Below are 57,671 nucleotides of genomic sequence, written 5' to 3' on the forward strand. Positions count from 1 at the left end.
ACACCTATAATGCTCGCGCCAATACTTTTTGCAACAGACCAAGTTCGCTGGGCGGTTTCAGGGGTGAAACCGGCTGTATATTGCTCTGCTAAAATTGCCTGAGGGCTGGCTATTAATATTGCCGAAGTACGTGCCCCTTCACCATAATGACGAGTAAAAGCCTGAGCAATGACCTCATCCAGTGCCTTATTGCCCGTTGCTTGATTAACACCATTTAGCGTTTGCCAAGGCTTACCGTCATCCTTTTGGTAGGCTAAGTTTTCTTTAAATGGCGCTTGCACAAGTGATGCAGCTTTAAGGCTTGCCCCTACTGGTAAATCAACACAGCCTAAACGTGGACGCCACACCGATATGCGTTGCTTATCGTTATCGTATTCAACAGTGACTCGTTTATGCTCGCTATCAATGTTCGCTTTCAGTGTTTTTACCGAATCTGCAATTAAAGGATAAATACCGGTAAGTTCATCTATAGCGATTTGATCTTTGCTTTTACCAGCGTTAAACGTGGCACTACAGGTAAAATTGGCGACGTACCCAGCGGCATAAGCATTTAGGGTTGTATCTGTTTCTTCGCTACAAACAAAAAAGCTGGTGCACAACAACGTACTCAGGAAGGTTATTTTTTTCATTATTACTCCTTGGGGGCCAAAAAGTTTAAATTAGCAAAAGAAAAAAATATTGATATGTTTTTACGGCAGTATTCGCTCTTTAAGCGATAAATCACCGAATATAAAAGGAACAATAAAAAACGCCATAGCTAGTATGGCGTTTGGCTTACTCAATCTAAACAAAAATTAAAATGTTGAGGCATCAATTACATAACGATAGCGTGCTTTTTTAGTCACCACACTTTGCCATGCATTATTGATTTCAGACGCTTTGATTAACTCGGTTGCTGGCAGAATATTATTCTTAGCACAGTAATCAACAACGTCTTGCGTTTCTTGCATATCACCAATTAACGAAGCATTAAAGTTTACCCGGCTTGCAGCCAAGGCTAATGCGTTCATCTTTAGTGAAAATTCTTCTGGCATCCCCACTTGAGTGTACGTGCCAAATGGTTTTACTAATGAAGCATATTTAGCGACATCATATTTCACAGGCAAAGTATTAATTAAATAATCAAGCTGCGACTTATGCTCGTTGTAAGCGTCTTCACCATCCACAACAACCACTTTAGCGCCAAAGGCTTTAATATCGGCTACTTTATCTTTAGAGCTAGTGAACGCGTAGACATCCGCACCTTGCGACGCAGCCAATTTAACAGCTAAGTGCCCAAGCCCACCAATACCTACAACACCGACTTTATCGCCTTTTTTCAAGTTGAATTTAAGCAGCGGAGAATACGTTGTAATACCGGCGCATAATAAAGGCGCAGCATGCTCTAAACTTATGTTTTCAGGAATATGCACTGCAAAATGATCGCGAACAACAATGTTATTTGAGTAACCACCTTGTGTAATACCCGTCGGTGAGCGCTCATCAGGGTAGCCATAAGTGAATTTGGTTTCTGGGCAATATTGCTCGCCTTGATCTTTACAACTATCACAGTCAAGACAGCTATCAACCATACAGCCTACACCAGCACGGTCGCCCACTTTAAACTTAGTCACATTTTTACCAACAGCGGTCACGATACCTGCAATCTCATGACCCGGCACTTGAGGGTATTGCTGTGCGCCCCAATGGCCTTTCATCTGATGAATATCTGAGTGGCAAATACTGGCGAATTTAATATCGATTAAAATATCGTTATCGCCAACTGGGCGTCTTTCGAACTCCCATGGTTTTAATAAGCCTGAATTATCAAAAGCGGCATAGCCACGAGACTTTATATTGCCATTTGCAAGCTGCTCAGATGATGCTGCAAATGAAGGCGCCGCAAAGCCGCCTAAGAGAAGACCTGCGCCTAAAGCTGAACTTGTTTTAATAAAATTACGACGTGATAAGTCTTGCGTTTCATGTTTGTCACACATTTCAATGTACCTTATGCTAAATAATCTTCATCAGAAACAGCTTCAAACCAATCAACAGGTTTACCATCCAGTGCTTCTTGAACTGCTACGTGTTTCATTGCGCTATCTGTTGTCGCACCATGCCAGTGTCGCTTCCCGCAATTACACCAAATTAAATCACCTGGATTAATGACTGTTTTCTCACCCCCCTCGCACTGTGTCCAACCTTGACCTTCTGTCACTAATAAAACTTGGCCGAGTGGATGAGAATGCCAATTTGTGCGAGCTCCTTTTGAAAACTCCACCACAGCAACACCAACGCGAGCAGGTGCGGGGGCATTAAATAAAGTACTAATTTGCACTTTACCTGTGAAGCATTCGGCTGGCCCTTCGATTGGATCTTGAGAACCTGACTTAATCACTTGCATATCGTTTGTTTGCGCTGAATCACTCATGTGTTTCTCCTTGGCTGGCTTTGGTTTTCGTCTACTATTTCAGTCTAAAGCATAGTTAGAAAGCATAAATGCCTGAAGCTCGCGCATTCTTGCCTATTTGTGTAAAAAATTTTTAAACCCTTTAAACCTTTTTTATCAGCACCTGCGACTAAGCTAATAACACCATACATATGAAAGGGAAGAACCATGTTAAGTACAGTTAAAACACTCTCACTCATTGCCGCAGGCTTATTATCAGCACACACCTTTGCGTGGGGTGATATGCCTCTACAAGCAACTAAAAACCTAACGCTAGATGCAGCTTCATTAAGCGCTTTAAAAGTAGAAGCAGGCTCAGGTTTTTTACACATTACCGGTAGTGACAGTGATCAAGTGACCGTTAAGGCCGAGATTTATCAAGAAAAGCCTCATGATGAGTATTGCCTAACGCTTGAAGCTAAAGGTAAGCGTGCTGCGCTTAGTGCAGGTCAATGTGAATATCACACTAACAAACAAACTCGCATTGATTTAACTGTTTCGATCCCTCGTTCATTTAATCTTGATGTACACGATGGCTCTGGCGAACTTATCATTAGCAAAGTTGCTGATACAGTGATCAACGATGGTTCTGGTTCAATTACCGCGAATGACATTACAGGCACATTAGAAATCAATGATGGTTCGGGTAGCATTGATGTTCGTAATATCAGCCATGATATTAAAATTCATGACGGCTCTGGCAATATTAACGTTGCTAACGCACAGGGCAATATTGAAGTACACGATGGCTCAGGCGGTATCGACTTAAATGATATTTCGGGTGATGTTGTCGTTTCAGATGGTTCAGGAAGCATTCGTGTTGATACTGCGGCAAACTTTGAGTTACTAAGTGATGGTTCTGGCTCAGTAAAAGTAACCAACATTGCTGGAAAAACCAAGATGTAAGCATAGTATTACTAAAAAAGCGGTGCTAATTAGAGGCACCGCATTTACAATTAACTCTGTCTGCCCTAGGGATTAAATTATATCCATGCAAACCCTATGGTAAAATACACTACATATAAAACCAGCAGCAAAGGGCTGCTAACACCCTCTTGGAATTGGGGGCATTGATACAGTTTTTTAATTAGCTATCCCAGCCTTTTTTCACGCGTGAATAACGGTATCGCCACACACATAAAGCGAATACGATAAACGCAATATTTATGGCAATTGAGTTAGGCACTAAGGCATCAGGGTAATGCACTAAAAGGTGCGTTATTGGCAATATAACTAACAACATCGTCAACACGTTAAGCAAAGCCAAGTGCGTCTTTACCAGCATCTTTTGTATTAACGAAGCGACTAATATAACCACTAACACCAACCAAAATACCGGCTTAGTAGGAATATGTAGCGTGAGCTCTAACAACGCCGCACAAATAAACGCAATCGGGGTGCCCCAAACAAACCCCATCCATAATTGGTTGAGGGCGTCTTGTTTTTGCCTTTTCGCCAACCATAAATTAATGCCTGTGACCGAGATTATGGTCAGTGCAAACCCCATTAAACCAAAAAAGATTTTCATAGCTTCAGGGCCAAAATGGCCAAAGTGAATACGGTACACAGAAAAAATGGCCTGCTGCCCTACTTCACCGTCTGAGTAGCCTACTTTGTCTATGTATTGCCCGTATGAATCAAAACGATATTGCTCAGAATAAATCAACTTATCTAGGTGCTGCGAGCCAAGCAAAATGTATTGATTGTCTTTGGTGGCATTCTCAAGCGTAACGAAAACAGGTTGCGTGTTAGGCTCCATGGCTCTAATTTCATTAATAGCGCGAGCTATGTCGGCCACTTTAGGCTGATTTTCAACAACAATAGATGAGCCATAAATGTCAGAGAATAAACCCATTTTGTTCCCGTCATATAAGGTGTCGGCATAAATCGAGGTTAGAAATGATGCTAAACCAAAATACACCCCAGTAAGCGCTATCATTAAGTGAAATGGCAAACCCCATACACTCATACGGTTGTGCAAATCACCTTGTGTAAGCTGCTCGTTATTACCTGTACGCAGGCGAAAGGCGTCTTTAAATATGCGTCTATGGGCAATAATGCCTGAAATAATTAACGCGCTTAAGATTGCGCCAAGCGTACTAACTATCATCATGCCGAGATCTTCAGGTAAATGAAGGGCTGTATGCAAATCAACAATTAAATCTGTAATGGGGGTTGTTGAGGGTTCACTTAACTCACCTGTTGGCGATATATTCCAGGCCTCTCCCTCAGTGCTAATACGCGCGCGGGGTAAATCTTGCGTCGGCAAGCGCACCACAATGTTACCGTCAGTGCTGCCGCCTTTCATTTCTAAAAAGCGCTCATAAGCGGTTTGAATACTGCTTGGTGTGTAATTTAAGTCATCTGCAATATGTGGTTGCTCCCAACGTAACAACTCTTGAGAAAACACAGACAAAGCACCGGAAAAACACACCCAATACATCAGCACGCTCACTGCAAGGCCGATCCATGCATGACTTTTTAACGCGCTCTTATTGGCATTTGGGGAAATAGATAAACTCATACTACACACTATAAATAAACAAATAACTCAGCGCACTGAGGCCCGCTAGCACACAAATAGGTCGCCACAATTTGCTATCGGCACATAACCAATAAGCCGCAGCTCCCCATAAAATAGGCATAGTATAAATACCTAAGGCGATTTGATTCACTTTGCTCATATTCAATGCCGTGGTCCAGATAACTGTCACTAACATGGCACAAACGGCACTTAACCCGACACATGCAGCGGCTTTTATTAACGCGTTAACACATATCACTAAACGAGGTTGAGTAATGCCGCTGACAAAAGGCAAGCTGATGCGTTTTATATCTTTATCGATACGTTGGCGAGCAAAATAAATCCAACTCCATGCCTGCAAAGAAAACGCTACAACGCCGTAACATATGCCCAATTCTGGACCATGCTGCTGAACCCATAACATAAAAGAGCCAAACATCAGTGCCAGCGCACCGAGTTTGGCTATACATTTAAAGGCTATAAGGTTGCTTTGCCAAGCACGGTAAAACAACCCAATCGCCATTGCGCTGCCAATAAAGGCAGCGATAGACATCCACATAAATTACCCTATTAGAAGCTGAATGATGCAGATAATTTAACGGTGCGAGGCTCACTTAGAACAAGGTAATTTGAGCCTGGGTAGCCACCTACTGATGCCCAGTAGTTGTTGTCAAAAACATTATCGACACGGGCACGAATTGTTATATCAGTCATACCAACTAAGAAGTTATAACGTGCACCTAAATCAAAGCGGTTTGATGCATCAACTTCTAAACTGTTATCGGCGCTTGCGTATTGCTCTGAGGTATAAGCTGCACGAGCATCGAGGGTTAAGCCTGGTAGTGCAGTTACATCCCACTCAAAGTTTACGTTGGCTTGTAAGTCAGGCACGCCAATGGCGGTATTACCATCAAGTAAGCCGTCTTGCGTTTTTTTCATTTCAGCGTCAATCCAGGTAAAACCACCAATCACACGCAGGTTATCTGCTGGCATACCAAATACACTGACTTCTAGACCTTGATTTTGTTGTTCGCCATCAATGCTAAATACATTGTTGTTGATCACAGATGTTTGCTTTGAAGTATTAAACACACTGACTGAGCCGCCGTATTGGCCCGCATCGTATTTTAAACCAACTTCAATTTGTTCAGCACGGTATGGGTCAAATACTTCTCCAGCGTTTACAACAGCTTCGCCTCCACTGGTGGTAGGTGCAACTTCACCTGGTAATAAACCTTCAATGTAGTTTGCATAGTACGAAAGCTGCTCTGACGGCTTGTACACGACACCTGCAACTGGGGTGAATTGTGACTCATCGTAGCCTGATAACTCGTCGCCGCTATTGTAATCATAGGTATTGGTTTCAATATTTTGCAAACGACCACCTAAGGTAACAAGCAGTTTTCCATCGTTGAATGACAACATATCAGCGAGTGCAAAACTTGAAAGTTCGGTTTTTTCAGTAACCAAAGGGTTGTTTAAGTCACCGCCAATGAAAAAGTCGGCATCAGGCATATCGGCAGTTTCAGGTCTGTATAAGGTGCCAGCATTAAAGCCCGTAAAACTTGAGAATGCATACGCATTTTCTGCTTCTAGGGAAAACACTGATGCTGATGAAATCAGCGTGTGGCCAACTGAGCCAGTATCAAACTGAATATTAACGCCCACTTCACCCGACTGCACATCTTCATTGCGCACATTATCAAAGCGGTATGCGCTTAAGTCGCCGTTGTCTTGCATGGTTGGGTTTGCAAAGCGGTTATCTTCTTCGCCACTTCTAAAACCGTAAGCGGCCCAGCCGCTGATATTATCGGTAAAATCGTATTCACCACGTACAGCCCCAAATAATTGGCGCTCATCAGTGTAGGTCCAATCTTGAGCAAAATTAGTGTCGCTATCGGGCGCGTCTAAAATAACACCTGATGGAGTCACGGCAGGACGCGGAGCGTCAACTTGGTGATCTTGAAAACCTAAATCTAACGACACGCGAAAATTCTCACTCTGGTGATCAACTCCGACTGACGCGACAGTCAAGTCACGGTCTTGGTTATCAACACTGGTTTCACCGCCACGCTGAACTAAATTTACACGGACACCGGTGCTGTTTTCTTCATCACCAAAACGGCGGCTAACATCGGCTGCGCCATACATGTGGCCTTGCGATTCATAACCAAGTGTCACGCGATTAAGTGGCTCATCACCTGCACGTTTAGGAACAATGTTTACAGAGCCACCTAAACCACTACCGCCAGGTGCTGCGCCATTTAAAAAGGCACTTGCGCCACGAAATACTTCCACACGTTCTAATAACTCAGCGGCGACATACTGACGCGGTAAAATACCGTATAAGCCATTGTAGGTCATATCATCTGAGTAAACAGGGAAACCACGCATGACATAGAGTTCTTGAAAGTTACCGAAGCCTTTCGCAACTCTCACCACAGGATCATTTTGCAACACATCAGCCACACTTTTCGCTTGTTGCTCACGAATAAGCTCAGCAGTAAAGTTAGTGCTGTTAAATGGCGAATCCATCATATCAAGGTTACCCAAGATCCCTGCTCTACCGCCACGAGATACCTGTCCACCAGCAAAGCTATCGCGTAGCTCAACTTGAGATGCATTAACAGTTATATGCTCAATATCGCCATTATTGTTTTCTTTAGATTGTTGTGTTTGGGCATATACAGGCGCACTCACATAAACAAGGCCAGCCATTACTGCTAAGGCACTTTTATGTAAATTCATTGGGAACTCCGAGATGAGAAAAGGTTATTATATTATAATTTATGATAACTGTTTTTATTTGCATCTTCAATTGACAGAGTTGGATTAGATTTTAAGATTGTTTTATTAGATAAATGATGAAGAAAAAGAAGCCCATCAAATAAAAAGGATAACTGGAAAAAATCGAGTGCTGATATCTGTGCATTAGATCAAGCCTAATTAATTCAAAATTAATATTTTTATGTCTTTCATAGCATTTTTACAAGGGCTTAGGTATCCTTTATAAAACGTTTAAGGAACTGCTATTTAAAAGGATAGCCTGATATGAAAAAGCCACTCGCCGCTTTACTAACTAGCCTTGTTTTAACAGGATGTACGGGACTGACAACTGAGCAACAAGCTGCCATTGATAACTTAACTCCTTGCGAGAAAATTAACGCACTATTAGGTGCTTATGATAACCGCTTTGAAGGCTTAAAACGTAGCCGTGTAAATACTAAGTACATGGAAACATGGACAGCAAAATACAATCTAATTAGTGATAACTGCCAAATTACCGCGCTTGATAAAGACAATGTTACCTACCGCTGCGTAGGTAGTTATGAGCAACAACAACAAGCTGTCGCCGATCACACTCGTGCAGTTAACTTTACTCAAGCATGTTTAGCAGATAACAATTGGCACCAAACACAAAAAGAGTCCGCAGAATCGTTGCGCACAACTTTTGTGCTTGACGAAAACAATCCTGTTATCTCAATTCATACAGGTAAAACCCTTTCACGTAAAAAACAATGGTCTACAACGCTCGAAATTGGTAAACCAGTTGAAGGTAAATAGCTGATTTATTGAAGGCTAAGACAATTAGCCTTCAGAACACTATGACAAATTCCCATAAAGAAAATAGCCAATTTAAAACAGACTGTGTAGGTCAGTGTCATCGCCTTAATGGCTATTGCACAGGCTGTGGTCGCAGCAATGATGAAATTTTTGATTGGATCATTTTATCCGAGCAAGAAAAGCAAACAATTTTAAATACCCCTCGCCCTGACATAAAAAATAAATAGTACTGACACTTAAGCGTCATTGACGATTGCTAGCCTGTTTAAAACGGCTAATTAGGTAATTATCATGACAGCTATTTTTGTAATTAATTTAGCAAGCTCAACTGAGCGGCTAAATCATGTAAGCCAAGAGCTAAAGGCACAAAACTTACCCTTTGAGCGCATTAATGCAGTTGATGGTGGAGAACTGTCTGAATCAGCGATTGCTCAGCATTACAGTGCTGATTTAAACCTGAAAAAATACCACAAGCCGTTAAGTAAAGGTGAAATTGGTTGTTACCTGAGCCACCGAAAAGCGTGGCAAACAATAGTTGATAAACAACTCAACTACGCGATTATTTTAGAAGATGACTTTGTTATCGACCGCTCTATTCACAGTGCAATTGAAAACATTAATTCGTTAAAGCAGCCTTGGCAGCTAATAAAATTGGCGGCTTATAAAGACCGTCAGCGTGGCATTGCTTTTACCAAACCCCTTGCTGATGAGCAGCATTTAGTCATTCACAAAAAGCTGATGTCTGGCTGTTGTGCAACAGCTGTTAGCTTGGCAGGCGCAAAAGCGCTGTTAAAAGCCACTGCCACATTTGGCCGTCCCGTTGATTGCGATTTACAACATGTTTGGGAAACGGGCGTTTATGGCTACTCTTTGCTACCCTACCCGGTATCGCAACCTAAAAATTCACAAAGCGATATTAGGGATAGATCAAACAAGGTTAAAAAATCATTTTGGCGACGTAAAAAGCAGCAACTTTACAGTGCATTATTAAACACAAAGTACACTAAGCAGTTTGTGAAAGCGCAGCAAACACCAAACAAAAAGAAAGGAGCCGCAGCTCCTCTCTTACCAGTCAAAAATCATTAAACATTAGATTGGCTGTTATTTTTCTTGGTTTGGGTGGTCAACACCCATCCATGCTTTAAACAATGCCATTTGAGCGGGTGTTGCATCTTTTAATGCTTTTACCTTTTTCTCTTTATCAAAGTCTTCACTCAGTGTCAGCGTCGTGCTTTGCAGGGCATCACGTCTAATGAAATCAACAGTCACAGTGTCGCCTGCTTTAAATGTTTCAAGACTAGCTGTTAAATCTTTACCAACATGCTTTTTGTTAAACGCGACGATTTTGTCATCTGTCGTTAAACCCGCTTGCCAAGCAGCGCCACCACGGCGAACGTGAGTCAATGTAAGTAACTCACCACTGTTTTTAGCGAACGAATCAATACTCGGTACTGATTTTGCCCCTTCTGGGCGAATTAAACCTAAGCCTACTTTTTCAAGTAATGCATCAAAGTCGATAGCTGCTGGCTCATCCACATTCGCTTGCCACCAAGCGCTGTAATCACGACCTGTTAGCTCTTTTAAAATCGCTTTAACATCATCTGGTGTAAAACCATCTGGTAAACGGTGCTTGTTGTAAAGTGCACGGTGAACATCACGGTAGCTAATTTTTCCATCGCTTTTTTCAAGTAAATCAATATCAAGCGCCATTGAAATCAATGACCCTTCTAGATAGATATTAGTGCTGTAGTTGCGAGCGTGGTCGCCGCCTTGGTTGATCCACTTATCAAAACTGGTTTCGGTTGCGCTTTGGACTTCGCGACCCGGTGTTTGTAAGTGACGATTAATTGTTTTCGTTAACGTACCAAAAAACTCATCGGTTGTTTCAATACCCGAGCGCACCATTAAGTGATCTTCAAAGTAGCTGGTTGAACCTTCTGCTATCCACAACGTTTTCGTGTAGTTAATATTTGTGTAATCGTAAGGGGCAATCCCCTTTGGACGATACGCTTTAACATTCCACGTATGAATAAATTCGTGGGCAGCAGTGCTAATAAACGCGAGGTAATCTTTACGAGAACCAAAACGGTCACGTGGGCGCTGGATAATGGTTGAGTTTAAATGCTCTGTTGCCCCGCCTGCACCTGATGTAGCATGTACCATAAATACATAACGTTCATACGGATAGCTGTCCCAAATTACATTGCCGGTTGCCACTAGCTTTTTAAGGTCGGTTAGCATTTGCTCTACGTTGTAGTTGCCCTCACCCCAAATAACGAGTTCGTATTCACGACCATCAACAGTGAACTTGTGTAGCTCATTGATACCACTTTCAATTGGCGAATCTACTAAAATGTCGTAATCCGCGGCTTTAAAGCTGTGTTTAGAACCCGCATTTTCCATACCTGACACTGAACGCCACGCTTTTGGTACGTTTAGATTCACAGTAACAGAGTCTTGGCGAAATGATTCACTGAACATGAAAAAGCCCGAGGCATCAATAAAGGCATGGCTATCATCAATGTGACGAGCACGCTTACCAAGCTCATTGGCATATACTTGGTAATCAACATTTACTTGCGTTGGCTCGTTTAGGTGAACACGCCAAGTGCTGTGGTCAATTTTCTCCCACTTTAACGCTTTACCGTCATCATCTTTTGCTTCGAAAAAGCGTACGCCATTGGCAAGATTTAAAATTTCGTAACGACCTGTACGCCAAGCGGGAAGTTTAATATCTAAATGTGCTTGCGCAGTTTCAGGAAACTCAACACTCACATTACCTAAATGGTGTTCAGGTTCAGTAATAGACAGTGAATAATTAACATCAGCAAATGCACTGCTTGAGCACGCCGCTAATATTGACATGGCCAACAACTTTTTCATAATAACTCTTTTTTCTTAGTATCAAAATTACGAGCTAGCCTACCAACTGAGTAAAAAAATGTGAATTAAAAACCGATAAAGCCCCAATGCAATAAGCTTGATAAACAAATTCGCTAAGTTTTTGACTTCGCGCCTACATTTCGCATTAATTTGTTGTAAACTTAGGGTATTGAAATTTGAATCTTAATGGCGGTATTACTCGGTGCAACAGCAGCATGATGTCCTTAATAAAAAGTTAAAACAAGCGATCGACGCACGCATGGTCGTCGAAGACGCTCGTAAGCATCAAGTTGAATTGCTCTCACAGTTTGCGGCGAAATTATCGCTCAGCTGTAAAGGGCTAGACATTGAACTAGACAACCGTCTTGCAAAATACCGTAATGCATTAAGAAAAGGAGTAGACTTTCAGCTACTAGAGCCCTTTATTAACGATATTCTTGGGCTGTTAAAAAACCAAGAAACGAAACAAATGGCGCTACAACGCGAGTTGAATGACACTGTCCTTGATGCCGGTAAGCAACTTCAAAAAGTAAAAGGTTTACCAGACGATGCGCGCAGAACACTTCGTCATCTGCTTGATCATGAATTAAATAATATCCAGTCAAATCATGACTTTGTTCCATTACTTTCAAAGTTGATTGTAATCTACCATCAAGCATTGCAAGCGAAACTCTCCGCAGCAAATGAAGCTGAAGCACTCATAAAGCCAGAACTTGCCAAACAGTTAATGCTACTTGCCAATGACCTTGTGCTAGAAGATGAAAGTGCAGAACAAATAAAGAGTATAAAAAATAAAATTACCTACAATGACAGTGTCGATGACCTGCTAGATACAGCAATCGATATTATCACTATCATTACACGTAATATGAGCAAAGAGCGCCAATCTGCGCAAAGCTTTTTAATCTCATTAAACCAAACAATCGAAGACCTACATCACTCGATTGTATCAACCAGTAAGCATTCAGAATCACTCAGTGCTGAATATGAAACGCTCAATAAACAAATAGAAAGTAAAATTAAGAATTTGCATAAAAAAACACAAGATGCGACATCTATTTCAGCGCTGAAGGAGCTGGTAGAAGAAGAGCTAAAATCGCTAAGTGACGACTTAATTGCAAAAGAAAAGCTTGAGCATACCGAGCGTGAAAACTTATTAGCCAGTTTCAACGACATAAATAGTCGAATTGGTCATTTAGAATCTAAACTGACCACCTACAAGCAGCGTTTGAATGAACAAAGGTTCAAAAGCTTGCTTGATGGGTTAACTAAGTTACCAAATCGAGCTGCATTTGATGAGCGCTTTAACCATGAGTTTCATCTGTTTGATGCCCAGGAATCAGACCTCACATTAGTTGTGATTGATGTTGACCATTTTAAATCAATTAATGATAAATATGGTCACAGTGCCGGTGATAAAACACTACAAGTGATAGCCAAAGCACTACAAAAATCAATTCGTAAATCTGACTTTATTGCCCGTTATGGCGGTGAAGAATTTGTCATGTTAATGACCGGAATGTCTCTTGATAATGCATCATTGCCGCTTGAAAAACTGCGTAAAACGATACAAGCCATTCCATTTAAATTTAAAGATACTCAAGTTGAAATAACCATTTCAATCGGTGCTACACAACTTAAAAAAGGTGACACACCTATTATCGCATTCGACCGTGCTGACGATGCACTCTATCGTGCCAAGAACGAAGGACGTAATAGAGTGTGCGTCAGTCGATAAGTTAATTATACCAATTTACTTAATTAATTGAGCAACCTACACCTCAAAATGATTAAGTATTATTGCGACAGGTATTAGTTTAAGTCTTGTACATACACAATGATATAGGCTCATAGATGAGCTAGGAGAGTGCTTATGTTAAAACAATTGAATCCTACAGGCGTACTGGATTTATTATCACAACTAGAAGTAGACTTACTCGAACAATCATCCACCAGCGAGCGCTATAAATTATTTAGAAACTGTGTGCTCGCCGTCCTAAATGTGGGCAGTCATACCGACTCAAGCTCTGAGATATACGATAAATTTGAAGATTTTGATATTCGCCTTTTAAGCCGTGAACGTGGTATTAAAATAGAACTTGAAAACCCTCCTGAGTCGGCGTTTGTCGATGGCGAAATTATCACCGGTATTCATGAACATATTTTCTCAGTTATCCGCGATATTTTGTTTATCTGCCAAAAATATGAAAAAAACCTGACCGAACAAAAAGCCATCACGCATATGGTGTTTGACATGCTAAGAAATGCGGGTGCGCTCCGCGTCAACAGTGATCCTAGTATGATTGTTTGCTGGGGCGGTCATTCAATTAACGAAGTTGAATATAAATACACCAAGCAGGTGGGTTATGAGCTTGGCCTACGTGGTTTAAACATTTGTACAGGTTGTGGTCCTGGCGCAATGAAAGGGCCAATGAAAGGGGCCACTATCGGACACGCTAAACAACGTATTTCAGATAACCGTTATTTAGGGTTAACAGAACCTAGCATTATTGCTGCTGAGCCACCGAACCCGATTGTAAATGAATTAGTTATTTTACCCGATATCGAAAAGCGCCTCGAAGCTTTTGTAAGAACGGCACATGGCATTATTATTTTCCCAGGCGGTGCAGGAACAGCTGAAGAGCTATTGTATTTGCTCGGTATTTTGCTCCATCCTGATAACGAAAAACAACGTTTACCTGTTATACTTACCGGCCCTAAAGAGAGTGAAAATTACTTTATCGAGCTTTGCAAATTTGTTGAGAAAACACTCGGTAAAGTCGCTCTTGAAAAGTTCGAAGTTATTATTGATGACCCTGCCCGTGTAGGTAAATCGCTTAAAACCCAAATGGCCGAAGTTCGCGACTACCGTAAGAGCCAAGGTGATGCCTACTACTTCAATTGGACATTGAAAATTGATAATGATTTCCAGCAGCCCTTTGTACCAACGCACGAAAACATGGCAAGTTTGGACTTGCATTTAAATCAACCTACACAACAATTAGCAGCAAATTTACGCCGTGCCTTTTCGGGTATTGTGGCAGGTAACGTTAAAGATGAAGGTATTCAGGCTATAAAACAGCATGGCCGCTTTATACTCAGCGGTGAGCCTACATTAATGACCGACATGGACAAGTTGCTTGCAGCCTTTGTTGCCCAAGGCCGAATGAAGCTACCAGGCAGCAAGTATATTCCTTGTTATGAGATTAAAGCCTAACAAGGAGACTTTGTGAGCACCCAGTTACTTTTAATAGATGCGCTTAATCTAATCAGGCGCATCTATGCTGTTGATAGTAATCAAAGTCACCACAGTGAAGAGCATATGATCAAAGCAAGTTGTGCCCGTGTAGCTCATGCTTGCAAAAAGTTACGTGCGCAATGTAACGCCACCCACGGCGTTGCAGTGTTTGATGGCGACAGAAGCTGGCGCTACCATTACTTTAAAGATTACAAATCTTCTCGGGCTCCAATGCCTGATTTACTTAAGAAGAACCTTGCATTATTTAAGCAAGCGATAGAACAAACGGGCATTGTTGTTTTCTCCCCTGATAACGACGAAGCAGATGACATTATCGCAACTCTCGCCTACAAGGCCGCCTCAAATAAAGTGCCCTCAACCATCGTTTCAACTGATAAAGGGTTTTTACCATTTTTATCTGAATACATAAGCGTTTTTGACTACTTCAAAAAACACTTTATCAGCCAAGATGATATTCATACGCGTTTTTCAGTGCCACAGCACAGGCTAATTGATTTTTGGGCTTTAGCAGGTGATAAAACCAACGATATCCCAGGCGTTAAAGGGATTGGCAATAAATCCGCACAACAATTGATAAATCAATATAATGTGATTGATGATGCCATAGGCGATGAAACGCTTAACGCGACTTTAAAACGTAAGCTCATTGCCGAAATGGATTTGTTTATCATTTCCAAAAACTTGGTTACCTTGCGAACAGATATAAACTTAGGCTTTAGTTTAAAGCAGTTAAGGCTCAATTAGTCGCAATCCATTAGCACTGTAGAACAACTGATCGTATACTGAAAACAGCGTTCGTATTGAAGAGTGACACATGTTTAAAAAGGTTTTCCAATATCTGATACTAGGATTGGGTGTTTACGCACTCATAGCAGCCTTAGTTATCACTTTTTATAAAGATGACCCTCAAGCAATGATTTGGCAAGATCGTGAAGCGTTCAATAAACGTTATATTGCCAAGCTTTCAATCGATAAACCTGAAAACCTTAATGCCGTACTTGATTATTTAGGTAGTCCAGACCTAACCTATGCGAAACGAGCAGAAGATGTTGTATGGCAAATTGTTTTTTATCGCACGCAACATGTTAAATCTGATGGCATTACAACAATTGATGAGTGTACTGGTCTATTATTTAAAAACGGTCAACTTGTGCTATGGGGACCCAGTGCCTATGAAAGCTATCAACAAGAAGGCTAACACGCTATGATGGAGTCAGTCACGCCACGGGAGTTGGCGCGCTTGTTTGATAGCACACACCAATTATTAAAGCTTTATCATCACAAAAATAAATGGCCACAAATATATCCCCTATTAAATAATCTTGCTGAGCGTTACTACCTCATTTATCAAGCTTGTCCTAAAGGCCTGCAAGCCCAACTAAGCTTATACGTTTCAGATTATGGCTATACAACTAATTTAGTTGTAAACCAATGTGTACTCGCCTGTGTGTTATGTCGAGCCCTTAACTACAACCAAGCGATCAGCGAACAAATTATTGCAACCTGCTTGGCTAATTATTTATGTGTGCAATCACAAAGCAATAAGTTAGCGTGTGCACAAACTCTTACAGCGCAAGATAAAAAACTGTGGCAATGTCGCCACCAGCTCGCAGTAAAGTTATTGCATGCCTCTGGCCCTATGACATTGAGTGTGCAACATATACTTGCGCGCCTTAATAAATACAAACAAGCCTTATTAAGTGCTCCAAAAACAATGATTTACGATGGTGCGACGACTCTTGTTGCCTTAGCTAATATCATTGCAATGAATATAACTTATCGTCAAACAGGCGAGCACATTAGTTTACATAAAGCACTGGCTGACATTTACTTACGAACCCCAAATGAATTTGCTCAAAAAGCGATAAAAAACTTTATTGCCCACACCGGCTCATACCTGCCAGCCAGTGAAGTAAATTATGCCGAGCAGTCACTCATTTATTTAGCAACGGATGATCGTGCACGGCATATACTTGTCGATGTTTCTCGCCCTGAAAAAGTGCGTTGGCATAGAGTGAAAGCAACGCTTAATACCTTTGAGAAACAACGAGCATGTAGTGATAACCGCTTACTCTATACGGTTTGGTTCAGCGACAATATAAATTTTGCGCACCCTGAAGACATTGCTAAATCTCAGCGACAAAAATACCTCAATCTCATTCGCCAGTTAAAAATATCGAAAGAATACAGCTTTAGTTCACTTAATAAGTTACTAAGCCCATTTCCTGAGCTCATTTTGCAATTAACTCTAGCCGTTAAACCCTATAATAAAGAGCATCAACGTGCTAAAGACTTACGTCATTGTTTATCGATGGTGGGTTACGACAATGCCCCTGCTATTATTCAAAAGGTGCTCTTTCAACGTTTAGTCGCAACCATTTCACACCCATTAGAACTACACATAGTTAAGCGACTAGAAAATATTGCTGTTATTATTCAAGCTTTTTTTAAGCACTCAACGATTCAACAGTTTGAACAAGTCACCCTGCCCTTATACGCGTACTGTGTGTTTTTATGCGAAAATCATGCTACTGCCTTATCCCGAAAAACATTATTTGAACAAGCCGAATCAAACATAGTTAGTGCCCCTTTAGCCTGTTTATTTGGCGTAAGTGCAATTGATCAAACATCAATCAATGAATACCTCACGCAATTACTCGGTGATAATCCATGGACTGGATACTTACTAAACAGCGAACAAAAGGAAAAACAGCAATTAAGTATCGAGGAGAGACACTGGATTGCAATAAAATTATTTGCTCACTATGTCTTTCAACCCAACGCAGTTTTCAGCAGTTGGCAAGAACAAATTATGGCGCAAAGCCTTAATCTAGTTGGCTGGCAATCAAAAGCGGATTTTTATTCATATCTACAAACCTGCGAGTTTGCCGATAATTTTTAAATTGTGTTGTTAAAACGTGCAAAATCGTTAAATAATTATGAACTTTCGCCTATTTATAGTCAGTATTCACAGGATAAACTGGCAAAAAGCTGAATAAATTGCTATAAAAGCCGCTTAAATTTTCAAACACATCCACGTAAAGTTTCTAACAAGCAAAGTCGTGCTCAATTTCGCGATGTATTTACGTGTATATCTACTCATAAATAGGAAAAGTAAATGGCTAAACAAACCATCACAGTGATCAAAGGCGACGGCATTGGTCCTAGCATTATTGATTCAGCACTTGAGATCCTTAAAGCTGCAGGTTGCGATTTTGATTATGAATTCGTTGATGCTGGCCTTGCTGCCCTAGAAAAAACTGGTGAGTTACTTCCGCAAGAAACCATTGATACTATTGCACGTAACAAGATCACTTTAAAAGGTCCTTTAACTACACCAGTGGGTGAAGGTTTCACATCTATCAACGTTACATTACGTAAAAAGTTTGGCCTATACGCAAACGTACGCCCTGTTAAGTCTTTTGCAGGTACAAAAGCGCGTTACGATGACATCGATATCATCACGGTTCGCGAAAACACACAAGGTATGTACTCAGGTCTTGGCCAAGTTGTGTCTGAAGACGGTAACGAAGCTGAAGCGATGTCGAAAATCACACGTGAAGGTGCAGAAAAAATCGTTACTTTTGCATACGAATTAGCAGTACGCGAAGGCCGTAAAAAAGTCACTGCGGTGCACAAAGCTAACATCCTTAAATCAACGTCTGGTTTATTCTTAAAAGTTGCGCGTGAAGTCGCTGAGCGTTACCCGCAAATCGAATCAACTGAGATGATCGTTGATGCAACATGTATGAAGCTAGTAATGACGCCAGACGAGTTTGATGTAATTGTTACAACGAACTTATTCGGTGACATTCTATCTGACCTATGTGCTGGTCTTGTTGGTGGTTTAGGTATGGCACCAGGTGCAAACATCGGTGAAGATGCAGCTATCTTTGAAGCTGTTCACGGTAGTGCTCCTGATATCGCAGGTAAGAACCTTGCTAACCCAACTTCAGTTATCTTAGCGTCAATTCAAATGCTAGAGCACCTTGAAATGGGTGAAACAGCTGAGCGTATTCGTAACGCTGTAGCAGACGTTATTAAGACAGGTGACCGTACTACACGTGACCTAGGTGGTAGCCATGGTACAACTGACTTCACGCAAGCAGTAATCGACCGCCTGTAATTTTAGTCACAAACTCATTTTAAAAAGCCAGTCACCCGACTGGCTTTTTTTATGGCTAGATTATGCATAACTAAGGAGTGGTTATATTATTTATTACTGTTAAGCCATAAAACAACATAATCAAATTAATGCATAGTTATTCCCTTAAAACCACCAATAAAAACAAACAAAAGAACAAAAATAACCACAACAATAAAAATAAGAAAAAATAATGCAAAAACCACCTTTTGCAGTTGACATCCCTTGCTAAAAAGCTTAAAAATAAGTCAATCATTTTTTAGGCAGCAACTCTATTTAGGAGTTGCCCTTTTATAAGAATTTTAAAACTATGAATATTCGCAGTCACCTTTTAGTCGTCAACGTTCTCGTACTGGTCTTTTTAACAAGCCCAGCGGGGAGCTATTAAAAGGTGAAAGCATGCTTTTAAAAAACCCCCGCCCTATGCGGGGGTTTTTTTTATGCTCTCGCAGCTAGCACACAGAGGAATGAGGATGAGTAAAACACAATACAATGGGTCAGAACTGGTAGTTCGGGCATTAAAAGAATTAAAGGTTAAGTATATTTTCGGCTACCCCGGTGGCTCTGTACTAGACCTATATGATGCACTTTTTCAACAAGACGATATTGAACATATCCTAGTGCGCCATGAACAAGCCGCTACACATATGGCAGATGGTTATGCCCGTGCTACGGGTGAGGTCGGTGTTGTGCTTGCAACTTCAGGCCCAGGGGCGACAAACTGTATTACCGGTATTGCTACCGCTTATATGGATTCTATTCCTATGGTGGTTTTATCTGGTCAAGTGCCCACAGGCCTAATTGGTGACGACGCTTTCCAAGAAACAGATATCGTTGGCTGCTCAAGGCCCATAGTAAAGCACAGCTTTAATTGCCGTAGTGCTAAAGATATCCCTGCCATTCTTGCAAAAGCATTCTATATAGCCAGCACGGGGCGTCCTGGTCCTGTTGTTGTTGAACTACCAAAAGATATGCTAAACCCTGCGCTTACTTTTGAATTTGATTTCCCCAAAGCAACAGAGCTAAGAACCTACAACCCCAATACGAAAGGGCATTCAAAGCAAATAAGAAAAGCCGTTACTGCGATTCTAGAAGCCAAGAAATTAGTTATCTATTCAGGTGGTGGTATTGTGCTCTCTAATACCTCTGAGCAGTTAACTCGACTTGTTGAGTCACTCAATGCGCCTATTACGAATACATTAATGGGTTTAGGTGGCATTAGCGGCACACATCCGAACTTTATTGGTATGCTTGGAATGCATGGCAGTTTAGAAGCCAATAAAGCAATGGCCAACGCAGATGTTATTTTAGCGCTTGGCGCCCGTTTCGATGATCGGGTAACTAATAACGTTAAAAAGTTTTGCCCAAATGCAACGATTGTCCATGTAGACGTAGATCCAACATCAATCTCTAAAACCATTAAAGCCCACATTCCGGTGGTTGGTTGCTTAAACACGGTTCTTGAACAACTTCAAACAGCGATAGATAAAAGTTCTATTGCGATCGACCGCTCAGCACAAGAAGATTGGTGGCGACAAATCATTAGCTGGCGTGAACAAAAGTGTTTAAGCTACAGCACAGATGGCGATAAAATTAAGCCGCAAGCTGTAATTGAAGCCATTTATAAAGCAACCAATGGCGATGCTTATGTAAGCTCTGATGTAGGCCAGCACCAAATGTTTGCAGCTCAGTACTACCCGTTCAAACACCCACGTCAATGGATTAATTCAGGTGGCTTAGGCACCATGGGCTTTGGGTTGCCAGCTGCAATGGGAGTAAAGCTTGCTTTCCCTGATAAAGAATCAATCTGTGTGACAGGGGATGGATCTATTCAAATGAATATTCAAGAGCTATCAACCTGTTTACAATACAATTTAGCTGTAAAAGTAGTCTCACTTAACAATCGTTCACTTGGCATGGTTCGCCAATGGCAAGATATGATGTATTCAGGACGTCATTCGTCTTCTTATATGGAATCATTACCTGACTTTGTAAAGCTAGTAGAAAGCTACGGCCATGTAGGTATTCGCGTTGACCATATCGATGAACTAGAGCCAGCAATCGACAAAGCTATGTCAATCAACGACAGGCTCGTATTTTTAGATATTTGTGTTGATGAGAAAGAACATGTTTACCCTATGCAAATCAAGTTAGGAGCTGTAGACGACATGTGGTTACGTAAAGGAGTAAAAGCATAATGCGCCGTATTTTATCAATCTTATTAGAAAATGAACCAGGCTCGTTATCACGCATTGTTGGTTTGTTTTCACAGCGAGCTTACAACATTGACAGCCTAACCGTCGGCACAACGGATGATCACTCATTATCAAGAATTACCATCACAACTATGGGTGATGACCGTATCGTTGAGCAAATCACTAAGCAAGTTAATAAACTTGTTGATGTACTTAAGGTCATTGATCTAACTGAAATGGCACATATTGAGCGCGAATTGTTACTTGTGAAAGTGTTTGCCCAAGACGAAAACACTCGCGCAGCGGTTACCCGTGTGGTTGATGTATTTCAAGGTGCGATTCTTGATATGGGTCGCCATAGCTACACGTTACAACTAGTGGCTAGTACTGAAAAAATAGAGTCTTTCCTTGATACACTTCGCCATGAAACAGATCTTATTGAAGTTGTACGTTCTGGTGCGGTTGGCATTGGTCGAGGTGACAAGGCGTTAAAAGCGTAAACGTTTTTAAGCTAAATCAAAGAAACAAAAAAAGGGCTTATTAGCCCTTTTTTTAATAATAAGCAATCAGTCTTATTAAGGATTAACTTGATCTTTAAGACCTTTACCCGCTTTAAAGCTTGGGATAGTTGCTGCTGCGATTTGAATTTCTGCACCAGTTTGTGGGTTACGGCCAGTACGCGCTGCACGCTCTTTTACTGAGAATGTACCGAAACCAACTAATGCTACTGAGTTACCTTCTTTAAGAGAGTTAGTAACCGCGCCAGTGAACGCATCAAGTGCACGTGTTGCTGCCGCTTTTGAGATTTCTGCATCAGTAGCAATTTTTTCAACTAATTGAGCTTTATTCATTGTTAGATTCCTATTCGTTATTATTTTGCCTTCGCAAAACCTATCTTTATGTATTTTTGAAAAGTTAGCAACAGCAAATTGCTATTTTTACGTAAATTCTTCAAAAATGACTACATTTTAACTATCTGTCACTAATCTAGTGACTTCAGGGTTAATAAAGACTGAATTTAACCATCTTTCAAATGGCTTAGAGACAATTAAACTATCGTTCGATTTTCTCGATAACCAAGGTCACTTCCCCGACCTCGATGCCAAACTTATCAATAGCAGTACGGTTAATCAAGCGTGATTGTGTTACCAAATACATCCAATCATCAAAATTCACTACTAAAGTACTACCATCATAAGGTAATTCCACCGAGTAGGTCCAATGAAAAACACTGCCATTGCTGTCACCGTAAGCCGTACCGATAACATCAGATGCTGTCCCCTCAATGCTGCCATCCTCTTTTAGAGTGATATACCAAGTACGCGTTTGAGTTTCACCATCATCATAGACAAATTGCTCCTCAATAACTCCTTGATTACCTTGCCAGCTTGCTTGCATATCAACCACTAACTTACGCGTTAACTCGCCTTTGTGGTCTTGGACAACACCATAGGCTTTCAACTCGCCATTAAAGAAGCGTTTAAAATCAAACTGTGGCTCTGTTCCTTGGTAATAATCAACGTCAGGTGCAGAACAACTGGTGACTAACATTACCATGATAAAAATAAAAATTGCTTTGAGCTTAATCATGTTTCCCTCCAATAAGCTGTTTTCGAAGTGACGGCTCTGAGGTATCACTACTGAGCCAAATTGCTAAAAAATGGTCTGCAAACTTCTTGTCTTCAACAACACCTAGCTTATCGTTATTAAAGTAAAAAGTACCTATGCCTTGTGGGTTCGTTTCAAATGATAAAGAGTCATTTTTTTTGATATTTGGCCAAAGCGCTAACAATTTTTCGTCATAAGTGTTAACCATATCGACCAAACCGAGATGCAGCCATTGTTCATTGGTCGCTTTTACGATGTCTTTTGCATCAAAATTACGCAAATAAGTAAGTGTTAATTTCACCGGATGTTCACCAAACTCATAGCTTCCTGTGGGAGTTTCTAGTTTCGCGTCATAAACATCCCAAAATAAATACTCCATTTTCGCTTCACCGACTGTCTTGAAGCCGTTAGCATTGACATACGCTGACAAGGTCAACGTGATGAATAAAAGCGTTACATGTATTAACTTCATAATTGCTTGCCTAAAAGTGAATTTATAGACATTACGACTTAAGCTAAGAAGTTGATCATTTATTGGCAAGCATTCTGTTATTTAAAGTAATTATAACGAGAAACATTGATGCCCAGCCTGTGCCATACATAATCCAAAACTGCCATACAGGTAACTCGATATTAAGCACACCAAAACGCGCACCAGCAAAGTAACTGGCTGGCGCAAATACAGCGCAAATTAACCACGCTAAGTACCAAGGAAGCTTTTGCAAAAATTGCATTGAAGTATTAACGGTAAGCAGTAAAGCAGCCCAAAGCACCGCCAGCCAAAAAGGAAAGGGGGACACTTTAAAACTCAGTAAATTAAATGATGTAGCCAACCATTCAAAAGTCAGTGCAATAGGTAGGGCAAAAACCAGTAAAAAAGCATCTTGTCTTCGTTGCAATGACAAATACATCATCAGTGAAACACAAACAAGGGCCGGTAAAATAGACTTTTGTTCAAGGAGTAAGGCCATAAACCAAACCCCTTGGAACAAGGCAAAATTAATAATTGAGCGCAATGTCATCGCCGGAATGCACAAAGCGTGGTCTGCGGGCAACAAGATGAACCGTGCTTATCGCACGCGTTCTAAACGCCCCTTCGCAGTAGGCAAGGTAAAATAACCACAAACGATAGAAACGTTGATCAAACTTTACTTTATCTATTTCGGGCCAACTGGCAATAAAACGTTCACGCCAATCAGCAAGGGTTCGGGCATAATGCACTCCAATATCTTTTACACTGTGTACGACCATGTCCGTTTTCAGCTTTATTTGTTTGTTCATCTCGTCTAAACACGGCAAACAACCACCTGGGAAGATATACTGCTGAATAAAGTCAGAATTTTTTAGATAATGTTTGTAGCGTTGGTCGGCAATGGTAATCGCTTGAATTAACATAGCGCCGTTTTCTTTTAACAGTGATTGGCACTTAGCGAAAAAGCCTGGTAAATACTCATGACCCACTGCTTCAATCATTTCTATGGAGACAAGCTTATCGTAACGCCCTTCAAGCAAACGGTAATCTTGTTTGAGTAACGTAATTTTACTTTCTAAGTTTAGCTGTTGAATTTTCTCAGCCACATAAGCGTGTTGTTCATCAGAAATCGTCGTAGTTGTCACATGGCAATCGTAATGGGTGGCAGCATATATTGCAAATGCGCCCCACCCTGTACCAATTTCAATTACCTTGTCGCCCGCTTGCAAATCAACTTGCTCGCAAATAAGCGCTAGCTTGTGCGACTGGGCTTGCTCTAGTGTTGCTTTTTGGGATGGGTAGACAGCGCAAGAATAAAGCATTTCGTCACTTAGAAAAGAGCTATACAAATCATTGCCTAAGTCATAATGAGCAGCAATATTCTTTTTTGAACCACTTGATGAGTTCTTATTTTTTAAATGATTAATGCGATGCGCTAAGCCACTTAAAAAGGCAAATTTTTTCTCAAACGCGTCAAGCTGATCTTGATTTAATGCAAATATTTCAATCAGCTGTGTTAGATTATCGCACTCCCAATAACCTAGAATATACGCTTCCCCAGCCCCTACACTACCGGATAATGCAAACAGCTTATACATTGCAGGATCTTTGACAGTCACGGTCACATTTAAAGAGCTACTTGGGTTACCGAATTGAATACGTTCATTTTCTTCAACAAGTGTGATGCAACCAATATTGATACTATTAAAAGCACCGGTTACAAGCTTTTTGTAGATTTTTGTTAACCAACTCGTTGTATGAGTCTGTGTTAAGTTTGATACCTTTTCCATCACATCACCTAGTTTGTTTCTCTTGCTTGCCCGAGTGACCAATAAAAGGCACACGTTTACAAAACAACTTCAGCGCATGAATATAAATCCCCTTGAAAATACTAAGGGTCATCGCTGGGAAACGTTTAAGTACAGCACTTACTTGTTGTTTAGTAAGCGGCTGCCTTTGCAGTCTCAATGTTGCATCGAACAAGAGTTTTTCGTCTTTTTTATTTTCAATATGAATCATGGTGTTATCAGAACTTTGTCTGACACTCCAATGATAGTTCATATCTAAGTTCATGAAAGGTGATACGGAGAAAACCTTTTTAAAGTTCACTTTTTTTTGCAGGGGTACGACATAATAATGACGTTCATTCCAAGGGGTATTACTTACCTCAGCAAGCATGTGACTAAATTCGCCATTCGGTGTCTGATAAAAGAAAAAGTTTACAGGGCTAAAATAAATTCCGAAGCAGCGCATTTGCCCAAGCATGAAAACATGACTGAATGTTTGCGTGACACCGAGCTGTGCGATTTTATCGAGTGCTCGCTGTTTTACAGGTAATTGCATGTCAGTTTGATAGTTAAAATAGTCGCTTTGATTGAACTTCAGCGCTTTAAAACCATCACAGCCGAGCCAAGGATGAATACCGTTCAATTCTTCAGGCCGTGATAAATCAACCCACATCATATAAAGTGGGTATTTGAAGTGGTGCTCCTTCACCGCAAATCGTCGGTGACGAATATCACCGACATAAATTGCGCTATTCAAACTCTACTCCGAGCTGCTTTGCGACATTTACAGCACTTCTAACACCATCTTCATGGAAGCCGTTATACCAATAGGCACCACAAAAATAACTGTTATTTTTTCCGTCTATGAGTGACTTTTTCTTTTGGGCCGCAATAGATTGTTTATTAAAAACAGGGTGATGATATGTAAACTCTCTGAGGATTTTATCTTTACTGATCCCTTCAAGGTGGTTCAACGTGACACAAAATTGCGTATCACTTTTGATGCCCTGTAATATATTCATTTGATATGTTACTACAGCCGCTTTATCCGTGTTGTCATTCAGTAAGTAATTCCAACTGGCCCAAGCAGCTTTACGTTTAGGTAAGAGCGCCGTGTCTGTATGTAGCACCACTGAATTAGCTGTATATGGCATTGCAGCTAGCACTGCTTTTTCATCTTCACTTGGGTCTAGTAATAATTTGAGGGCTTGATCTGAATGACAGGCAAACACCACTTTATCAAAGGTTTCAGTATGACCATCGTCAAAATGAATATGAGCACAGTCTTCAGTGCGTGAAACCGAGCTAATGTTGCTGTTCAAACGAATTTTTTCCGCAAAACCTTGTATCATAGGTTTAATATACTCGCGCGATCCACCTGGTATTACGTACCACTGTGGGCGATTAGTAATGTCCAATAAACCATGGTTATAGAAGAACTTAACAAAAAACTCAACGCCTACTTGGGTCATCTCTTTTATGCTAGTCGACCAAATAGCCGCGCCCATCGGTAAAATGTAATGTAAGCGGAAAAATTCATCAAAATTGTGCTCATCTAAAAGCTCGCCCAGCGTTTGATTTTCTGTATAAGTTTGTTTGGCATGCAGCGCTTTACAGACATCATTGAAGCGAACAATATCTTTCAATAACTTCCAAAATTTAGGGCGGAAAATATTGCGCTTTTGAGCAAATAAACTGAAAAAAGTATGACCATTATACTCAAAGCCCGTGCCTTCATTATGCACACTAAAACTCATTTGTGTCTTTTGTCGATCGACACCTAAACGGTCTAATAACTTTTCAAAATACGGGTATGTTCTGTCGTTAAATACAATAAACCCCGTATCAACAGCATATTCAACGCCACCGAGGTTAACATCGATGGTTGCAGTATGGCCGCCTATGTAATCGTTTTTCTCAAATACAGTTACATCGTAATGTTTATGCAGTAGGTGTGCGCAGCTTAATCCCGCTATGCCAGACCCAATTACAGCCACTTTTTTCAACGTGATAATCCTTTTGCAAGCTTCAACCATAATGGCATTGGAAGCATTCTTAAAAATTTTAAAATGAAGGTAAAACGATGGGGGAAATGCACTTCTTTGCGCCTTTTCTTAACCCCTTTGTAAATATAATTTGCAGCCTGTTCAGCCGTTACAGCCATAGGCATTGGGAAGTCATTTTTATCTGTTAATGGCGTTTTCACAAAACCAGGGTGAACAAGAGTGACATCTACATCAGTTAAATCCACCGCGAGGCTATTGGCTAAATAACTCACTCCGGCTTTGGAAGCTCCATATGCTTGACTGCGAGGCAAAGGAAGATATGTCACACTGGAACTTACAATAACAAGCTGGCCACCAGATTTAATTCTTGGCAGCAATGCCTCTAAGCAATATCCCATACTCAGTAAGTTGGTGGTAACAACACGCTCAAACAAGCTGCTGTCAAAGTGACGTGCATCATCAATGTACTCACAATTACCTGCGTTTAAAATAACGCGGTCAAACTCGTTATAAGCAACTGTACTGGAGCGTATATCCTGTAAGTTTGTAGCATCAAATTGGCAGCTTTCGATGTGGCTATGTTGACTCAGCTTAGTAAGTTTCTCTGTATTTCTACCACAGGCAATAACGTTTTCTCCGTGCTCTGCGTATAGCCTAGCAAGTGCTTCACCAATCCCTGAGGTTGCTCCTGTAATTAAAGTAGTCATTATGCACTTGTCCTTTTATCAATATAACGTATTGCTGTACCAAGAAGCGGAATATGCCTATATAGGAGTGCGCCTACATCAAAGTAATCCTGATGATTAACTATTTTATCTCCCTCAAAAACTAAACGGCTGTGTCCCTCAACGGCAATGCTATTGCCATTATTTAGTTTTGGGTGGCGATAATGCATCGTCCAATAGATAAAGGCTTTATTATTGCTACTTTCAGTGTCTTTTATCGAAAACTGGCAAGACAACACATTTGCGTATAAATTTTCAAAGTAATGATGGAGTGACTCAAGACCGTTCACGGTATGCAGTGGATCAGTAAATTGGATATCTGGGTGATAGATATCATCAAGTAGCTGCACGTTATTTTTGTTCAGTGATTGGTAAATTTCAATAAACCTATCGAGAGTCACCTTATCCATATCACACCTTAAATGCGTTTAGCGCACGTTCTCGTGCAGCTTTATGATCAACAATTGCTGGCCAATAACTGCTAGACTTTCCTTGCTTAGCTAAATAATCATGAGGAAAGTGAATTTGCTTCGCAGGTATTTTTTCCAACTCTGGTAGATATTTACGAATAAATTCACCATCTGGATCAAAACGCTCACTTTGAGTAATTGGATTAAAAATACGGAAATAAGGTTGTGCGTCACATCCAGTGCTTGCTGCCCACTGCCAACCGCCATTATTTGAAGCCAAATCACCGTCAATCAAGTGCTTCATGAAAAAGCGCTCACCCTTTCGCCAATCAATAAGTAGGTGCTTTGTTAAAAAGCTCGCAACCACCATACGTAAACGGTTATGCATCCAGCCTGTTTGCACTAACTGGCGCATTGCAGCATCAACAAGAGGATAACCCGTTTTCCCCTCGCACCATGCTTTAAAGTCACTGTCGTCGTTACGCCACTCAACCGCATTATATTTGTCGTTAAAGTTTGCGTACTTGCTTAGGCGTGGATAAACCGATATGAGGTGTCGGTAAAATTCTCGCCAAATTAACTCATTGACCCAGCAAAACAAATTGCTTTTCGCACTTTTTAATATATCTGGGTGACGCTGTTGAATCAGCGCAAGAAGCTGATGAACACTAATAATACCTAACGCTAAATAAGGACTCAGACCTGATGTACCTTTAATGCTGGGGATATCTCGCTGCTCTTGATAAGAGGCAAGCTTTTCATCTATAAAGCGGGCGCAAACATGACTTAAGGTCTCATCATCAACGGGCCACTTTTGCGAGCTTCCATCTGACTTGAGTAATTTACTTTCTTGCCAGTCGATTTTGTCATGCATTTTAGGCGGCTCAGCAAAGTAGAAATGTGTATCTTGATACTCTTTAAGCCAAGCATTTTTAAATGGAGTATAAACCTTAAACATCTCACCACTTTGGTTTTTGATACTACCCGGGGGGGCAATCACATCACCATCATAAGTGTAAAATGAAACCCCAAGGCTGTCGGCTTTATCTACAAAGGCACGGTCACGCTCAACTTCATTTAGCTCATACTCGTTATTAACGTAAACATTTTTTACTGCATTTTCTTCGCAAAAATCGGCTAGTTTCTCAACGCAACCGGCATAGTCTCCAGCATCAATGAGATGCAACTTTATACCTTTAGTTGCTAATAACTCGCCTAAAAAGGCAAGCCTGCGTTTTAATAAATCTAGCTGAATATCAGCGACATCATGGGCTTGCCACTGCTTTTCAGTTATAAAAAATACAGCATGTCGGCAGCCATTCTCGATCGCTTGATACAGAGCGTCGTTATTAAAAAGGCGCAAATCGCGCCTAAACCAGAATAGTGTGTTCATTAAATTCCGTAGCGTAGTTTAAGTTCGTTCGGATAAGGGTCTAAGTACACTTGTTGACTTAGATATTCATTTGGATGAACTTTGAGGTGATGCTTTATCAGCGTTAATGGCACATACAGTGGCACTAACCCTTGCCGATACTCGTCTATTGCATCGCGTAACTCTTGCTTTTCAATCTTAGAGAGTGACTTTTTAAAGTAACCTTGCAAGTGCATAAGCGTGTTCGCATTATTTTTGCGAGAAGCAGGCTTTTTCAAAGCTGTCATCAAACCAAGGATGTAATCACTTGCTAATGCTTGAATGTCGTGACCATCAAATGTGCCCAGTAAATTGCCTAAATTACGGTATGCTTCGTAGTTGTGAGCCATCAAAAGATACTTATACTGAGCATGAAATTGGGTCAAACGATGCACGGTTAAAGGTTGTTCATTCAGCGTTTGCCAATGTTTGTAAGTGTATACACGCATAACGAAATTCTCTCGTAAATGCATGTCGTTCAAGCGCCCATTCTCTTCACATGGCAATAGTGGATTATGCGCCATTATTTGCTCAGCAAAAAAGCCCACACCTTCAGAGGTGTTACCTGTACCTTCTTCGTTGTAAATTTTGATACGCTCCATACCACAGCTAGGGCTTTTGGCGCAAAAAACAAAACCACTTAACTCAGCTGTTTGCTCTGTAGCAACTCGCTTTCCGTATTCTGTAAGTTTTGGTCCTACATCCCCCGTGCCGTCAGGGCGACAAACTTTAATTGTGTCACCCACTCTCACTTGGCGGATAGTTGGTCGTGGAATAGGTAATCCGACAGCCACTTCAGGGCAAAACTTCTTATACTCAACATGGTTAGCGAGCTCGTCCATACAAAAGTTAGATTTTTTATGACCACTATCAAAACGAACTTTATCGCCAGCAAGACAGGCACTAATACCTATTTTAATTGTTGATTGCAGCATAGGATCCCTAATAAATTAAATTACCAATTGGGTTAAGTAATTTGCTAATACCTTTGTTAAAATGCAGCGCACTACTTACCACTGTAAAACACAAACAGCCTTCAGCCGTTTTTGGTGTATGGTTATGGCGTCCATCCAACATCATAAAATCTCCTGGTACATAACTGCCATCTTCATCACTAAACTCACCATCAAGTAATAAGGTTAGCTCAAAACCTGTGTGAGTGTGCTCTGGAATTTCACCACCGGCGTCGATATGTAAAAGACTTGCTCTGAGCGCCCCATCATCCAATGCAATTCGTGAACGTGCTAATTTACCTATTTGCATAAAGCTACTGTGCCCAATGCGAGTTAGCGCTCTAGGTAAGGTGTACTCTCTTCCCTTCACCTCTACTTTGATAGCCGGTTGTTCATATACTTCATCAACACTCTCATCCGAGGTGATGTTGTCGAACATGATTTGATCAAAGCAAATGTCATCGTCGTTAACGACGTCTTCAAATGCAGTGTTTGCATTTTTAGCTTCAAGTGTAGCGAGTTGCTTTTGACAAACAGGACACATCTCAACATGAATAGCAACCGCGACACTTAGCGTAGCCGGCAAATTGCCCTCACTAAATTGCACTAATAATTCGTTGCTCGGATGATGCTTAATCATGTTGCTCTCCCATTTCGTTGCGTAACTTCTGCAAGGCTAGACGAAGTCGAGACTTCACCGTACCTACGGGAATGTTTAAATGCTCTGCAAGTTGCTCTTGTGACATATCTTGAAAATAAACGCCACGCACTACTTCACGTTGAGCTTGTGGTAAACGATCTAGATACTGTTTAATTTGCTTATCTTCAAGATGATCGCTGAACTCATGTTGCCCAGGCTCGGCTTCGTCAATGAGCGGCCAAATATCTTCACTAATACATTCTTCTTTGCTGCTTTTCATTTTTCTGAGCATATCGAAAGATGCATTTCGCATCACTGTGTATACCCACGTTGTCGCAGCACCTTTTTCTGGATGGTATAAGTGTGCCTTTCTCCAAACCGAAGTGAGCGTTTCCTGTACCAATTCCATAGCTTGAGCCTCAGAACCAAACTGTTTGATTCCAAAACGCTTTATTTTTGGCGAAAAATATTGGAAAAGAAAAGCAAATGCACGCTTGTCACGGGAAGTGGCAACAGCGAATAGCGAATCAGCAAGCTCTTTGCTCGGTGTCTCTGGCATGGCAGTAAATTGACCTGTTTTAGGTTTACAACCTGTTTGAAGTTGTTGACTTACCATTTTAATGTCATCCAATTATTGTCGTAAAAAGCAATACGCATTCAGACTGGGTTCGGATCATATTAATCAGTAAATTCTGTATTAATTAGAGTATGGAGGAAAGTGAGTAAGTTTTCAAAGTTAGATTCAAAGGCAAGTTGTTGTTTTTTAACTAGTGAAATAGGTAAAATTTCAAGCCAACGCGCAGCAACCCAAGCCAAATCATCGTAGTGTGGCGCTGGGTAGAGTGCAGATAAATCAGGCTGATTAGCAAACACTGAACGAAGCGTCTCGCTTAATAAAGCATTGTTCTGATCCAAAGGTGTTTTTTTATACCAAGCAGGCTCAATTATTGCTTCAACATCAGCATAACGAAGCATATTTTTGTCTTGGAATGGATTGTGAATTGTGACAGCAGTTTGTGCATAAACATCTATCAAGAGCTGACCGCTGTCGTCTTGATTGAAGTCATTAATTTGCATCAAACAACCTAGGTTAGGCAAGTTGAACTCAGTATCGTGCTGATAAGTACAAAGCACAAATCCCGTGTTATCTTTCGCGGCTTCTTTAACCATGTCAAGATAACGCTGCTCAAATATTCTAAGTTTAGTTGCCCCCTCTGGAAGAATAAAAACCGGTAGGGGAAAAATCGCACGCTTCATAAAGTCTACTATTCAAAATACCACATGCCTCTAATTACGTGCGCTTTTCATTTGCCGATCAATATTTCATGAAATCTTCATTTATGCCCAGTAAATTAAAAGTTGAACCATTGTGCAACGTTTCTAAATAATTCGATTGACGCGTACGCACTCAGTAAACTCAAAACGGGTGCAACCATAAGTAAAAATAAACTGATTTCACTACTCATTAGATGTTTCCTTACTGCTTATTTTCTACAACAGGTGCTTTAGCAATAACGGTTGATTTGTCATTTTCCTTAATAACCTCTTCGCTCATGTATTCATTGAGTAATTGCTGAGCATCAAATTCAATACTGTTTGTCACATTTTGTTTAAGCTCATTACTCGCTTGTTGAACATAACTTTTTAGCGATTGAGTAATTGTGTTACTAATATCTAATTCAAAGTCAGTCGCACTTGCTTGAGTAGACCCTAATACAAGTAACGCAGCTGTCGTAAGTTTAAGTGAGTTATTCATAATGATATTCCTTGTCTCTTTAAGTAATTAGTCGTAACTACTTAATCAAAGGTTGTGCCAGCATGAAAATATTTTACAACCACTTAATTTTTAAAGACTTTTAATTAATTTTATTTTTTCACCCTATTCAGTATTGGTTAATAAAACCAATCACCTTAATATTTTTGACTAACTATTAGCGAAAAAATAAACGTTGATATGTTCAGCGTACACTTGTACACTGAAATTGTTTTTTACAATCACTTTTAGAGAGTTTATGACTGTTCAGTTACCCTACTCACGTCAAGAAGAACAACTCAATGTACTCACTCATAGCTTGGGCGTGTTATTTGCTTTTTACGTACTGTGGGATTTGATTTCGCAATCAAAAGCTGTGTCAGCAACAGTCAGTGCGATTGTTTATGGTTCAAGTTTGCTGGTGCTTTTTATGGCATCAACACTTTACCATGCAAGTACCAAAGCGCGTTTGCGTGCCATCTATAAAAAATGTGATCATTGCGCTATTTATTTACTAATTGCTGGCACTTACACACCATATCTCGTCATATCATTATCGGGAATGTGGGCAATTGCAGCGCTGGTATTTATTTGGAGTTTAGCAATAGGCGGGGTCATTTATAAATTGGCGGTAAAAAATGGCAATAAAAAAGTATCACTCGCAACCTACTTATTAATGGGTTGGTTTGCCCTAGCCCTTGTCTACCCCCTGTACTTAAATTTAGATCACAGCGCCTTGTGGTGGTTATTAGCAGGAGGCATTGCTTACAGTCTTGGTACTTTTTTTTACAGTGCTAAAACACGCCACTATAGCCATGCTATTTGGCACGTATTTGTACTTGTTGGGTGTGTATGTCACTACCTATCAATCAGTTTATATGTTTTTTAATCCCATTGGTGTAAACGCATATTGATTTTAGCTTTATTAAAGCTCACCCCTTCACTGATTAATTTTTGCCGTTGTTCAAGGTGTTTACTCGTCCCTTCTGGAAAAGAGATTTTACCTTGGCTATTCACAACGCGATGCCATGGAATAATTGAATCACTAGGCATTTCTTTTAATAAGCGGCCAACCAGTCTGGCATTTTGCGGGTAACCCGCAAGCGTAGCAACTTGCCCATAACTTGCTACTTTACCTGAAGGAATAGAGGCTATTATTGTAAAAATTAACTCTTCTTTAGTTGCCTGTTGCATAGGCTTGCTCCGTATATTCTTTACTTACCTCACTAAAGGCTTGCCAAATTGATCTTGCAACTGGACCATGATGCACTGAATGTTGCCTAAACACGCGAATTTCTGCGCCAAACTGGTGCTCTCTATCCGTAATTTTTATTTGCTGTAACAAACCTGATTCTATTTCAGCCTGACAATGTTGCAGACTTATCATTGCCCAGCCAGCACCAGAGAGTAAAAACGACTTAACACTGGTAATATCATCTATTTTCATTAAAGCTGAGCCAAGGTTGTAAGATAGCCTGTCAGAGTCAAAACTCAGATCACTTTCAAACATAGCCAGACATGGGTAATTTTGTATCTCGGCAAAACTAATCTCTCTTGGCACGACATGAGGAGCACTGACAATACCAATATCAAACTTACCTATCGGTAAACTTTCGAGATCCCCTGTTGCATGAAACAAATCAAACCATGGCCCAATACCTAAATCTGCCTGCAAGCTATTGACTTGCTCTAAAGACACAAATCGTTTTCCTGAAGAAATACTAAACTCAGTACTTGCAAAGCACTTAAAGGTTTCGCTTATCACTTGATTATAACTATGCTGATGACACAGTTGCTCGTAGCAAATTCTATAACTGGCTTCATTACCCAGCGCAAGTTCTTTTGCTAAAGAAGCCAACTCACTGTTTGCATTGAGTAATTGGCGTGCTTCACGATAAAAAATGCGCCCTTTCTCTGTTAAACCTAAGCGATACTGATTTCGGTCTAACAGTTCAAAACCAAGCTCCGACTCAAGCTTCTTTATAGCAAGCGTCAATGCAGGTTGTGTTTTGTGTAATGCCACAGCTGCTTGGCTTAAACTAGAGCTTTGCACGATTGCATCTAAAATTGTTAATTGATTTAAATTCATTAATCGCCAAAACCATTAAAAAAACTAATGATGTTTCTAAAATTTAATAATTTTTATTTTATATCTTTGCAGCGTATCCTGCATCAAATTTATGCTTTCATATCTATGGAGAAGACAATGAGATTGGCATCCGCCGTATTAATGAGCAGCGTGTTTTTGTTACTTACGGCATGTACAGAGCAAGCAGCACAAAGTGACGTTGAACAAGTTGTTCGCCCAGTTAAACTTTTCAATATAAACAGTAACTCAGATCAAGCAATCCGCAGCTTTCCAGCTGAAGTTGTGGCTAACCAAGGCTCTTATCTCGCTTTTAGAGTTAACGGAGAGTTACTTGAGTTTCCAGCACTTGCAGGTCAACATGTTGAAAAAGGAGAGCTTTTAGCCAAACTCGATCCAGAAGATTTCGAACTTCAGTATGAAGAGCGTAAAGCACGTTTTGAACTTGCTGAATCGCAACTTGAACGTGTACAGAAATTATTTGACCGCTCCATTGCCAGCCAGTCAGAGTTAGATCAGGCCATTGCCAATAAACAAGTGGCAGAATCTGCAATGAAAATTGCCAAAACCAACCTAGATAACAGTGAATTACGCGCTCCATTTGCAGGCACTGTCGCAAAAGTATTTGTGAAAAACTTTGAGAATATCCAAGCTAAACAAAATATTTTACGACTTGAAACCCGCGACTTAATGGATGTGGTTATCCAAATACCTGAAAAGCTTATCGCTCGTATAGACAAAGACGTGCAATACCAACCAGAAGTCGTCTTTGATGGTTATCCAGATAAATCTTATCAGCTGACAATAAAAGAGTTTGATACCCAAGCCGACCCGACAACGCTGACCTATAAAGTGGTATTTTCGTTACCTGTGCCAGAAGATTTTAACCTACTTGCAGGTATGACAGGTCGTGTGGATATTGATTTAAGCAAAATCACTAGCTCACAATCAGCCTACACATTACTGCCAGTTGAAGCGGTTTTCTCTGAGCCTACAGAGCCTGAAGGAAAGAATAGTTATGTATGGGTTTTTGATGAAAATAGCGGCCAAGTACATAAACAAGCTGTTAAAGTCGGGCAATTACACCGCGATGGAATTGAAGTGCTTTCGGGCATTGAAAAAGGCCAAACAGTTGTCGCGGCTGGCGTACACTTTTTAGAAGAAGGTATGAAAGTTCGTCCATGGCAAAAAGAGCGAGGCTTATAATGAGTTTTGCAGCACTGGCCATTGAACGTAAAGTCGTAAGCTGGATGTTTGCCCTGTTTCTGCTAATTGGTGGCACAGTGGCATATTTTGGTTTAGGACAGCTTGAAGACCCTGAGTTTACCTTAAAAAAAGCGATGGTGATCACCCTATACCCAGGGGCCTCTCCCCAGCAAGTTGAAGAAGAGGTCACCTTCCCTATAGAAAATGCCATTCAACAACTCCCCTATGTTGATTATGTAACAAGTATTTCATCTCCTGGTAAGTCGCAAATAACCGTTGAGATGAAAAGTAATTATCGCAAACAAGACCTACGTCAAATTTGGGATGAACTACGCCGAAAAATTAATGATCAAGCATCGTCAATGCCTTCAGGGGTATACCCAAGCAAAATCATGGATGATTTTGGGGATGTATACGGTGTGATGTACGCCGTAACCGGTGACGGCTATTCTTATGATGAACTCAAAGATTACGTTGATTATTTAAAACGCGAACTTGTACTAGTCGAGGGTGTAAGCAAAGTGACCGTAGGCGGTGAGCAACAAGCCCAAGTGATGGTCGAAATCTCTACGCGTAAACTTGCCCAACTCGGCATTTCACCAAACCGTATTTATCAACTGTTACAGACTCAAAATAGCGTCTCTAATGCGGGTAAAGTACGTGTCGGTGATGAATCAATTCGCTTACACCCAACAGGTGAATTTAAAGATGTTAAAGAGCTTGAAAACCTGCTTATTTCAAAGCCAGGTGAAAACGAGCTTATTTACCTAGGTGATGTAGCAACCGTGTTTCGCGAATATGCCGAAGTCCCCACCAACATCATTCGCTACAATCAACAACAGGCTTTATTGGTAGGCGTGTCTTTCAGCTCAGGTGTAAACGTTGTTGATGTAGGCATGAACATTGATGAGCACTTAGCTTCACTAGAATACCAACGCCCCCATGGTATGGAAATTAACAGTGTATATAATCAACCTGCTGAAGTTGAAAAGTCTGTCAGTGGCTTTATTATCAGCTTACTTGAAGCTGTTGCCATTGTAATTGTCGTGCTGCTGCTCTTTATGGGCTTTAAAAGTGGTGTGTTAATTGGCGTTATTTTGCTTTTGACCGTGCTAGGTACTTTCATATTCATGAAGTTATTTGCCATCGATTTGCAGCGTATTTCACTAGGTGCGTTAATCATTGCACTCGGTATGTTGGTTGATAATGCAATTGTTGTCACCGAAGGCATACTCATCAACCTAAAACGCGGACAAACAAAACTACAAGCCGCAACCAATATTGTTAATCAAACAAAATGGCCTTTGTTAGGTGCAACGGTTATTGCTATCACTGCATTTGCTCCGATTGGTTTGAGCTCAGATGCAAGTGGTGAATTTGCCGGAAGCCTTTTCTGGGTGCTCTTTATTTCATTATTACTCAGTTGGATTACCGCAATTACCCTCACTCCTTTCTTTGCTGACTTAATGTTTAAGCAAGCCAAAGAGAAAGAACCGCACCATGACGAAGACCCCTACCAAGGTGTTATTTTTAACGTTTATAAGGGTGTTCTTCATACCTCTATGCGTTATCGGAAAACCACCCTTTTATTGATGGTTGTGATGTTAGTAAGTGCGGTGTTTGGTTTTAAGTTTATAAAGCAATCATTCTTCCCAGCATCAAACACACCGATGTTTTATGTTGATTACTGGCAAACACAAGGTGCTGATATACGCAGTACGATAGACGGTGTTGCTAAGCTTGAAAAATTCTTACAAGCAGACCCGCTAGTTGAAGAAATCACCACCACGGTAGGCCAAGGTGCACCGCGCTTCATGTTGACCTACGCACCAGAAAAATCATACCCAGCCTATGGGCAATTGATTATTCGCGTAACAGATCGAGAAGCCGTTACAACCATGATCGAGAAGGTGCGAGATTATCAACACAAACATGTGCTTGACGCTCAACTAAAGGTTAAGCGCATGGAAATTGGCCCGTCGACTGATGCTAAAATTGAAGCGCGTTTTTCGGGTGCTGATCCTGTCATACTTCGTCAATTGGCTAAGCAGGCTAAAGATATACTGCATCAAGATGCAGGTGCATTTAATATTCGTGATGATTGGCGAGCACGTTCGAAACTTATCCGCCCACAGTTTAACGAGCAAAAAGCGCGTCGCTTGGGTATTGCAAAATCTGATCTAGACCAGCTACTACTCACCAGTTTATCAGGCAAGCAAGTTGGTGTTTATAAAGATGGCACACAAATGCTACCTATCATTGCTCGCTCACCTGCGGAAGAGCGTTTAAACGTTGAGAGCTTACGTGACTTACAAATTTACAGCCCTGTACTAGGTGTATTTGTACCAGTGACACAGGTGGTTGATGACTTTGTGGTTGAGTGGGAAGACAGCCTCATCATGCGTCGCGATCGCAAACGAACTATTACAGTCATGGCTGATCATGATGTTATTGGCGATGAAACCCCAGCCAAGCTGTTCGCCCGTGTCCGTAAAGATATAGAAGCTATTGATTTACCACGTGGTTATGAGCTGCAATGGGGTGGTGAATATGAATCATCAACAGACGCCCAAAAAGCAATCTTTGGCTCATTGCCGCTTGGCTATCTAGCTATGTTTGCCATTACTGTATTGTTATTCAACTCAGTGAAGCAGCCTCTCGTAATTTGGGCAACCGTGCCGCTTGCCATTGTTGGTGTGAGCGCAGGCTTATTGCTAATGAATGCGGCTTTTAGCTTTATGGCTCTACTGGGCTTACTCAGCTTAAGCGGTATGTTAATTAAAAATGGTATCGTCTTGGTTGATCAAATAAATATTGAACTAGATAGTGGCAAAGAACCATACAAAGCGGTATTCGATTCAGGCGTGAGTCGTGTTCGTCCTGTTGCTATGGCTGCGATCACCACCATTTTAGGGATGATCCCACTGTTATTTGATGTATTCTTCCAATCAATGGCAGTAACCATTATGTTTGGTCTAGGTTTTGCGACAGTACTTACGCTTATCGTCGTGCCTGTTCTATACACTATGCTGTTCAAAATCAAGGTGCCTAAACAGCGTCATAGCAGCTAAATACGCTTGCTTAAGGTATCCCTTGAAAAGTTATTTTCAAGGGATACACTAAAAACTAATGGTATTTATAGCCAATTAACTGCTCTATACGATAAGCAATCGCTATTAATTCTTTCTCACTTAATGAGCCACCTGTAACAGATAGCCCAACTGGCATATGGTGCACTTTCCCTATTGGGAGAGTTAAGTGAGGGTATCCCGAAACAGCAGGAAAACTAGAAAAGCTGCCAGTAAAGTGATCACCATTAATGCGGTCTATCGACCAAGCGGGCGTTAAAGTAACGGTAATAATGGCATCGAGGTCATGCTCCTTGAGCATTTTATCTAGGCCGTCTTCTCTGGTCGCTTGGTGAACATTTTGCAATGCTTTTATGTAACTTGGGTCAGTCAACTTGGCTTTTTTCTGAGACTTCTCAAAGATCTCTTGTTGAAAATAAGGCATTTCGAGGGCTGCGTGTGTTTGATTAAATTCGATTAATTTTTTCAGTGTCAGTGTATTGTACTCGTTTGGTAATTGAGCGAGGTAGTCGTTTAACGTCGCTTTGAATTCATACAGCAATACATCATAGCTATCTTGATAAAAATTAGCATAAGGCTCTGTCGATAACCCCTCCACTAATACCGCTCCCTCTTTTTCAAGTACTTTTTTAGTCTTATTGAAAAGTAACTCAACGTGCTCATGAGCGAGTGGCGCAGCATAAAGCACGCCTAAGCGTTTTCCTTTTAGAAAATGTTTTGAAGTTTCAGGCATATAGTCATCGTTCATACGCTCTTTGGCTATTTTTGTTGCAGCGTCTTTATCATCAACACCTTGCATCACTGAAAGTAAAATAGCCGCATCAACCACAGAGCGAGTCATAGGGCCTGCGGTATCTTGCGTATGTGAAATTGGCACAATACCAGTGCGACTTAACAAACCCACTGTGGGCTTGATACCAACAATCCCATTTGCAGAAGACGGACAAGTAATTGAGCCATTGGTTTCAGTGCCAATCGCTGCAACACTTAAAAATGCCGCAACAGCTGCACCAGAGCCAGAACTAGAACCACATGTAGAGCGATTTAAATCATGTGGGTTACGGGTTTGGCCACCAATCGCGCTCCACCCAGATGATGAACGCTCTGAGCGCATATTAGCCCATTCGCTTAAGTTTGTTTTACCTAAAATAATGGCACCTGCATTTCTAAGCTTGGCGATAATCGGCGCATCTCTATGTGTCAAGTTATCTTTTAATGCCAACGAGCCTGCCGTTGTCGCCATCTCTTTAGTTTCAATGTTATCTTTTATTAACAGAGGTATGCCGTGTAGAGGACCACGTATTTTCCCTTTACTTAACTCTTCATCCAGTTGCTTTGCAATACCTAAAGCGTTTGGATTCATTGCAATCACTGCATTGAGTTGCGGATTAAGTGTCTCTACTTGTTGAATAAAAAATTGTGTTAATTCAGTTGAAGTTAGCTGATTAGCTTTCATCGCTTGAATGAGTTGTGGAATAGTACTTTGCTGAACAATTTCTTTTATCGCTTGAGACCTTTGCTCTGTAACGGGTGTGTTTTCGTTTGCAGATAATTTAAAACTCAAACACATTGTCATTAAAGATAAGCCTAATGTTAACTTAATGAGCATACGCCTAACCTTGTTTTTTCCTATATACATTTTTTACCCCTTTTTATAATTTTTATAGGGTTGTTCTTAGCAATTACTGCTGCATTGTTCTACTTTCATGCAAGAGCAATCTGCAACTTTTAACGCAGTGAGTGTAAAATTAACCCTCTAAAATGATTAAGTATTTTTGCAGATTAGTATCAGTACCGATTTATAGTCTACCCTGATTAGAATGAAGGGCGCTAGTTTTTAGGCTTTAAATATCGAAAAGTAAATAACGAATGGGTGTGGGCTGTTATATTAAAATATGCTGAATTGGGGCAATGCTAGAAACACCCAGCATTGCTCCATTTTTAGTAGGCTTAAACCTTAAAGAAACTTATAAGTTTAACCATAGCTTGTGTTTGATTTTCGAGTAGTCGCGTTTGTTTGCTGATATCACTTAAGCTCGATGCGTTATCATCCGCAAGCGCCTTTATTTTCACAACATTCGCATCGACTTCTGCGGCAACAGATGACTGCTCTTCAGCCCCCACCGCAACTTGATTATTGGCCTCGACGATATCGTTAATCGAATACACAATTTTCTCAAGTGATGCGGTCGAATCATTTGTTAAAGCTGCAACCATTTGCCCTTTTTCATTTGATGTTTTCATAACATCAACGACATTGTCAGCACCAAGCTTGATTGCTTCGATAATGTTGGTGATCTCGCTAATAGAGTCTTGAGTGCGCTGTGCAAGTGTGCGTACCTCGTCAGCAACTACCGCAAAACCGCGCCCTTGCTCACCGGCACGGGCCGCTTCAATGGCTGCATTCAAGGCAAGTAGATTGGTTTGATCTGCTATATTGCGGATCACATCTAATATCCCTTCAATGTTAGCTGTATTTGAGCTTAAACTTGTGACTACTTCCATCGCATTTAATAACGCATCCGCAAGCTCACTCATTGCAACATCGGTTTGGCCAACCACAGCTTTAGACTGTTCTACGCCCTCTTCTGCATTGTGGCTTGTTTGTGAAGCCCCACTTGCACTTTGTGCAATTTGTAACGCAGCGGCAGCCATTTCGTTTATAGCAGTTGCGACCATGTCTGTTTCAAGTTGCTGTTGAGAAACAGAATCTGTTGCGCCCGATACTGAATTTGTTATTTGGCAACTTGATGCTTCTATTTCTTTGGTAACTTGAACAACTTGATCAACAACATTACGTAACGCATTCGCCGATTCGCTCAACGCGGTATTTAACTGGCTAAACTCATCGCTGCCTGTAACCTGAATAGTTTGGCTCAGATCCCCCTTCGCTATATGAGATGCAAAATCAATAGACAGATTTAACGGCCCCATAATGCTGCGAATAATCCACCAGCCAACAGATATCGCAATGGCAAACGCAATCATAACAACAATAGCCATTATCAACTGCACGGCGTTTTCTCGCTCACTGGCAATCACTTGTTCTTCTTCAACAAGTTTTGATGCTGCCTCTGAAGCGCTGTTAGCAACGCGTAGCATATCAGCTTGAATAGTGTTTAATTCATCGTAAGTAGCAACTGTCGATTTAAACACTTGATAATAATGAGCTATATCATCCAATAAATCATTGAGTAAGGCTTGTGTACTGGCAGCAAGCATTATTTTCTTTAGACTATTAACATTACTTTTAAGTTGGCTAATTTGATTAGAAATATCGCTCTCTAGTTGCTTAGTAGGCGCAGTATTATAACGCCACACATTGACACGAATTTCTGCAAAATCATCCCGTACTTGCTTGGCTTTTAAAAAACGACCAAACTCCGAAAAATCTGATTGATGAGTTGAAAAGTATTGCTCAATACTGTTTAGCGTCTCGTCTATGCCATTGATGACAGAATGAGCTGCTTGATTAACCTCATCGCGAGCATTGATTTGTTTTTTCTTAGCAGATACGAAACGTTCAAACAATTGCGTGAAATCGTTAATTCCCTGTTTTATTGTATTGACTTGAGTCACACTCTGCTCAACTGCCATTTGACTTTTAGCCGCATTCAATGTGCTAATTGCTTCTTGCGCTTCGTTCAATACTTTTTTGGTGAAATCAGGGTTTTCCTGAATCATATAATCAGCTTGAGCCAATCGTGATGTATATAAACTTGCATCAGCAAATGTGAGATTTAACATTATGTCTGTTTGTGTTGCTTGAGATTTTAATGAAAATGAAGCGTACACACCCAACCCCAACATTAAAAACAACACAGCGGCAAACATTGCATAAAGTTTTTGTTTAATAGTCAATTTTTCGTATCCATTAATAAATTCAGTACGAAAAAGATTATAGACAAAGATTGATAAAAAAATGACAAAAATTTCAATAAAACTATGTTTTTATTAGAAAATAGCCTAAATAAGGAACACACATATTAACCAGCAGCAAACCCTTTATTTATAAAAACCATATAATCGCTTCCAGCTAAATTCCCCCCATAAAACCAAGCAACTGATAACAATGCTCTTTTGGATGCTCTCGCTCTGAGAGGTTTATTTTTAATTCGAAAATCGAGTGTCTAATAAGAAATTATGACCATAATATTTACTTTTTTGAAATTTATGTTAAAAATTAACAGGTGAATATAAAAACAATGTTACTTAGTATCGCTTTTTTTTTCACAGACAGGCATAGTCTGTAGTTATGCCTAAAATCGTTACCGTGCAACAAAGTAAATATAATAAAAATCAAAGGACTATAAACATGTCGGCATCTCAGAACAACATAACTACTTACTGTAATAAACGCACCAAGCTCAGCCTTGCCATTTCTACCGCTCTATTGAGCCTAAGCTCATTGTCTGTTTTTGCGCAAAATGCGCCACAAAATGACAGCGATGTCACTAATGAAAAAGATGAGCAAATGGAAGTAATAGAGGTTTCTGGTATTAAGGGAAGCATTTATAGTGCGCAAAACCTTAAACGTTACGCAGACACGGTTAAAGATGTCATAACCGCATCGGATATTGGCGCGCTACCTGACAAATCGGTTACAGAAGCATTACAGCGTGTTCCCGGTGTGACCATCGAGCGATTTGCGTCTTCAGACGATCCTAAACATTATGCTGATGAAGGAACTGGCGTACTTGTTCGTGGCCTAGACCGTGTTCGTTCTGAGGTCAATGGCAGAGATGCGTTTAGCGCGAACTCTTCTGGCGGGCTAAGCTATGAAGACTTTCCTGCGGAGTTTTTAGGCGCAGTGGAAGTTGTAAAAAACCAAACCGCCGACCTAACAGCAGGTGGTGTTGCAGGAACCGTAAACCTCATTACAAGAAAACCTTTTGATTCTACAGATCAGTTAATATCATTTAATGCCAAAGCAAATTATGGCGATTTTAGAGAAGAAACCACGCCCTCTTTCTCTGCGCTATTTTCAGATAACTGGGAAACACAAGCAGGTAAATTTGGTTTCTTAATTGCGGTTTCATCGAGTGAATATAAAACCCGTGGTGACGGTGTTGGCTTAGGAAACTACCACTCTCGTGGTGACTCATTTGTACCTACTCTTGACCAGTGGGGGGGTATTACGGGGGTTGATCCAAATTCACCCGTAGATGGCCCTGCACTGCCAGGACAACCTACTGGTAGCACGTGGCATGTACCGGTAGCTATTCATATGAGCACAGCAGAAAATGATCGCAAAAGAAAAGGCTTAACAACCTCTTTTCAATGGGCAAATAGTGATGACACAATTATTGCAACCGTTGAGCATATTCGTTCAAAAGCTTCTTTAGAATGGAATGAAAGACAATTGGGTCAGGCCGCACAAGGTTTTAAAGGCTTCATGGGGTCTTCTCAAAACTGGCAAGATGATAGCGAGAATGGCTACCCGCTCACGGTAGACGATAACTTTGTTACGTCGGGAGTTGTACTTGGTGTTAGCCCTGAAACCCCATTCTTTTACCGTAGTCGCTGGAACCATAATGAAAATACCGTTGAAGACACTTCATTTAATTTAAAGCTCAAACCAACAGACAGATTAAGCATGGAGTTTGATTACCAGCACGTCGATTCTGAAAAAGTAGTCCATAACTACAGTATGTCGGCACAAACTCGAGGAAACCATGTTCATGCGGTACTTCCTTATTACCTTGATACACGAGGCTCAAGACCAAGCGTTGAATTTTTAAGTGATAATATTTTAACTGCGGGCTGGTCACCCAATGAAGATTGGGACGGACCCGTTCCGAATACTTTTCTAGGAAGTGGTATGGAGCAAGAAGAGCACAATACCGCTAAAGCAAACAGCTATAAATTAGATTTTAAATACGAACTTGATGGTAGCTTTACCAATGTGCAAGCTGGTGCCTACTACTCAGATAAAGACCTAACAGTACGCGATACTGCTTATGAAGGCTGGTCGGCAATCGGCACGCCATGGATACAAGCAGACCGAAATGCTGCAGCAGCTATTAACCGCCCCGAACTTTTCGAACGTGTTGATTTCTCAGACTATTATCATGGCCAAGTACTGCAAGGCGATGTGAATAGCTTTCTTTTCCCTAGTATGGATCTGGTAAAAAATTACGCTGACTCACTTCGTCAAGGCTGCCAAGATGGTTGGCATAATGCTACCAATAGCGCAGCCAATAACGGTGTTTGCAGTGGCACATATGTGCCTTATGAAGACAAACCTAACCGTGTTGAAGGTGCGTTTGCAGCTCATAATATTAGCTCAACCAATGAAAAACGTAGCGAGTTTTATGTGCGTGCAGACTTTGATTTTCTCGTTCAAGACCTACCTGTTGTGGGTAATGTAGGACTGCGTTACGTGAACTACCAATTAGAGTCAACCGGTGCATTTGTACAACCCATGGAAATAAAGCGTGGCGAGCCTGGCACCTCACTAAATGAAGTAATGCAACAACCTGAATATAAACGCTACTACGATATTGCAACTGGGGAGTCTACTTTAAGTACAGTCGAAGGCACTGATTACAGTACCGTTCTACCAAGTTTTAACTTTAGCGTGGCATTAACAGATGATGTGGTTATTCGTTTTGGTGCCTCCAAAGCACTTTACTTTCCTAACCTGATTGATACCCGAAATATAAACATCGTAAACCTTGATTATACTCGCCGCCTGCAAACCCCTGGCGCTGATTATGACGAAGTTAATAATCCTGTTGTAGCTTTGGATGATATTGAACTGACAGCCCTATCTGGTAACCCCAATTTAAAACCTGAAAAGTCAATCAATACAGACCTTTCTGCTGAGTGGTATTTTGCCCCTGCCGGTTACGTTACTGTTGGTTTATTCCATAAACGACTCGACGACATAATTCGCAGCCGTGCATTTGATTTAAATGCAAACTTCAATGGCGAAGACTATGCGATTTCGGCCTACGGACCAGCCAATACAGGTTCAGGTACTATTCGTGGTGCTGAATTCGCTTACTCTCAATTTTACGATATGCTGCCAGGTGCATGGAGCGGACTTGGTTTACAATTTAACTACACCTACATCGACCAAAACGGCTTAGAAGATCCCAATGAAGTATCGACCGGCACACTCGGGTTTGATGAAAACGGTAACCCCATCACTGACAACCGAAATACATTCCGTGTATTTAGTGGTTTGCCACTTCAAGGCTACTCAGACCAAAACATGAATATTGTCGGTATGTACGAGTACGAAAACATTTCGTTTCGTCTAGCTTATACTTGGCGCTCAGAATACCTGTTGACCTTAAGAGAGTCAGAAGAGTACGTGCCAGCCTATGTAAAACCAGCAGGCATGATGGATGCGAGTATTTACTACACGCTAAATGAACATTGGAAAATTGGTTTCGAAGCAAGTAATTTACTCGACACAGAAACTAAAACAGAATATCAAATGGACCAAGCAGGCACCCGCACAGATGCCCTAAGCTTTACGACTGATCGTATTTACGCACTTAGCGTACGAGCTACTTTTTAGTTAATGTTAGCCCATCTAGTATTGATTAGATGGGCTTTAGTAGTAAATGTCCACCTAGCTTTATTTGCCGCTAAAAAATAGTTAAAAATTTTTTAGTTAGTTCTGAATTCGAAGCTAAATACGCTTTATGTTATTAGTTATTTTTTAAGACTCAATGTGCCTACACGTTTAGTGCTACTGCGCTTTGTTTGCGTATTTTTTGCAGAATGAGTTTTCGTTTGTTTTGAGTCTGTGCGCGCTTTTTTTACGTACTTCGAAAAGTCGCGCTTTTTATCGTTTTCTGCGCGAGGTTTTGGCGAAGGTTTGGTTTGCTGTTTGTTTTCATCTATGGAACGTTCTTCAGTTTTACCTGAATTTGCAATGGAGTTATTAATTTCAGCCATTTCTTGTTCTGTCAGGTGACGCCATTGGCCTACTTTCAAGCCTTTTAACGTCACATTCATGATGCGCGTGCGTTTAAGAGTCACAACTTCATAGCCTAGGTATTCACACATGCGGCGAATTTGGCGGTTGAGCCCTTGTGTCAATACAATAGTGAATTGCTGAGGGCCAGTTTGTGTGACTTTACATTTCTTTGTCACCGTATCGAGGATGGGAATACCATTTGCCATTTTATTTACAAATTGGCGGTTTAACGGTTTATCAACGGTGACGACGTATTCTTTTTCGTGATTATTACCCGCGCGCAAAATCTTGTTAACGATGTCACCTTCGTTAGTTAGAAATATTAACCCTTCGGATGGGCGATCTAAACGACCAATAGGAAAAATTCGCTCAGGATAGTTTACTGCTTTTACAATATTACTTTGAATTTTACGTTCTGTGGTACAAGTTATCCCCACAGGTTTGTTGTAAGCGATATAAACAAGTTTAGGCTTTGCTTTGAGTGCTTTGCCATCGATAAGTACGTCGTCGGATTCACTGACTTTAACGCCCATTTCAGGTAAGTTACCGTTAACAGTTACGCGACCTTCTTCAATATATTTATCGGCCTCGCGACGTGAACAGAACCCTGTTTCACTGATAAATTTATTTAATCGCTTTAACTGTGTCATAACGTACTTCTATTAGAATTGTAAAGCCGCTAGTTTATACCAGAACGCTTAGGCAAACCAGACGCAATAGAGGCCGTCTAAAAAGCGGATTCATCAATAGCCACATCGGCGTTTTTTTGCAGCAATAAGGAATGCAGCCGCTCAAAATCGAGCTGATAGGCAGTATTATTTGAACCGCTGAGCAAAAATGCGTCAAAGGGAACCGTAGACCAATCTTCGATGTCTCTTATCCAATTGTAATCGTTTACGTTTTGATTGGTGATCACGCCTAATAAAAACTTTATAGAATTATTATTCGTCCAATATGAGTGACCATTGTGATGATCGACCAGACTTATTAATGCCCATGCCCCCATCATAAAATGCCCACCGGCACTTGCGGTTAATCGTCCTTGTTCAATCAGTCTTAAGTTATCATCAAGCCAGTCCATGCCACCAATAAAGTACTGTTTATTATTTTTCTCTTTAACAGCATCCAGTGCACCAAGCGCCATTAAGTCAGAAGCACACCAAATAACGTTTGTTTGAGGGTAGCGATGTAATAGCCTGCGCACTTTATCGGTAGCTTCAGTTTTGTTCCAATTAGCATACACCACCTGCTCTAGCTCAACTTGCTGATTTTTTAAAAAGTGCTTTAAGCCGTTACTACGTGTGTCAGATTCGGTGCCATAGTGGCCATTAATAGCAACAAAATGCGCTGTTTGACCTGCTTTTTGAGCACTGTCTAGCAGAGCTTTGCCAAGTTGTTCACCGGCTTTAAAGTTGTCGTGATACACTTCGCCTAACCAATATTTAAAATGCTGTTTTGGCTCACCGACTTGATCTCGCTCAGCCCCTAGAATAGTTTCTTCTAGGGTAATAAACTTAACTTTGTGTTTTTCTAACAAACTCATCGACTGCTCAGCGCCACCTGGATAGTTAATTAAGACAACATAATCAGGTGTCGCATTGTATTTGAGGTATTGCTTGAGTTCTTCCAGTTGAATATGGCGATTCGCCCCGCCATAGATAATATCCAAATCGACATTAGTTTGCTTTGCGGCCGCCTGCATTACGTCGGTCACTTTTTGCCAAAATGGTTCTTCTTTAATGGATGGATTTACAAATAACACATTAAATTGCTCGACTGCGCACAGTGGCATTGTGCATAACATTAGTAAGCTAATTATCCAAAACCGCATAACATCCCCGAACAATTTTCTTTAAGTTAAGTGTAGTACACACAATGCGACTATGACGATAATTTACGCCATACATATTCACATGGTCCATGCTTAAATAAACGTAAATATAAGGCACAAAAGCTCAGCTGAAGCACGGCAATAAAAACGCTAAGTAGCCAATAATCAATCCGATTAAAGGTAAGTACCCACGAAGGAAATACAACTCGAAAGCACAACAAAAAGATGACTGTTTGCATCAAGTATAAGGTCAATGACATACGACCTGCATTTTGTAAGACTGTAAATTTATTTTTATTATTTCCGACAAGCTTCACAATTAAATGAATATAAAGTAAAGCAGTACTAAGGGCTGCAAACCAGTTAAATGGTTCAGCTAAAGCATATGTTAAAACGCTTGTGCTAGGCTCAACTATTAACCTTAAAAGCGTAAATCCAACGGCAGCTGGTAAAATAAAGTTAAGCTGCTTTGTTGTTAAGCCGTTTACAAAAATGCCTTGTTTATAGAGTGCTACACCAATAAGCATAATACCCGCTGCCATCCATAATGTTATAAGCGGGAGCGCTATTAGCATCACAACAAACATAAGTATGTTACTCATAAACCCAGAAAAAAATGATGAATGCCAGTCTTGGTAAGCCTCTACAAAAGTATCTGATTCACGTGTTAAAGGGCTCATATCAGGTTCAATAAAAGCCAGTAAAAATGAAATGACTGCGCCAAGCGCTAAAAATCCAATGCCTTGTTTTAATTGTTGATTATAGGGTTGGTCAATAAACTTTAACGTTAACCAACCTGCACACGCATAAATTAATAAAATATCGCCAGCCCAAAGTAGAAGGCCATGTGCTAGACCAATAAAGGCAAGTATTTTTAAACGGTTATATTGTTTATCATGTAACTGAGGATGCTGCCGTTGAATAACTAAGCCTGCGCCAAATAACAGGCAAAAGAGTGTTCTGAATCGCCCATCAACAAAAATGAGATCGGCAGTATGAATTATATTATCAGATAAAGGTGGTTGTGTACTTGGCACGTATCCATATTCAAAAACACCGAAAAAATAGGCATTCATAAACATCAGGCCAAGTACCGCAATACCCCGTAAAACATCCATATTTATATTGCGCATAAATCACTTATAAGTTTTGCCGACAGCTATCACTCCAATTTACCGCATTTTCATAGATTTTGGGAAGATCTGCACTCTCAATATTAATATAAGCGACAGCTTGCTCTAATGCCCACCAACTGCCCGTTTCGTAAGCTTTAACAGTCTCAAGTATATAGTAAAGAATATTCTTTTCCTGCATCAATGCCGCATGGATATCCTCAGGAAAAGGTAGCCTATCAAGCAGCTTTTCCATCGGTTGGTCAAGTATAGCATCCAGCAAAGAAAACAAGCCCGTTAGAAACGCTTCGCCAGTGTGTTCTTTAGCGACTTGCAAGGCTATTAACTCACAAAAGCGTGCCCTAACAACACAAAGCCGAGTTAACTCGGCTGGTTTTGATTGCGCACTATGGGCGGTAATTATAAGACTTACAAACTTTTTCAGTCGTTCATTACCCAAATAAACAAGTGCCTGTTTCAAAGAACCTATCTTGCTTTTTATTGGAAATACGCCACTGTTGATCAGTCGCAACAGCTTATAGGCAAGCGCTGTATCAAGAGAAAACAAACCTGCCACTTCATTAATATCAGGTGAAGGTCGCATAACTTCGGCGTAAATCGACAATACTAAGGCGTAGTTATAGTTAATGTCTCGCTGTTGGATCATGGTTGGTTTTGCAAAAAAGTAGCCTTGAAAAAAATCAAAACCCATTTCATAGGCTTTTTTATAATCTTCTTCTGTTTCAAGCTTTTCAGCGAGTAGTTTTATTTTTTTGTGCTTTTTTAGCTTATTAACAACAGGAGAAATTTCTTCGAAAGGCGTTTGTTTTACATCAAACTTAATCAATCGTACTAATTTTAAAAAACGATCCCATTCTGGTTGATAAACGAAATCATCCAGAGCAAGCTTAAAGTTATTATGAAAAAGTTCACGACAAAAAGCGTAGTTTTCGTCTGTTGGCTCCATGGTTTCCAACAGTTCGATAACAACATCCTTATTAGGCAAAAAAGCGCATAAATCCAGTTTCAAAGACTCTGGACCAATATTAATTAACGCTTTTTTCCCCGATGTAATATGACGTGTACCTAAGTTGAGCTGGTTTTCCATAATGAGTCGCGCTGTCGCAGTACTCTCAGCAACATTCGGAAAACAGTTTTTTTCACTATCACGAAATAGTAACTCATAGGCGACAACTTGTTGACGACGATTAAAGACAGCTTGCCTAGCAACAAATACAGCCACTTTACCTACTTTTTATTTATTATGTAACACTAAGTAATTAATAGCTGAAATTGAAACAAAAGTCACCCTATTCCCAATAATAGTCCACTTTTTATTGATATAAGTTCGATAAATAATCTGAGGCGACTTGCTGCCAAGTAAAACGAGCACTTTTCGCTCGCTCGCAAATTGTACACCATAATTCAGAGTCTGTTTCTCTTAACGCTAATACCTCACTAAAACGATTAATGAGTGCACTACTTTGCTCGCTAAGATTAGCACCTTCAAAACTAAAACCATTTTCTGAATCAACGACCGTATCTTTAAGCCCACCCACACTATGAACAAGGCATGGTTGGCCTGCTCGCATCGCTAGCATCTGGCTTATACCACATGGTTCAAACGAACTAGGCATTAAAAATAAATCGCCTAACTGGTATAGGTATTCGCCTGTTAAGTGTGCGTACCCTTTTAAATATAATAAGTTAGTATTTCGCGCCATCGCCGCGGTCATTAATTGCTCAAGCGAGTCATCACCCGAGCCCAATATAATCATATAGCCATGGTATGTGCTTAAACGAGCACACAATTCATCAATAACAGGATGTTGATTAAAAGGTTGGCGCAGCAGCAAGGCTTTTTGATCCGTTAAACGGCCGACACTGGTTACTAATGGGCCTGAAAAGGGACGTGTTTTAAACTGTAAAAGCCGTTGATGCGCAATGTAGTGGGTTGAGTCAAGTATCGGACTTTTTGCCATCCATTGAAACAATGCCAACTCGGCATACTGATACAGGCTAGCCAGAGTACAATTATCTGGCTCTGCGACTGAGTATTCACAGCCATTGAGTATGCCAACTACTCGCCCTTCTTTATTAGCTGCCTGTAAGTCTTGCTCTAATCCTTCGCCACCAAAAAACCCATTGTCAGCATCGCTTGCTTTAAGGACCTCTTGGCAATAAGTTGGAGACACCAAGTGAACTTTATCAACTAAATTAATCGCTGTGCGCATCGGATTAAAACAATCTGGGTAGCGAGGATCACACAATTTTTGACCATCGTAGCCTAAACTTGGAAACCATGCTTCTAAGCTCGAGCTATCCCCCTTGAATGGACGAATACCTTGTAGAGCTAAATTATGAACCGTGTAGGCTAAAAAGAGGTTTGAAAACCGATTAAATCGCTTATCTGTTTTAAGTAACAACGCAACACACGCACTATGCCAATCGTGTAGGTGCAAAACATCTGGGGGGTTAATAACTCCTTGTAATAAAGCCTCACAGACTGCCGCATTGAACAGAGCAAACTTACTGGCATCTGTTGCAAATGGGCGGCCTATTTCATCATTACAATACACAGCACCATGATGTCGGCTAAATTCCCAATGCGAAATAACAAGTTGCTTTATGCCCTGTTCCGACTGAGCTAGCTGCCAAACTTCTAATTGCTCTATTTTGCCTGCAAATGAAATCGAGATACTGCCTAGGTGGTGACGCTCCAAATAATGAAAACCATAATCAGGTATAACAACATCAACCGTTAAGCCTTTTTCAATCAAAGCCTTTGGACAATCTCTAACAACATCAGCTACACCACCTACTTTGGCATTGGGTAAAGCATCATTCTCTGCAGCCACCATCAACACATGCATGTTTGCAGTACTCCTTTTGAATATATTTAAATCATGCAGCCACGGCAATACGCGCTAACTGCATGAGCACGGCATTAAGCAAGACGTTTGTTATCCTGCTCTTGTTGCTTTAGTTTCTTTGCAAGTTCATGCAACATGTCACGGGTAACAAGCACAATGCCTTTTTTGGATACCCTAAAGCCATTCTCTTTATCGACCTTATGATCGTAGCCAATTTCCAGCCCTGCCGGAATTTCACAGCTACGGTCAATAATTGCGCGTTTGATTCGACAATTACGCTGAATTTTTGCACCGGGTAGAATCACCGACTGTTCTATTTCACAATAAGAGTGTACATGCACATTTGAAAACAACAGTGACTTTCTCACTAACGAGCCCGAAATAATACATCCACCTGAAACAGTGGAATCCACTGCCATGCCGCGCCTGTCATCATTATCAAAAATAAACTTAGCAGGTGGTAGTTGCTCTTGGTATGTCCAAATTGGCCAACTTGGGTCATATAAATCAAGTTGCGGTTCAGGCATCACTAGCTCCATATTGGCTTCCCAAAACGAGTCAAGCGTGCCTACATCGCGCCAATACGGCTGACCTTCAAAGCCTGGATCTCTAAATGGGTAAGCATACACATTATGCTCTTCGATTATGGCAGGAATAATATCGTGACCAAAGTCTCGGCCAGAGCCCTCTGTTTCAGCATCTTTTTTTAGCTGTTCAAACAAAAACTCAGTATTGAAAACATAATTTCCCATTGAGGCTAAGCAAGTGCCCGGTTTGCCAGGCACAGAACTCGGGGTTGCTGGCTTTTCATCAAAGCGGCGAACCCGTTTAGTATCATCAACTGTCATCACACCAAAAGTATTTGCGGCTTCTTCACAAGGCACTTCAATGCAGCATACTGTCATATCAGCCCCTGTTTCTACGTGCTTTGCTAACAGACCGCCATAGTCCATACGGTAAACATGATCCCCAGATAAAATCATTACATACTTAGGTAGTTCATGGCGAATAATATCCATATTCTGAAAAACAGCATCGGCAGTACCGCAATACCACTCATCACCATAACGCTGAGATGCTGGCAGTATTTCAACTGATTCTCCAAGCTCTTTCTTAAAGTGCCCCCAAGCACGATTCACATGACGAATTAATGAGTGTGATTTGTACTGAGTAGCAATCCCCACTCGACGAATTCCTGAGTTTATACAGTTGGACAATGGGAAGTCGATAATTCGATGCTTACCACCAAAGTACACAGCCGGTTTCGCTCGCCAATCTGTTAATTCGTGTAAACGTGAACCTCGCCCACCCGCTAAAATTAGGGCATACGTTTCTCTTGTTAAACTACTTATATATCGATTTGCATAACTTGGCATAACTCTCTCCGTCTTAAGTTAGCTACTTTTTTCTGTGTGTTGCTGTGTGCGAGTATCCAAAAGTGGCTCCAAATGCCATATGTCGTCACTGTATTGGCTTATGGTTCTATCGCTCGAAAACATACCACTGGCGGCCGTATTCAAAATGCTCATTTTGGTCCAATGTGATGTGTCTAAATAGGCTTGCTCAACATGTTCTTGCGCTTGTACAAAGCTGGCAAAATCATGGGCGACTAACCAAGGGTCGTGTGGACTTTTAATCGCGGCAATTATGTCGTCAAATAAATTGGGTTCAAAAAGATTAAAATGACCACTTTCAATGAGCTGCATCACTTTATATAAGCTGTCAGTTTGTTGGATAATTTGCTCAGGGTTATAGTGGGCTTTAATATCATCAATTTGTTCTGCTCGGGCACCAAATAAGAAAAAGTTGTCTGCACCAACCGCATCTCGAATCTCAATGTTTGCACCATCTAATGTGCCAATGGTCAGTGCACCATTCATCATGAACTTCATATTACCCGTGCCAGATGCTTCTTTACCTGCTGTTGAAATTTGCTCTGATAAATCCGTTGCAGGACAAATAGTTTCCATAGCAGTTACGTTATAATTAGGCAAAAACGCAACTCGTAAGTAGGGCTGAGCGAGTGGATCTTTATTGATAACCTCAGCAACGTTATTAATTAACTTAATGATCTTCTTCGCCATGTAATAACCAGGTGCTGCTTTGCCACCAAGTAACACACAGCGTGGCACGATATTGTCTGTGTGACCTTGACGAATTCGATCATATAAATGAATGATATGCAGTACATTTAAAAGCTGGCGTTTGTATTCATGAATACGCTTAACTTGCACATCGAACATCATTGAAGAATCAAACTCAACACCACAGCGAGCTTTGACTAAGTCAACTAAACGCTGTTTATTAATGCATTTAACTGCTTGCCATTGTTTGTGGAAGGCTTCATCGTCGTAATAACGACGTAGCTGGCTAATTTTGCTGAAATCAGCAACCCAATCATCACCGATTTTGCTGGTAATTAATGTACTTAACGCAGGGTTACAATGAGCAAGCCAACGACGAGGAGTCACACCATTTGTCTTGTTATTGAATTTGTTAGGCCATAATTGATAAAAGTCATTAAATAAGCCAGCTTTCAACAGCTCAGTATGCAGGGCTGCTACACCATTGACGGAGTAGCTACCAACAATCGCTAAATACGCCATACGAATTTGCGGTTCGCTACCTTCTTCAATTAACGACAAAGCTTGTTGCTTGCCAACATCCCCTGGCCACGCTTGTGCAACCTCAGCTAGAAAACGTGCATTAATCTCATAAATAATTTCTAATATACGGGGGAGTAAACGAGAAAATAATGACACCGACCACTTTTCAAGTGCTTCAGGTAAAAGTGTATGGTTTGTGTATGCCATTGTTTTTGTGGTAATTAGCCACGCTTCATCCCAATCAAGCTCATAATCATCCACAAGTAGTCTCATTAGCTCTGCTACCGCAATACTAGGGTGAGTGTCGTTTAACTGAAATACATGATGATCGGCAAAGTCAGAGAAGTCTTCACCGTACTGATTAACCCAAATATCAATGATGTCTTGAATACTGGCCGACGATAAAAAATATTGTTGACGTAAACGCAGCTCTTTACCGTTTTCGCTACTATCGTTGGGATATAGCACCATGGTAATTTGCTCTGCTAAGTTCTTACGTGCCACTGCCTCAGAATAACTACCTGCATTGAACTCACTTAAGTCAAACTCATCAGTGGCTTCTGACTTCCACAAACGCAAGGTGTTAACTATGTCATTTTTATAGCCAGGGATTGGCACATCATAAGGTACGGCGAGTACGTCTTGGGTATCAAGCCACTGACGATGCACTCGTCCTTGTTTATCTGTATAGCTTTCTAGGTGACCAAAAAATTTAACCCGTTTTGACTGCTCTGGTGCGCTTAATTCCCACGGATGCCCTTCTCGTAGCCAGTTATCTGGTTGCTCAACTTGATGGCCATTTTCAAGTGCCTGATTAAACATACCGTATTCGTAACGGATACCATAACCAATAACAGGCAGAGCAAGACTGGCGCAGCTATCCAAAAAACACGCTGCAAGACGCCCTAAACCGCCATTACCAAGCCCTGCATCGTGTTCAGCTTCTGCAACTTGTTCAAGCTCAGTACAATATTGCTGCAATGCTTTTTCAACTTGCTCATCTAAATCAAGATTCAAAATTGCATTGCCAAGTGCCCGTCCCATTAAAAACTCCAGTGATAAATAGGCAGTTTTTCGACGCTTTTGCTCATGTATTTGCTGCTTGGTAACACGGCAGCGAGCCACCAGCCTGTCACGTATTGTTAATGCTAACGCATGATATAAATACAGTTGTGACTTGCCGACTTTGTCACGCCCTAAGGTGTAGTAAAAATGGCGTGATAAATCATCCTCTAAGGTGCTTTCATCAATAATTGGCGCGTCTTGCCACCCTTTTACAACACATGCTTGCTCAGCATTTTTAGTCATGACTTTAGTCCTCTGAATTGGCGGTAAAAACCCAGCTACTCATTGCAGCTATTTGTTGTTCCATATCTTCATTGGCGGATATTGGATGAATACTGCTAACAGCGAGCTGCCACTTCGCTTTTTCTAAATGAGGAAGTTGACAGCTAACAGCCTCAGATCCTGCATTTAGAATGATTAAGAGTGCTTGATGTGTATGTTTATCGGTTAAGCTATACATTAGCAACTGACGCTCAGCTTCATGCCAGTCGTCCTGTTGCATCGCGATACCTTCTTCGGTAAACCATGCTACGTCATACCGCGTGTCATCATCGTGCACAAAGAAACGGTGCTTAAAGACACTAAATTGTTTGCGTAAACGCAGCACATCGTCAATGAATCGAGTCAATGGGTGGCTTAATTGAGAATCTTTCCAAGCAAGCCAACTGGTGCGGTTGTTTTGGCAATACGCATTATTATTACCGCCCTGTGAGTGAGCCATTTCACTGCCCGACGCAAGCATAGGCACGCCTTTGGAAAGCAATAACGTTAGCAACATATTTTTTTGTTGTTGTAATCGTAATGAGCTTACTTTTGCATCGTTAGTAAAGCCTTCAACTCCACAGTTAAATGAATAATTAGCACTATGACCATCACGATTTTGTTCACCATTAGCTTCATTATGCTTTTGTTCGTAACTGACTAAATCTGCAAGCGTAAATCCGTCATGGCTAGTAATAAAGTTAATGCTATTTAATGGGCCTCGTAAGTTATGCTCAAATAGATCGAAAGAACCATGCAAACGCTTTGCAAGTTCACCTATTAAGCCTAGCTCTTGTTTCCAAAAACGTCGAACGATATCGCGGTATTGATCATTCCACTCACG

Annotated in this window: 50 protein-coding genes (2 of these 50 cut by a window edge); 16 read left to right on the top strand and 34 right to left on the bottom strand. The window is 40.8% G+C overall.

What is annotated here, in order from left to right:
* The 3 genes from L3V38_RS07755 to L3V38_RS07765 all read right to left on the bottom strand — a co-directional run.
* Positions 1 to 629, bottom strand: the beginning of a protein-coding gene (locus L3V38_RS07755) for a serine hydrolase (protein WP_237118984.1). It extends 751 nt beyond the left edge of the window; only the first 629 of its 1,380 coding nucleotides appear in the window; it begins with the start codon at positions 627 to 629; its stop codon lies beyond the left edge, outside the window.
* 165 nt (positions 630 to 794) lie between these two features.
* Entirely contained in the window at positions 795 to 1,976 is a 1,182-nt protein-coding gene (locus tag L3V38_RS07760) for an NAD(P)-dependent alcohol dehydrogenase (RefSeq protein WP_237118985.1), read from the bottom strand.
* An 11-nt stretch (positions 1,977 to 1,987) separates the two neighbouring features.
* Positions 1,988 to 2,410 (bottom strand): cupin domain-containing protein, encoded by a 423-nt coding sequence (locus L3V38_RS07765; RefSeq protein WP_237118986.1) that lies wholly within the window; start codon positions 2,408 to 2,410, stop codon positions 1,988 to 1,990.
* A gap of 186 nt (positions 2,411 to 2,596) precedes the next feature.
* On the opposite strand from L3V38_RS07765, the gene L3V38_RS07770 reads away from it, so the two are divergent.
* A complete protein-coding gene (locus L3V38_RS07770) occupies positions 2,597 to 3,334 on the top strand; it encodes a DUF4097 domain-containing protein (protein WP_237118987.1) in 738 nt (245 codons plus the stop codon).
* Positions 3,335 to 3,515: 181 nt separating this feature from the next.
* On the opposite strand, the gene L3V38_RS07775 is transcribed toward L3V38_RS07770, so the two are convergent.
* Genes L3V38_RS07775 through L3V38_RS07785 form a run of 3 tightly spaced genes read right to left on the bottom strand, consistent with a single transcriptional unit; the run spans position 3,516 to position 7,700 of the window.
* Positions 3,516 to 4,952 (bottom strand): PepSY-associated TM helix domain-containing protein, encoded by a 1,437-nt coding sequence (locus L3V38_RS07775; RefSeq protein ID WP_237118988.1) that lies wholly within the window; start codon positions 4,950 to 4,952, stop codon positions 3,516 to 3,518.
* 1 nt (position 4,953) lies between these two features.
* Positions 4,954 to 5,511 carry a hypothetical protein gene (locus L3V38_RS07780; protein ID WP_237118989.1) on the bottom strand — a complete coding sequence of 186 codons (558 nt, stop codon included), beginning with the start codon at positions 5,509 to 5,511 and terminating at the stop codon, positions 4,954 to 4,956.
* A gap of 11 nt (positions 5,512 to 5,522) precedes the next feature.
* On the bottom strand, positions 5,523 to 7,700 hold the full coding sequence (locus L3V38_RS07785) for a TonB-dependent receptor (protein WP_237118990.1): 2,178 nt from the start codon (positions 7,698 to 7,700) through the stop codon (positions 5,523 to 5,525).
* A gap of 303 nt (positions 7,701 to 8,003) precedes the next feature.
* Between L3V38_RS07785 and L3V38_RS07790 the strand changes: the two genes are divergently transcribed.
* From L3V38_RS07790 to L3V38_RS07800, 3 genes are all read left to right on the top strand, one after another.
* Positions 8,004 to 8,516 carry a hypothetical protein gene (locus L3V38_RS07790; RefSeq protein WP_130152265.1) on the top strand — a complete coding sequence of 171 codons (513 nt, stop codon included), beginning with the start codon at positions 8,004 to 8,006 and terminating at the stop codon, positions 8,514 to 8,516.
* A 41-nt stretch (positions 8,517 to 8,557) separates the two neighbouring features.
* The gene (locus L3V38_RS07795; RefSeq protein ID WP_237118991.1) at positions 8,558 to 8,743 is read left to right on the top strand and encodes a DUF1289 domain-containing protein; all 186 of its coding nucleotides are present in this window, start codon (positions 8,558 to 8,560) and stop codon (positions 8,741 to 8,743) included.
* Between the two features lie 64 nt (positions 8,744 to 8,807).
* Positions 8,808 to 9,602: a glycosyltransferase family 25 protein gene (locus L3V38_RS07800; RefSeq protein ID WP_237118992.1), complete on the top strand. Its 795-nt coding sequence runs from the start codon at positions 8,808 to 8,810 to the stop codon at positions 9,600 to 9,602.
* A gap of 15 nt (positions 9,603 to 9,617) precedes the next feature.
* Here L3V38_RS07800 and L3V38_RS07805 read toward each other — a convergent pair whose 3' ends face one another.
* On the bottom strand, positions 9,618 to 11,399 hold the full coding sequence (locus L3V38_RS07805; protein ID WP_237118993.1) for a PDZ domain-containing protein: 1,782 nt from the start codon (positions 11,397 to 11,399) through the stop codon (positions 9,618 to 9,620).
* Between the two features lie 202 nt (positions 11,400 to 11,601).
* Here L3V38_RS07805 and L3V38_RS07810 point away from each other — a divergent pair, with 202 nt between their 5' ends.
* The 8 genes from L3V38_RS07810 (at position 11,602) to ilvN (ending at position 21,497) form a co-directional block, all read left to right on the top strand.
* Positions 11,602 to 13,137: a diguanylate cyclase gene (locus tag L3V38_RS07810; RefSeq protein WP_346427438.1), complete on the top strand. Its 1,536-nt coding sequence runs from the start codon at positions 11,602 to 11,604 to the stop codon at positions 13,135 to 13,137.
* A 135-nt stretch (positions 13,138 to 13,272) separates the two neighbouring features.
* The gene (gene ppnN / locus L3V38_RS07815) at positions 13,273 to 14,616 is read left to right on the top strand and encodes a nucleotide 5'-monophosphate nucleosidase PpnN (RefSeq protein WP_062568104.1); all 1,344 of its coding nucleotides are present in this window, start codon (positions 13,273 to 13,275) and stop codon (positions 14,614 to 14,616) included.
* Between the two features lie 12 nt (positions 14,617 to 14,628).
* Positions 14,629 to 15,402 carry a flap endonuclease Xni gene (gene xni, locus L3V38_RS07820; protein ID WP_130152269.1) on the top strand — a complete coding sequence of 258 codons (774 nt, stop codon included), beginning with the start codon at positions 14,629 to 14,631 and terminating at the stop codon, positions 15,400 to 15,402.
* 70 nt (positions 15,403 to 15,472) lie between these two features.
* Positions 15,473 to 15,856, top strand: a complete 384-nt coding sequence (locus L3V38_RS07825; RefSeq protein WP_062568106.1) for a DUF3192 domain-containing protein — start codon at positions 15,473 to 15,475, stop codon at positions 15,854 to 15,856.
* A gap of 6 nt (positions 15,857 to 15,862) precedes the next feature.
* A complete protein-coding gene (locus tag L3V38_RS07830; RefSeq protein ID WP_237118994.1) occupies positions 15,863 to 17,560 on the top strand; it encodes a hypothetical protein in 1,698 nt (565 codons plus the stop codon).
* A gap of 216 nt (positions 17,561 to 17,776) precedes the next feature.
* On the top strand, positions 17,777 to 18,784 hold the full coding sequence (locus L3V38_RS07835; protein ID WP_062568108.1) for an isocitrate dehydrogenase: 1,008 nt from the start codon (positions 17,777 to 17,779) through the stop codon (positions 18,782 to 18,784).
* A 491-nt stretch (positions 18,785 to 19,275) separates the two neighbouring features.
* On the top strand, positions 19,276 to 21,000 hold the full coding sequence (locus L3V38_RS07840; protein WP_130152271.1) for an acetolactate synthase 3 large subunit: 1,725 nt from the start codon (positions 19,276 to 19,278) through the stop codon (positions 20,998 to 21,000).
* Positions 21,000 to 21,497: an acetolactate synthase small subunit gene (gene ilvN / locus L3V38_RS07845; protein WP_237118995.1), complete on the top strand. Its 498-nt coding sequence runs from the start codon at positions 21,000 to 21,002 to the stop codon at positions 21,495 to 21,497. Before L3V38_RS07840 ends, ilvN begins: the two co-directional genes overlap by 1 nt.
* A 75-nt stretch (positions 21,498 to 21,572) precedes the next feature.
* On the opposite strand, the gene L3V38_RS07850 is transcribed toward ilvN, so the two are convergent.
* The 15 genes from L3V38_RS07850 to L3V38_RS07920 form a co-directional block, all read right to left on the bottom strand.
* Entirely contained in the window at positions 21,573 to 21,848 is a 276-nt protein-coding gene (locus L3V38_RS07850) for an HU family DNA-binding protein (RefSeq protein WP_036972004.1), read from the bottom strand.
* A gap of 202 nt (positions 21,849 to 22,050) precedes the next feature.
* Positions 22,051 to 22,587: a DUF3833 domain-containing protein gene (locus tag L3V38_RS07855; RefSeq protein ID WP_130152272.1), complete on the bottom strand. Its 537-nt coding sequence runs from the start codon at positions 22,585 to 22,587 to the stop codon at positions 22,051 to 22,053.
* Positions 22,580 to 23,077, bottom strand: a complete 498-nt coding sequence (locus tag L3V38_RS07860; RefSeq protein WP_237118996.1) for a chalcone isomerase family protein — start codon at positions 23,075 to 23,077, stop codon at positions 22,580 to 22,582. The genes L3V38_RS07855 and L3V38_RS07860 overlap by 8 nt, the downstream gene beginning before the upstream one ends.
* Before the next feature lie 55 nt (positions 23,078 to 23,132).
* Entirely contained in the window at positions 23,133 to 23,627 is a 495-nt protein-coding gene (locus L3V38_RS07865; RefSeq protein WP_130152274.1) for a DUF2878 domain-containing protein, read from the bottom strand.
* Positions 23,605 to 24,867 carry a cyclopropane-fatty-acyl-phospholipid synthase family protein gene (locus L3V38_RS07870; protein ID WP_237118997.1) on the bottom strand — a complete coding sequence of 421 codons (1,263 nt, stop codon included), beginning with the start codon at positions 24,865 to 24,867 and terminating at the stop codon, positions 23,605 to 23,607. The genes L3V38_RS07865 and L3V38_RS07870 overlap by 23 nt, the downstream gene beginning before the upstream one ends.
* 4 nt (positions 24,868 to 24,871) lie before the next feature.
* On the bottom strand, positions 24,872 to 25,621 hold the full coding sequence (locus tag L3V38_RS07875; RefSeq protein WP_237118998.1) for a DUF1365 domain-containing protein: 750 nt from the start codon (positions 25,619 to 25,621) through the stop codon (positions 24,872 to 24,874).
* Positions 25,614 to 26,870, bottom strand: a complete 1,257-nt coding sequence (locus tag L3V38_RS07880; RefSeq protein ID WP_237118999.1) for an FAD-dependent oxidoreductase — start codon at positions 26,868 to 26,870, stop codon at positions 25,614 to 25,616. The genes L3V38_RS07875 and L3V38_RS07880 overlap by 8 nt, the downstream gene beginning before the upstream one ends.
* Positions 26,867 to 27,577: an SDR family NAD(P)-dependent oxidoreductase gene (locus tag L3V38_RS07885; RefSeq protein WP_237119000.1), complete on the bottom strand. Its 711-nt coding sequence runs from the start codon at positions 27,575 to 27,577 to the stop codon at positions 26,867 to 26,869. Before L3V38_RS07885 ends, L3V38_RS07880 begins: the two co-directional genes overlap by 4 nt.
* Positions 27,577 to 28,005: a nuclear transport factor 2 family protein gene (locus tag L3V38_RS07890; RefSeq protein WP_237119001.1), complete on the bottom strand. Its 429-nt coding sequence runs from the start codon at positions 28,003 to 28,005 to the stop codon at positions 27,577 to 27,579. Before L3V38_RS07890 ends, L3V38_RS07885 begins: the two co-directional genes overlap by 1 nt.
* 1 nt (position 28,006) lies before the next feature.
* Positions 28,007 to 29,398: a deoxyribodipyrimidine photo-lyase gene (gene phrB, locus L3V38_RS07895; RefSeq protein WP_237119002.1), complete on the bottom strand. Its 1,392-nt coding sequence runs from the start codon at positions 29,396 to 29,398 to the stop codon at positions 28,007 to 28,009.
* Positions 29,398 to 30,351: a DUF523 and DUF1722 domain-containing protein gene (locus L3V38_RS07900; RefSeq protein WP_237119003.1), complete on the bottom strand. Its 954-nt coding sequence runs from the start codon at positions 30,349 to 30,351 to the stop codon at positions 29,398 to 29,400. Before L3V38_RS07900 ends, phrB begins: the two co-directional genes overlap by 1 nt.
* Positions 30,352 to 30,358: 7 nt before the next feature.
* Entirely contained in the window at positions 30,359 to 31,009 is a 651-nt protein-coding gene (locus L3V38_RS07905; protein ID WP_237119004.1) for a ChrR family anti-sigma-E factor, read from the bottom strand.
* Positions 31,002 to 31,625 (bottom strand): sigma-70 family RNA polymerase sigma factor, encoded by a 624-nt coding sequence (locus L3V38_RS07910; protein ID WP_130152283.1) that lies wholly within the window; start codon positions 31,623 to 31,625, stop codon positions 31,002 to 31,004. The genes L3V38_RS07905 and L3V38_RS07910 overlap by 8 nt, the downstream gene beginning before the upstream one ends.
* A gap of 62 nt (positions 31,626 to 31,687) precedes the next feature.
* Complete coding sequence (locus L3V38_RS07915; protein ID WP_237119005.1) at positions 31,688 to 32,266, bottom strand: LON peptidase substrate-binding domain-containing protein; 579 nt, start codon at positions 32,264 to 32,266, stop codon at positions 31,688 to 31,690.
* A gap of 220 nt (positions 32,267 to 32,486) precedes the next feature.
* Positions 32,487 to 32,765, bottom strand: a complete 279-nt coding sequence (locus tag L3V38_RS07920; RefSeq protein WP_237119006.1) for a hypothetical protein — start codon at positions 32,763 to 32,765, stop codon at positions 32,487 to 32,489.
* A 256-nt stretch (positions 32,766 to 33,021) separates the two neighbouring features.
* On the opposite strand from L3V38_RS07920, the gene L3V38_RS07925 reads away from it, so the two are divergent.
* Complete coding sequence (locus L3V38_RS07925) at positions 33,022 to 33,651, top strand: hemolysin III family protein (protein WP_130152285.1); 630 nt, start codon at positions 33,022 to 33,024, stop codon at positions 33,649 to 33,651.
* Here L3V38_RS07925 and L3V38_RS07930 read toward each other — a convergent pair.
* Together L3V38_RS07930 and L3V38_RS07935 are read right to left on the bottom strand one after the other, a co-directional pair.
* Positions 33,648 to 33,956, bottom strand: a complete 309-nt coding sequence (locus L3V38_RS07930) for an MGMT family protein (protein WP_130152286.1) — start codon at positions 33,954 to 33,956, stop codon at positions 33,648 to 33,650. The two genes, L3V38_RS07925 and L3V38_RS07930, sit on opposite strands and share 4 nt — an antisense overlap.
* Positions 33,940 to 34,851: a LysR family transcriptional regulator gene (locus L3V38_RS07935; RefSeq protein WP_130152287.1), complete on the bottom strand. Its 912-nt coding sequence runs from the start codon at positions 34,849 to 34,851 to the stop codon at positions 33,940 to 33,942. The genes L3V38_RS07930 and L3V38_RS07935 overlap by 17 nt, the downstream gene beginning before the upstream one ends.
* Positions 34,852 to 34,968: 117 nt before the next feature.
* Between L3V38_RS07935 and L3V38_RS07940 the strand changes: the two genes are divergently transcribed.
* Both L3V38_RS07940 and L3V38_RS07945 read left to right on the top strand, forming a co-directional pair.
* A complete protein-coding gene (locus tag L3V38_RS07940; RefSeq protein ID WP_130152288.1) occupies positions 34,969 to 36,054 on the top strand; it encodes an efflux RND transporter periplasmic adaptor subunit in 1,086 nt (361 codons plus the stop codon).
* On the top strand, positions 36,054 to 39,125 hold the full coding sequence (locus L3V38_RS07945; RefSeq protein WP_237119007.1) for an efflux RND transporter permease subunit: 3,072 nt from the start codon (positions 36,054 to 36,056) through the stop codon (positions 39,123 to 39,125). Before L3V38_RS07940 ends, L3V38_RS07945 begins: the two co-directional genes overlap by 1 nt.
* Positions 39,126 to 39,180: 55 nt before the next feature.
* Here L3V38_RS07945 and L3V38_RS07950 read toward each other — a convergent pair whose 3' ends face one another.
* Together L3V38_RS07950 and L3V38_RS07955 are read right to left on the bottom strand one after the other, a co-directional pair.
* On the bottom strand, positions 39,181 to 40,752 hold the full coding sequence (locus L3V38_RS07950) for an amidase (protein ID WP_237119008.1): 1,572 nt from the start codon (positions 40,750 to 40,752) through the stop codon (positions 39,181 to 39,183).
* 341 nt (positions 40,753 to 41,093) lie between these two features.
* On the bottom strand, positions 41,094 to 43,004 hold the full coding sequence (locus tag L3V38_RS07955; RefSeq protein ID WP_237119009.1) for a methyl-accepting chemotaxis protein: 1,911 nt from the start codon (positions 43,002 to 43,004) through the stop codon (positions 41,094 to 41,096).
* Positions 43,005 to 43,458: 454 nt separating this feature from the next.
* On the opposite strand from L3V38_RS07955, the gene L3V38_RS07960 reads away from it, so the two are divergent.
* The gene (locus L3V38_RS07960) at positions 43,459 to 46,674 is read left to right on the top strand and encodes a TonB-dependent receptor (RefSeq protein WP_237119010.1); all 3,216 of its coding nucleotides are present in this window, start codon (positions 43,459 to 43,461) and stop codon (positions 46,672 to 46,674) included.
* Between the two features lie 137 nt (positions 46,675 to 46,811).
* Here L3V38_RS07960 and rluF read toward each other — a convergent pair whose 3' ends face one another.
* The 8 genes from rluF to glgX all read right to left on the bottom strand — a co-directional run.
* Positions 46,812 to 47,729, bottom strand: coding sequence for a 23S rRNA pseudouridine(2604) synthase RluF (gene rluF / locus L3V38_RS07965; protein WP_237119011.1), 918 nt, complete (start codon positions 47,727 to 47,729; stop codon positions 46,812 to 46,814).
* Positions 47,730 to 47,806: 77 nt separating this feature from the next.
* Entirely contained in the window at positions 47,807 to 48,910 is a 1,104-nt protein-coding gene (locus tag L3V38_RS07970) for an ABC transporter substrate-binding protein (RefSeq protein WP_130152294.1), read from the bottom strand.
* A gap of 50 nt (positions 48,911 to 48,960) precedes the next feature.
* Positions 48,961 to 50,043, bottom strand: coding sequence for a DUF418 domain-containing protein (locus tag L3V38_RS07975; protein ID WP_237119012.1), 1,083 nt, complete (start codon positions 50,041 to 50,043; stop codon positions 48,961 to 48,963).
* 7 nt (positions 50,044 to 50,050) lie between these two features.
* On the bottom strand, positions 50,051 to 51,265 hold the full coding sequence (locus L3V38_RS07980) for an HDOD domain-containing protein (protein ID WP_237119013.1): 1,215 nt from the start codon (positions 51,263 to 51,265) through the stop codon (positions 50,051 to 50,053).
* A 91-nt stretch (positions 51,266 to 51,356) separates the two neighbouring features.
* Positions 51,357 to 52,895 (bottom strand): glycogen/starch synthase, encoded by a 1,539-nt coding sequence (locus L3V38_RS07985; protein WP_237119014.1) that lies wholly within the window; start codon positions 52,893 to 52,895, stop codon positions 51,357 to 51,359.
* Between the two features lie 74 nt (positions 52,896 to 52,969).
* Positions 52,970 to 54,271, bottom strand: coding sequence for a glucose-1-phosphate adenylyltransferase (glgC, locus tag L3V38_RS07990; RefSeq protein WP_237119015.1), 1,302 nt, complete (start codon positions 54,269 to 54,271; stop codon positions 52,970 to 52,972).
* An 18-nt stretch (positions 54,272 to 54,289) separates the two neighbouring features.
* Complete coding sequence (locus tag L3V38_RS07995; protein WP_130152299.1) at positions 54,290 to 56,809, bottom strand: glycogen/starch/alpha-glucan phosphorylase; 2,520 nt, start codon at positions 56,807 to 56,809, stop codon at positions 54,290 to 54,292.
* 4 nt (positions 56,810 to 56,813) lie between these two features.
* Positions 56,814 to 57,671 carry the 3' end of a glycogen debranching protein GlgX gene (gene glgX, locus L3V38_RS08000; RefSeq protein ID WP_130152300.1) on the bottom strand. 1,185 nt of this gene lie beyond the right edge of the window, so only the last 858 of its 2,043 coding nucleotides appear in the window; its start codon lies beyond the right edge, outside the window — the gene reads right to left on this strand; it ends in the stop codon at positions 56,814 to 56,816.

Origin of the sequence: Pseudoalteromonas sp. L1 (genome assembly GCF_021728095.1) — a bacterium.
Lineage (GTDB): Bacteria > Pseudomonadota > Gammaproteobacteria > Enterobacterales > Alteromonadaceae > Pseudoalteromonas.

Excerpts from the sequence above, each read along its gene's own strand:
- L3V38_RS07920 (WP_237119006.1), bottom strand. The coding sequence starts at position 32,765 with ATGAATAACTCACTTAAACTTACGACAGCTGCGTTACTTGTATTAGGG.
- L3V38_RS07825 (WP_062568106.1), top strand. The coding sequence starts at position 15,473 with ATGTTTAAAAAGGTTTTCCAATATCTGATACTAGGATTGGGTGTTTAC.
- L3V38_RS07840 (WP_130152271.1), top strand. The coding sequence starts at position 19,276 with ATGAGTAAAACACAATACAATGGGTCAGAACTGGTAGTTCGGGCATTA.
- L3V38_RS07850 (WP_036972004.1), bottom strand. The coding sequence starts at position 21,848 with ATGAATAAAGCTCAATTAGTTGAAAAAATTGCTACTGATGCAGAAATC.
- L3V38_RS07935 (WP_130152287.1), bottom strand. The coding sequence starts at position 34,851 with ATGAATTTAAATCAATTAACAATTTTAGATGCAATCGTGCAAAGCTCT.
- glgC (WP_237119015.1), bottom strand. The coding sequence starts at position 54,271 with ATGCCAAGTTATGCAAATCGATATATAAGTAGTTTAACAAGAGAAACG.
- L3V38_RS07975 (WP_237119012.1), bottom strand. The coding sequence starts at position 50,043 with ATGCGCAATATAAATATGGATGTTTTACGGGGTATTGCGGTACTTGGC.
- L3V38_RS07995 (WP_130152299.1), bottom strand. The coding sequence starts at position 56,809 with ATGACTAAAAATGCTGAGCAAGCATGTGTTGTAAAAGGGTGGCAAGAC.
- L3V38_RS07985 (WP_237119014.1), bottom strand. The coding sequence starts at position 52,895 with ATGCATGTGTTGATGGTGGCTGCAGAGAATGATGCTTTACCCAATGCC.
- L3V38_RS07950 (WP_237119008.1), bottom strand. The coding sequence starts at position 40,752 with ATGCTCATTAAGTTAACATTAGGCTTATCTTTAATGACAATGTGTTTG.
- L3V38_RS07870 (WP_237118997.1), bottom strand. The coding sequence starts at position 24,867 with ATGGAAAAGGTATCAAACTTAACACAGACTCATACAACGAGTTGGTTA.
- L3V38_RS07800 (WP_237118992.1), top strand. The coding sequence starts at position 8,808 with ATGACAGCTATTTTTGTAATTAATTTAGCAAGCTCAACTGAGCGGCTA.
- L3V38_RS07760 (WP_237118985.1), bottom strand. The coding sequence starts at position 1,976 with ATGTGTGACAAACATGAAACGCAAGACTTATCACGTCGTAATTTTATT.
- L3V38_RS07770 (WP_237118987.1), top strand. The coding sequence starts at position 2,597 with ATGTTAAGTACAGTTAAAACACTCTCACTCATTGCCGCAGGCTTATTA.
- L3V38_RS07910 (WP_130152283.1), bottom strand. The coding sequence starts at position 31,625 with ATGGTAAGTCAACAACTTCAAACAGGTTGTAAACCTAAAACAGGTCAA.
- L3V38_RS07890 (WP_237119001.1), bottom strand. The coding sequence starts at position 28,005 with ATGGATAAGGTGACTCTCGATAGGTTTATTGAAATTTACCAATCACTG.
- L3V38_RS07860 (WP_237118996.1), bottom strand. The coding sequence starts at position 23,077 with ATGAAGTTAATACATGTAACGCTTTTATTCATCACGTTGACCTTGTCA.
- L3V38_RS07785 (WP_237118990.1), bottom strand. The coding sequence starts at position 7,700 with ATGAATTTACATAAAAGTGCCTTAGCAGTAATGGCTGGCCTTGTTTAT.
- ppnN (WP_062568104.1), top strand. The coding sequence starts at position 13,273 with ATGTTAAAACAATTGAATCCTACAGGCGTACTGGATTTATTATCACAA.
- L3V38_RS07970 (WP_130152294.1), bottom strand. The coding sequence starts at position 48,910 with ATGCGGTTTTGGATAATTAGCTTACTAATGTTATGCACAATGCCACTG.
- rluF (WP_237119011.1), bottom strand. The coding sequence starts at position 47,729 with ATGACACAGTTAAAGCGATTAAATAAATTTATCAGTGAAACAGGGTTC.
- L3V38_RS07915 (WP_237119005.1), bottom strand. The coding sequence starts at position 32,266 with ATGAAGCGTGCGATTTTTCCCCTACCGGTTTTTATTCTTCCAGAGGGG.
- L3V38_RS07775 (WP_237118988.1), bottom strand. The coding sequence starts at position 4,952 with ATGAGTTTATCTATTTCCCCAAATGCCAATAAGAGCGCGTTAAAAAGT.
- L3V38_RS07780 (WP_237118989.1), bottom strand. The coding sequence starts at position 5,511 with ATGTGGATGTCTATCGCTGCCTTTATTGGCAGCGCAATGGCGATTGGG.
- L3V38_RS07765 (WP_237118986.1), bottom strand. The coding sequence starts at position 2,410 with ATGAGTGATTCAGCGCAAACAAACGATATGCAAGTGATTAAGTCAGGT.
- L3V38_RS07900 (WP_237119003.1), bottom strand. The coding sequence starts at position 30,351 with ATGCTGCAATCAACAATTAAAATAGGTATTAGTGCCTGTCTTGCTGGC.
- L3V38_RS07940 (WP_130152288.1), top strand. The coding sequence starts at position 34,969 with ATGAGATTGGCATCCGCCGTATTAATGAGCAGCGTGTTTTTGTTACTT.
- L3V38_RS07885 (WP_237119000.1), bottom strand. The coding sequence starts at position 27,577 with ATGACTACTTTAATTACAGGAGCAACCTCAGGGATTGGTGAAGCACTT.
- L3V38_RS07865 (WP_130152274.1), bottom strand. The coding sequence starts at position 23,627 with ATGACATTGCGCTCAATTATTAATTTTGCCTTGTTCCAAGGGGTTTGG.
- L3V38_RS07835 (WP_062568108.1), top strand. The coding sequence starts at position 17,777 with ATGGCTAAACAAACCATCACAGTGATCAAAGGCGACGGCATTGGTCCT.
- L3V38_RS07945 (WP_237119007.1), top strand. The coding sequence starts at position 36,054 with ATGAGTTTTGCAGCACTGGCCATTGAACGTAAAGTCGTAAGCTGGATG.
- L3V38_RS07790 (WP_130152265.1), top strand. The coding sequence starts at position 8,004 with ATGAAAAAGCCACTCGCCGCTTTACTAACTAGCCTTGTTTTAACAGGA.
- L3V38_RS07830 (WP_237118994.1), top strand. The coding sequence starts at position 15,863 with ATGATGGAGTCAGTCACGCCACGGGAGTTGGCGCGCTTGTTTGATAGC.
- L3V38_RS07905 (WP_237119004.1), bottom strand. The coding sequence starts at position 31,009 with ATGATTAAGCATCATCCGAGCAACGAATTATTAGTGCAATTTAGTGAG.
- L3V38_RS07960 (WP_237119010.1), top strand. The coding sequence starts at position 43,459 with ATGTCGGCATCTCAGAACAACATAACTACTTACTGTAATAAACGCACC.
- L3V38_RS07805 (WP_237118993.1), bottom strand. The coding sequence starts at position 11,399 with ATGAAAAAGTTGTTGGCCATGTCAATATTAGCGGCGTGCTCAAGCAGT.
- L3V38_RS07855 (WP_130152272.1), bottom strand. The coding sequence starts at position 22,587 with ATGATTAAGCTCAAAGCAATTTTTATTTTTATCATGGTAATGTTAGTC.
- ilvN (WP_237118995.1), top strand. The coding sequence starts at position 21,000 with ATGCGCCGTATTTTATCAATCTTATTAGAAAATGAACCAGGCTCGTTA.
- L3V38_RS07925 (WP_130152285.1), top strand. The coding sequence starts at position 33,022 with ATGACTGTTCAGTTACCCTACTCACGTCAAGAAGAACAACTCAATGTA.
- L3V38_RS07795 (WP_237118991.1), top strand. The coding sequence starts at position 8,558 with ATGACAAATTCCCATAAAGAAAATAGCCAATTTAAAACAGACTGTGTA.
- L3V38_RS07930 (WP_130152286.1), bottom strand. The coding sequence starts at position 33,956 with ATGCAACAGGCAACTAAAGAAGAGTTAATTTTTACAATAATAGCCTCT.
- phrB (WP_237119002.1), bottom strand. The coding sequence starts at position 29,398 with ATGAACACACTATTCTGGTTTAGGCGCGATTTGCGCCTTTTTAATAAC.